Source organism: Actinomycetospora chlora (assembly GCF_039542135.1).
GTDB classification, from domain to species: domain Bacteria; phylum Actinomycetota; class Actinomycetes; order Mycobacteriales; family Pseudonocardiaceae; genus Actinomycetospora; species Actinomycetospora chlora.
This window is the reverse complement of the sequence record NZ_BAABHO010000024.1, coordinates 1-56,576: the sequence shown is the minus strand read 5'-3', so window position 1 is coordinate 56,576 and position 56,576 is coordinate 1. Positions and strand designations below refer to the sequence as shown.

Sequence of the window (56,576 nt, the reverse complement as noted above, 5' to 3'; positions counted from 1 at the left end):
GCTGAACGCCACGGTGATGAGGATCTGCACGCCCACCGGCACGGTCCAGCCGCCCCAGGTGATGCCCGGGTCGAAGCGCGCGCGGGTCGCGGCGTCGACGTCGAGGTGGTCGAACACCAGCGAGCGCAGCGGCTCGACGGCGTAGGTCATGGGGTTGATGTGCGTGAGCACCGCGAGCCACGTCGGCAGGCCCGAGAGCGGGAACAGCGCGCCGGACAGGAACATCAGCGGCGTGATCACGAGCTGCACCAGTGGCATCGCCGACTGCACCTGGCGCACGCGGGCGGCGAGCAGCAGGCCGAGAGCGGTGATCATGAAACCCATGAGGAAGATCAGCCCGATCATCCCGAGCAGCATCAGCGGGTCGTAGGGCACGCCGACGAGCCCGGCGAGCGCGAGCAGCACCAGGCACTGCAGCGTCGCCACCGAGGCGCCCCCGAGGGCCTTGCCGACGAGGATCGACGCCGTCGACACCGGCGCGACGAGCATCTCGCGCAGGAACCCGAACTCGCGGTCCCACACGATGGAGATACCGGCGAACGCCGCGGTGAACAGCACCGAGATGGCCATGACGCCCGGGAACAGGAACGTCGTGAAGCCGACCGAGCCGCCCGCGCTCGTGGTCAGCAGCGAGCCCAGGCCCGTGCCCAGGACGAACAGGAACAGCAGCGGCTGGGCCAGCGACGACAGGATGCGCGAGCGGTCCTTGACGAAGCGGATCATCTCGCGCTGCCAGACGACGGCGGCCGCGCGCCACTCGGTGGCGAGGCTGCTCTCGGGGATGTGCAGCGCGTCGGGGGTGATCGTGGTCGTCATCAGCGCCTCATCCGCATCGCCATGGGGTGCATGCTCGGGCCCGCCTCGGCGTCCCGGATGGTCGTGCCCGTGTGGGCGAGGAAGACGTCGTCGAGGCTCGGCCGGGTGACGGTCACCGAGCGGATGGTCACCGCGTGGCCGCCGAGCCGGTCGAAGAGCCGCGGCACGAACCCGGCGCCGTCGGGCACCGCGATCGTCACCGCGCCCTCGCGCACGGCGCCCTCGATGCCGAACTCGCTGCGCAGGGCGCGCAGCGCGGCCTCGTCGTCGTCGGTGGTGACGGTGACGCGGTCCGCCCCGACCTGGGCCTTGAGCGCGTCCGGGGTGTCGAGGGCGACGATCCGCCCCTCGTTCATGATCGCGATCCGGTCGCAGTGCTCGGCCTCGTCCATGTAGTGGGTGGTGACGAAGACCGTGATCTCCTCGGAGCGGTGCAGCTCGGCGACGTACTCCCAGATCGACCCGCGCGTCTGGGGGTCGAGCCCGATGGTCGGTTCGTCGAGGAACAGCACCTGCGGCGAGTGCAGCAGGCCGCGCGCGATCTCGAGGCGCCGGCGCATGCCGCCGGAGTACGTGCGCACCTCGTCGGCCCGGCGCTCCCACAGCCCGACCATCCGCAGGACCTCCTCGCGGCGGGCGGCCGCGCGCCGGCGGTCCACGCCGTAGAGCTCCTGGTGGAAGCGCAGGTTCTGCTCGCCGGACATGGGGCCGTCGAGCGTCGGGTCCTGGAAGACGAGCCCGATCCGTCGGCGCACGGCCGCGCGGTCGCGCACGACGTCGAGCCCGACGACCTCGGCCTCGCCCGCCGTCGGCTCGACGAGGGTGCAGAGGATGTTGATCGTCGTGGACTTGCCCGCCCCGTTGGGGCCGAGGAAACCGAACGTCTCGCCGCGGGCCACCTCGAGGTCGATGCCGCGGACCGCCTCGACCGCGCCGTACCGCTTGACGAGCCCGCGGACCGACACGGCCGCGGACCCGGTGCTGGTGTCCATCGCGCCCCCCTCCCTAACAATGTTAGAGACGCTACTCTGACAGCGTTAGAGACGGCAAGGGAGGTGCACGTGGCCCTCACCCGCGACGACGTCGTGGACGCCGCGGTGGATCTCCTGGCCGAGGTCGGCCTCGAGGGCCTGACCCTGCGTCGCCTGGCGCGCGACCTGGGCGTCAGCGCCCCGACGCTGTACTGGCACGTGGCCGACAAGCGCGCTCTGCTCGACCACGTCGCCGAGCGCCTGCTCGCCGACCAGTGGCGCGTCAGCCCGCCGGCCCCGGACCAGGACTGGGCGGACTGGCTGCGTGACCGCGCGGTGCGCCAGTACCGCGCGCTCGTCGCCCACCGCGACGCCGCCCGCATCGTCGCGGGCAACCGGCCGACGTCCGCGTCGCTGCCCGCCGTCGAGCAGGTGCTCGGGACGCTGGTCGACGCCGGCTTCTCCCCCGCCGACGCGTTCTCGTCGGTGCAGGCCGTGGGCAACCTCGTCATCGGCTCGGCGATCGAGTACCACGCGGAGCGCGAGCGCCCGTCGGACGGACCCGTCGGCCCCGACGGGCACGCCCCGGCGCCCGACGCGCGCGCCTACCCCCACCTCGCGGCCCTGGCGCCGGTGCTCGCCGAGCACACGGCGGCGCACGACCACGAGGCGCTGTTCCGCCACGGGCTCGACCTGATGATCACCGGCCTGCGGGCCCGGCTGGCGACCCCGGCCTGACTCACTCCCGCTCGCGGTGCTCCGTCCCCGGGATCGAGGGGTCGTCGCGGCGCGCCTGCTCGGCGTCGGCCTCCCGCTCGTGCGCCCGTTCGCGCTCCTCGGTCGCGGGCAGGGAGTCGTCCCCGTCGTGCGCGTGCCGTCCGCGACGCTCGGTGCTCGCGATCGAGGTCGCGCTGTCGGCGTCGGCCGCCTCCTCCGCCGCCCGCTCCCGGGCGACCGTCTCGGGCAGCGAGGGCGGATCCCCCTGTTCGCCGGGGCGCTCGTGCTCGGCCATCTCGCGATCCCCTCTCGACGACGTCGGCGTCGACACGCTCGCGCCACCGCCGCACCGCGTCAAGGGACCGGACGGCCCCACCGCTCACGGCAGCGCGCCCCGGCTCACCAGCTGCCGCGCGATCACCCCGGACTGGATCTCGTTGGTGCCCTCGCCGACGATCATCAGCGGCGCGTCGCGGAAGTAGCGCTCGACGTCGAATTCCGTCGAGTAGCCGTAGCCGCCGTGCACGCGGATGGCGTCGAGCGCGATGCCCATCGCGGTCTCCGAGCAGAAGAGCTTGGCCATGCCGGCCTCGAGGTCGCTGCGCTCCCCCGACTCGTAGCGGCGCGCCGCGTGCAGCAGCAGCTGGCGGGCGGCGGTGAGGCGGGTGCCCATGCCGGCCAGCAGGTCGCCCACCGACTGGTGCTGCCAGATCGGCCGCCCGAAGCTGTGGCGCTCCTGGGCGTAGCGCAGGGCGTCGTCGAAGGCCGCGCGCCCGACGCCGGTGGCCCGCGCCGCCACCTGGATGCGGCCGATCTCGAGGCCGCGCATCATCTGGGCGAAGCCGCGGCCCTCGACGCCGCCCAGCAGCGCGTCGGCCGGCACCCGCGCGTCCTCGAAGGTCAGCTCGCAGCTCTCGACGCCCTTGTAGCCGAGCTTGGGCAGGTCGCGGGTGACGGTGAAGCCGGGGGTGTCCCGCTCGACGAGCAGGATCGAGATGCCCCGGTGGGCGGGCTCGGCGTGCCGGTCGGTCTTGCACAGCAGGGCGACGAGGCCGGCGCGGCGGGCGTTCGTGATCCAGGTCTTGGCGCCGTCGACGACGTACCGGTCGCCGTCGCGGCGGGCGTGGGTGCGCATCGCCTGCAGGTCGGACCCGCCGTCGGGCTCGGTGAGCGCCATGGTCGCCCGCAGCTCGCCGGTGGCCATCCCGGGCAGGTAACGGTCGCGCTGCTCGGGCGTGCCGAAGGCGAGCAGGAGCTTGGCGACGACCGTGTGCCCGCCCATCGCGCCGGCGAGGCTCATCCAGCCGCGTGCCAGCTCCTCGGTGATCATCGCGTAGCAGGGCGTCGACACCCGGGCCTCGCCCCAGGGCTCGGGGATCGCCAGGCCGAAGACGCCGAGCTCCTTCATCTGGTCGATGAGCTCGCCGGGGTAGACGTCGCCGTGCTCGAGGTCGCGCACCACCGGGCGCACCTCCTTGTCGACGAACCGGCGGACCAGCTCGACGATGTCCTGCTCGTCGGGGTCGAGGTCGTGGTCGGTCACGGTGGGCTCCCCGTGGTCGGCTGAGGCGGACAGCCGCGAGGATTCTATGGAAAGTAGGCTGTGTCCATGCCCGACGGTCGCCAACTGAGCGAGAGTGTCGCGTCCCACGTCCGGGAGGCGATCATGGTCGGTGACCTGCCCGGCCACGGCTACCTGCGCACCGAGCACCTCGCCGCGGAGCTCGGGGTGAGCGCGACGCCGGTGCGCGAGGCGCTGATGATCCTGCAGGGCGAGGGGGCGATCCGGTGGGAGCCCCGGCGGGGCTACCGCGTCCTGCCGCTCACCCCGGGCGACGTCGAGGACCTGTTCGGCGTGCAGGCCTACGTGGCCGGCGAGCTCGCCGCCCGCGCGGCCGCGCTGCTGGACCAGGACGCCGTCGCGGGCCTGCGCGCGGCGCAGGAGCAGCTGGTGGACGCCGCGGCGCGGGGCGAGGCCGAGCGGGTCGAGCGGCTGAACCACGAGGTCCACCGGACGATCAACCGGGCGGGCGGCACCGGCCGCCTCACCGCGCTGCTGCGCCAGACCGTGAGCTACGTGCCGCGCCACTACTACGCCCGCGTGCAGGGCTGGGAGCGCGCCTCGGTGCACGACCACGACGACGTCCTCGACGCCCTGGCCGCCGGCGACCGCGAGTCGGCCCGCGCGGCCATGGCCCGCCACGTCCGGCACATCGGCGTCCTGCTCGACGCCCACCTCCGCGAGCGCGGCGCCTATCGTCGCGGATCTCTATAGAGTCAGCGGACCTCGAGCCCGGACAGCACGAGCTCGCAGAACTCCCGGCCGATCTCCTCGGCGGTGAGCCGGCCGTCGGGCCGGAACCACCGGTACGCCGAGTTGACCATGCCGAAGATCGCGTACGTGGCGATCTTCGGGTCGAGGTCCGCCCGGACCGCCCCGGCCGCCCGGGCCTCGGTGATCCAGGCCAGGACGGCCTGCTCGTGGCGCGCCCGCTCCGCGACGATCGTGCGCTGCCGCTCCGGCGAGAGGGAGCGCCACTCGGTGTAGAAGAGGCTCGACCGCGTGAGGTTCGTGGCCGTGTGCGCGGTCTCGGTGGTGATCAGCTCGCGCAGCTTCTCCAGCGGGGGCGCGTCCGAGGCCTCGATGCGGTCGAAGTAGGTCCGGGTGTCGCGGTGGTACTGCTCCACGATCTCGTAGAGCAGGTCCTCCTTGCTGGAGATGTAGTAGTAGACGCTGCCCTTGAGCAGGCCGAGCTCGGCGCCGATCTCCGTCGTGGTCGTCGCCTCGTAGCCGCGCTCGAAGAACATCCGCGCCGCCGTGTCGAGCACCTGCTCCCGGCGCGCGGCCCGGCGGTCGGGACGGCCGGGCGAGCGCCGGCGGGCGGGCGGGCGCGGGGCGTCGGGCTCGCCCGCTGACTCCGCTGACGTCACGGCACCTCCTCGACGGGGACGGGCGCCGAGCCTACGAGACGGGTCACTCCCTAGTTTTTCCACCCAGCGTTTGGTAGAAGTTTTCTCCATGACCGACGACTCCCCCGTCCTGCTCGACCGCGGTCCCGGCCCCGTGGTCACGCTGACGCTCGACCGGCCCGCCCGGCTCAACGCGCTCGGCCCGGAGACGGTCGCGGCGCTGGACGCCGCGCTCGACGACCTCGGCGACGCCCGCGTCCTGGTGCTCACCGGACGCGGGCGCGCCTTCTCGGCCGGTGGCGACCTCGAGGCCGTCGCGGCCATGGCGCGCGAGCGCGGGCTCGACGACGGCGCGGGCACCGCGGCGTTCCACGCGGCGATCTCGGCGCTGCTGCGGCGTCTCGAGCTGCTGCCGATCCCCGTGGTCGCCGCCGTCAACGGCATCGCGGTGGCCGGCGGGCTCGAGCTCGCGTGCGCGTGCGACGTCGTCCTCGCGACGGCGTCGGCCGTGTTCGGCGACGGTCACGCGAACTACGGGCTGCTCCCGGCCGGCGGGGGCTCGGTGCGCCTTCCGCGCCGCGTCGGCGCGAGCCGGGCCAAGTACCTGATGTTCACCGGCGAGACCGTGCCGGCGGCGACGATGCGCGACTGGGGTCTCGTCGCCGAGGTCGTCCCGGACGACGAGCTGCCCGCGGCCGCCGAGCGCCTCGCCGCGCGGCTGGCGTCGCGCAGCGCCGACGGGCTGCGGCGGATGAAGGAGCTCGTCGACCGCGGGCTCGAGACCGGCGTCGACGAGGCCCTGGCCCACGAGCAGGCGGTGGCCGCCGAGCACGTCGGCGCGCCCGACTACCGCGAGGGCCTCGCCGCGTTCCGCGAGAAGCGCGCGCCCCGCTTCTGACCACCCCCCGAGAGGAGACGACCGTGACCGCACACATCGCCGGGGTGTCCATGACGCCCTTCCGCCGCCGCCCCGAGGCGACGGTCAAGGCGCTGACCGCCGAGGCCGTCGAGGACGCGCTCAAGGACGCCGGCCTCACGATCGACGACGTCGACGCCGTCGTGTTCACGACCACCATGCAGGGCGCCCTCGAGGGCCAGCACGCCGTCGCCGGGCAGATCGCGATGCGGTCGCTGGGCTTCCAGCGCGGCCCGGTACTCAACGTCGAGAACGCCTGCGCGAGCGGCGACACCGCCCTGCTGCTCGCCGACCAGCGCGTCCGCGCCGGCGACGCCGACGTCGTGCTGGCGGTCGGCGTGGAGCGGATGACCGTCGACAAGGCCGGCGCGCTCGCCTGGTTCCACGGCGCCTGGGACGTCCACGAGGCCGACGCGACCACCGCGGGCCTGCTCGCCCTCGGTGCCGACGTCCTGACCCCCGAGGGCGTCGAGGAGCCCGCCCCTGAGGCCAAGAGCCTGTTCATGGACGTCTACGCGTCCCTGAGCAAGTTCCACATGCAGCGCTACGGGCTCACCGCCCGGCAGCTGGCGGCCGTCGCCGCCAAGGACCACCGGCACAGCGTCGCCAACACCCGGGCGCAGTACCGCCGGCCCTTCACCACCGACGAGGTGCTCGGGGCCCCCACGATCTCCTGGCCGATCACGCTGCCGATGTGCGCGCCGATGACCGACGGGGCGGCGGCCGCGGTCGTGTGCAGCGAGGCGACCCGGCGGCGGCTCGCGGACCCGGGTCGCGCGGTGCGGATCGCGGCCGTCGAGCTGGCCAGCGGGTCGGACCGGGCGCCCGAGGACCTCGACCACCACCTCTCGGTGCTCGCCTCTGGTCGCGCCTACGAGCGTGCCGGTCTCGGGCCCGAGGACGTCGACGTCGCCGAGGTCCACGACGCCACGAGCTTCGGCGAGGTCCTCCAGACCGAGAACCTGGGGCTGGTGCCCCGCGGCGAGGGCGGCGCGGCCGCGGAGCGCGGCGAGACCACCCTCGGCGGGCGGATCCCGGTGAACCCGTCGGGCGGCCTGGTCTCGAAGGGCCACCCCATCGCCGCGACCGGCCTGGCCAAGACCCACGAGCTCGTCACCCAGCTGCGCGGGGAGGCCGGCGAGCGCCAGGTCGAGGGCGCGCGGGTGTCGATCAGCCAGGGCGGCGGCGGCTTCTACGGCATCGAGGACGCCTCGACGTGCGTCACGATCCTCGAGGCAGCAGTGACGCCTCGATGAGGACCACCGCCGCCGTCCTGCACGAGGTCGGGAAGCCCCTCGAGATCGAGGAGGTCGAGCTCGACGGGCCCGGCGAGGGCGAGGTGCTGATCCGCTTCACCCACGCCGGGCTGTGCCACTCCGACCTGCACGTCGTCCAGGGCGACATCGCCGGCCGCCTGCCGATGGTGCTCGGGCACGAGGGGGCGGGCGTGGTCGAGGACGTCGGGCCGGGCGTCACCCGCGTCGCGCCCGGCGACCACGTCGTCTGCTCGTTCGTGCCGAGCTGCGGGGCCTGCCACTGGTGCGCCACCGGGCAGCAGGCCATCTGCGACTGGGGAGCGGGCACGATGCGCGGCCCCCTGCCCGGCGACCACTGGGTGCTGCACGGCGCGCGCGGGCGCTACGGCGCGATGTGCATGCTCGGGACGTTCGCCGGGCACGGCGTCGTGCACCAGTACTCCTGCGTGCGCGTCGACCCCGACCTCCCGGGGGCCAGCGCCGCGCTCGTGGGCTGCGGGGTGCCGACCGGCTGGGGCGCGGCGGTCAACGCCGCCGACGTCCGCCCGGGCGACACCGTGGTCGTCTACGGCACCGGGGGCATCGGCGTCCACGCCGTGCAGGGCGCGCGGTTCGCCGGGGCCCGGCACGTGATCGCCGTCGACCCGGTGGCCCTCAAGCGCGACACCGCGCTGCGCCTCGGCGCCACCCACGCGGTGGGGGACGCCGGGGAGGCCGAGCGCCTCGCCCACGAGCTGACGCGCGGCGTCGGCGCCACCGCCGCCGTCGTGACGGTGGGGACGATGCAGGCCGAGGTCGTCGCGCAGGCGTTCGCGGCCGTCGGCAAGGCCGGCACGGTCGTCCTCGTCGCCATGGCGGGCTTCACCGACACCACCGTCGCCCTGCCGGGCACCGTCGCGACGCTCTGGAAGAAGACGATCAAGGGCAGCCTCTTCGGCGACTGCAACCCGACCACGGACATCCCGCGCCTGCTCGACCTCTACCGCGAGGGCCGCCTGCACCTCGACGAGGTCATCACCGCCACCTACGCCCTGGACGACGTCAACGCGGGCTACGAGGACCTGGTGGCCGGCCGGATCGTCCGCGGCGTCATCGCCCACCAGCACTGACCAGCCAGAACAGGAGACACCCGTGGACGTCCCGAGCCTCATGCGCCAGTCCGCGCGGTTCCACGCCGACCGCGTCGCCCTCGTGACCCGCGACCGCACGCTGACCTTCGCGCAGGCGTGGGACCGCGGCGTGCGCGTCGCCAACGGCCTGCGCGCCCTCGGCGTGCGCCCGGGCGACCGGGTGGCCGCGGTCGAGGACAACACCCTCGGCGCCGCCGACTTCTTCGTCGGCGCGGCCATCGCCGGCGCGGTGCGCGTGCCGCTCTACCCGCGCAACTCGCGCCGCTCGCACCAGGTGATGATCGACCAGACGGGCGTGGTGGCCGTCGTGGCGGAGGCCGCGTACGCCGACGCCGTCAAGGGGCTCGAGGACGAGTGCCCCGCGCTGCGCCACGTCGTCGTGCGCGACGAGACCTACGAGAGCTGGCTCGCCGACCAGGACCCCGTCGATCCCGAGGTCGCCGTCGGGCCCGACGACTGGTACATCATCCGCCACTCGTCGGGCACCACCGGCCGCCCCAAGGGCGTCGGCTACACCCAGCACGACTGGCTCGTGAACTGCCGGAACTGGTACTACCGGCTGCCCAACCTGGGCTGGGACGCCGTGGTCGGGCACGCCGCGCCGATCTCGCACGCCGCGGGCTACCTCTTCCTGCCCGCCTGGCTCGCCGGCGCGACCAACCTGCTCTACGGCCCGTTCGACGTGCCCACGGTGCTGGAGATGACCGAGCAGCACCGCGTGACGCACACTTTCGCCGCGCCCTCGATGCTCGCCGGTCTCGCGGCCGACCCGACCGCCGCGGGGCGCGACTGGTCGGCGCTGCGCTGCATCCTCGTCGGCGGCGCGCCGATCACCGACGCGACGGTGCACGCCGGCCGGCGGGTGTTCGGCGACGTCCTGCACCAGGTGTTCGGGCAGACCGAGGCCACGCCGTTGACGATCCTCACCCCCGAGGAGTGGTTCGCCGACGTCCCGGGCTCGACGCCGATGCGCTCCGCCGGGCGGGTCCTGCCGTTCTGCCGCCTCGAGATCCGCGGACCGGACGGCGAGGTGCTGCCCGCCGGGGCCGAGGGCGAGATCTGGACGCAGGTCGAGTCCCAGATGCACGGTTACTGGGGCGACCCGGAGCGCACGGCCGAGCGCCTGGTGGACGGCTGGGTGCGCACCGGCGACATCGGCCGCCTCGACGCCAACGGTTACCTCTACGTGCTCGACCGCGTCGACGACATGATCGTCTCGGGCGGGTTCAACATCTGGCCCGCCGAGCTCGAGACGATCATCGCCGACCACCCCGAGGTGCGGGCGGTGGCCGTGTTCGGCGTTCCGCACGCCAGGTGGGGCGAGAGCCCGATGGCCGTGTGCGTCACGGCGCCGGGGGCCGCGGTCACCGAGCAGGAGGTGATCGACCTCGTCGCCACCCGGCTGGGCAGCTACCAGAAGCCGACCGCGGTCCGGCTCACCACCGAGCCGCTGCCGGTGTCGGTCACGGGCAAGGTGCAGCGCAAGGTGCTGCGCGACCCGTACTGGGAGGGGCGTGACAGCCGCGTCGGCGGGGCCTGAGCTATCGGGGCAGTCCGACCGACGTGGCCGCCGCGTCGGCGACCGCGTCGAGGAACGCCGACCGGTCGGTGATCACCTGCTCGTACTGCCCGAACAGCTCGAAGGAGACCGTGCCGTAGAGCTGGGTCCAGGCCGCGACGGCGGGGACGACCAGCGGCCGCGGCACCTCGGGCAGGACGTCGTCGACCACGACGGCGGGCCACGCCCCCGCCCCGGCGCCGTCGGCGTGCTCGGCGATGATCGCGCCGAGCACGGTCCCGACCCGGCCCGCGGCCGGGATCGTCTCGGCGGGGGCCGCGTAGCCGGGCACCGGCGTGCCGTAGATCAGGCCGTACTCGGCCGGGTGCTCGTGGGCCCACGCCCGGACCGCGCGCCAGACCGCGACCCACTGCGCGCGGGGGGCGTCGGCGGGGTCGCGGGCGTCCTCGGCGCGCTCCCCCAGCGCGTCGTAGGCCTCGACGATCAGGCGGGTGAGCAGCTCGTCGCGGCTGGCCACGTAGCGGTAGACCGCGGACGACACCATCCCGACCTCGCGCGCCACCGAGCGCAGCGACAGGGCCGCCGCGCCGTGCTGGGCGAGCTGGCGGCGCGCCTCGTCGAGGATGGCGCGGGTGGTCTCGGCGCGGACCCGCGCCCGGGTCCCGGGGGGCATGGTGACCATCCTGCCACGAGAACGAGAGCAGTGCTCTTGACAAGCTCGTCCGACGAGAGAACAGTGCTCTTTATCGAGAGCAGCGCTCTCACGAGGAGGACCCCATGAGCACCCACTACCAGGCCCCCGGCCGCCTGACCCGCCGCCTGATGAACCCGCTGGTGGCCGGCCTGACCCGCCTCGGCCTGCCCCTCGCGGGGTCGGCCGTGCTCGGCGTCCGCGGCCGCAGCAGCGGCGAGGTCCGCACCACGCCGGTCAACCCGCTGACCCTCGACGGCCGCCGCTACCTCGTCGCCGCCCGCGGCCACACCCAGTGGGTGCGCAACCTGCGCGTCGCCGGCGAGGCCTCGCTGACCGTCGGGCGGCGGACGCAGACGGTGCGGGCCACCGAGCTCGGTGACGCCGAGAAGGTGCCGGTGCTGCGCGCGTACCTGGAGGCGTGGGCGTGGGAGGTCGGCGCGTTCTTCGACGGCGTCGGCGCCGACGCGTCCGACGAGGAGATTGCGGCCATCGCCGACCGTCACCCCGTCTTCGCGATCACCCCCGACCGCGCGGACGGCTGATCACGGCCGGGCGGTAAAGTCCTCATGACCCGGCCCGGGGCGGCTGCCCCGGACGTCGCTCCTGGGACGAACGAAGGGCAGCCCGCTCCTCGCCGCGATCCGCGCCGGTGCTCCCGCCGCCCGCACGTCCCGCCCCCGGGTCGCGCGACCGGCCGTCCTCCGGAGGACCCGTGTCCGACACGTCAGCGAGCAGGCAGCCCGAGCGCCACGGCCCGGAGCAGGGCCGATGAAGGCCGGGCCCCGGACCGAGCCGACGCCGAACCGCGTGAGCGACGCCCGCGACACGGCGCAGCTCGCGCACCGGCAGGACCAGCACACCGCCGCGCGCGTCGTGGCCGCCCGTGCGACCGGCGTCGACGACTGCGTCGAGCTGCTCGGGATGCTCGGCCTCGCGCAGACCGTCGGGCTCCCGGTGATCGACCCGCCGCTCCGCCGCTGAGCGCGCGGTACCGGCGGGTAACCCGAGCGGGTCGTCCGGCCCTGCCGGGGTCCGGTCCCCTCGCTATCGTCGCGCCATGTCCGGTGATCGCGAGCACGAGCTGGTCCTGTTCGGCGCGACGAGCTTCGTCGGGGAGCTGACGGCGGCCTACCTCGCCCGCCACGCCCCGGCCGGCACGCGGATCGCGCTCGGCGGCCGCAGCCGGCAGCGCCTCGAGGCCGTGCGCGACCGGCTGCCGGCCCCGGGCAGCGACTGGCCGCTGGTCGTCGCCGACACCGGCGACGCGGACGCGCTGGCCGCGATGGCCGCGTCCACCGACGTCGTCGTCACCACCGTCGGGCCCTACGCGAAGTACGGGCTCCCGGTGGTCGAGGCGTGCGCCGCCGCCGGGACCCACTACGCCGACCTCACCGGCGAGGTCCAGTTCCACCGCGAGGCCATCGACCGCTGCGACGAGACCGCGCGCGCGACCGGTGCCCGCCTCGTGCACTCGTGCGGGTACGACTCCATCCCCTCCGACCTCGCGGTCCTGCTGCTGCACAGCCGCGTGCAGGCCGACGGCGAGGGCGAGCTCGCCGACGTCACGGCCGTCGCGCGCGTCCGGGGCGGCGTGTCGGGCGGCACGATCGACTCGATGCGCGGCCTGGCCGACGGCGCCCGGGCCGACCGCAAGATCTTCACGCTGATGCGCGATCCCTACGGGCTGAGCCCCGACCGCGACGCCGAGCCGGACACCCGCCAGCCCAGCGACAACCCCGCCCCGCACCGCGTCGACGGCCGCTGGGTCGCGCCGTTCGTCATGGCCTCGTACAACACCCGCATCGTCCGGCGCTCCAACGCCATCGCCGGCTACGCCTACGGCAAGGGGCTGCGCTACGGCGAGGTCATGGGCGTCGGCAGCGGGCCCGTCGGCGCCGTGGCCGCGGGCGCCGTCACGGCCGGGCTCGGCGGGATGCTCGCCGGGCTCTCGACGCCCGGCGTGCGCCAGCTGCTCGACCGCGTGCTGCCCAAGCCCGGTGAGGGCCCCAGCGAGAAGACCCGCGAGAACGGCTGGTTCCGCCACGACGTCGACGCGACGACCTCGACGGGCGCCCGCTACACGGCGCGCGTGTCCGGCTCGGGCGACCCGGGCTACGCGGCCACGGCCGTGATGCTGGGCGAGGCGGGCCTGTGCCTCGCGCTCGACGGCGACCGCCTCCCCGCCCGCACCGGCTCGCTGACCCCGGCGACGGCCATGGGCCCGGCGCTCATCGAGCGCCTGCGCACGGCCGGGCACGTCTACGACGTCGCCCGCGCCTGAACCGTCGGGAGGCCGGCCGGGGCGCCGTCGGTGATCAGCCGCTCGAGCGCGTCGGTGTCGAGGTGCCGCTCGACGAGGTCGCCGAGCAGGTCGAGCTGGGCCGCACGGACGGCGGCGTAGACCGTGTCGGGTGCCGGGGTGACGTCCCGCCCGGCCGCGGCCGCGACGCGCGCGAGCAACCGCCGGCGCAGGGCGTCGTTCTCGAGCAGCCCGTGGGCGTGCGTGCCCAGCACGTGGCCGGCGTCGACACCCTCGGGGGTGCCGTCGGCGAGCGTCACCAGCGGGTCGGCACCGCCGCCGCGGATCTCCCGCCCGTGGTGGATCTCGTAGAACGTCACGGGCTCGCCCAGGGCGGTACCCGCCGGCGTCCCGAGGTGCTTGGCGACGTCGAACGTCACCTCGACGTCGAGCAGCCCGAGGCCCTCGACGGTCCCGGGCGCGGCCTCGACGCCGTGCGGGTCGTGGATGCGCCGGCCGAGCATCTGGTAGCCGCCGCACACGCCGAGCACGGGACGTCCCGCGGCGGCGTGCGCCGTCACCGCGTCGGCGAGCCCGGTGGACCGGAGCCAGGCGAGGTCGGCGACCGTCGTCTTCGACCCGGGCAGCACGACGAGGTCGGCGTCGGCGAGGCGCGACGGCTCGGTGACCCAGCGGACCGCAACGCCGGGCTCGCAGCTCAGGGCGTCGACGTCGGTGCCGTTGGAGACCCGCGGCAGCCGCACCACCGCGACGCGGAGCCAGTCGCGGCCCACCGGCGGGGCGGGCCGTCCGACGACGCCGTCGGCGACGTGGCCGAGGGAGTCCTCGGCGTCGAGCCACAGCTCCGGGCTCCAGGGCAGGACGCCGAGCGTGGGGCGCCCGGTCAGCGCGCGGAGCTGGTCGAGGCCGGGGGCGAGCAGGGCCGGGTCGCCGCGGAACTTGTTGACCACCCAGCCCGCGACCAGCGCCTGGTCGGCGGGCTCGAGCACCGCGAGCGTGCCGAACAGGTGCGCGAGCACCCCGCCGCGGTCGATGTCACCGACGACGACCACGGGCAGGTCCGCGGCCCGGGCGAGGCCCATGTTGGCGATGTCGGTGGCCCGCAGGTTGATCTCCGCCGGGGAGCCCGCGCCCTCGCAGACGACGACGTCGTGGTCGCGGCGCAGGTCGGCGAGGGTCTCGGTGACCACCTCGAGCAGGGCGGCCTTGCGCTCGCGGTAGCTCGCGGCCGACACCGTCCCGTCGACGACGCCGCGCACGACCACCTGCGAGCTGCGGTCGCTGCCCGGCTTGAGCAGCACCGGGTTGAAGCGCACCGAGGGCGCCAGCCCGCACGCCGCCGCCTGCAGGGCCTGGGCGCGGCCGATCTCGCCGCCGTCGGCGCAGACGACGCTGTTGTTCGACATGTTCTGCGCCTTGAACGGGGCCACGTCGACCCCGCGGCGGTGCAGCCAGCGGCAGATGCCGGCGACGAGCACGCTCTTGCCGGCGTCCGAGGTCGTGCCGGCGACGAGGAGGCTGCCTCTCACCAGTCGGGGAGCCCGGCGAGCCCCGGCAGGCCGTCGAGCGAGTGCTGGTTCTTCTCGGCGCGGTAGCCGCGCAGCCACTCCGGGCTGCGGCGCTCGGCCCACGAGTCGAGCAGCTCGCGGTCGCTCTCCAGCGTCATGCGCGGGACGGCGTAGCCGCAGGCGTCGGCGACGCGGGTGACGTCGACGGTGATGACGCCGCGCGCCTCGGTGCGCCGCGACGCCAGCCCCATCGCGAACGGCTCCAGCGCGGCGTCGAACCCCGGCTCCCCGTGGGTCACGACGCGGCCCCGCCCGTGCAGGCGCACGACGTTGGGGGTGCCGTCGAACGAGCAGAACATGACGCAGATGCGGCCGTTCTCGCGCAGGTGGGCGGTGGTCTCGATGCCGCTCGCGGTCATGTCGACGTAGGCGAAGGTGTGGTCGTCCAGCACGGCGAAGGTGCCGCGCAAGCCCTTGGGCGAGACGTTGACCAGCCCGTCGCCGTCCAGCGGCGCCGTGCCGACGAAGAACACCGGCTGCCGCTCGATCCAGCGGGCCAGCCGGGGCTCGATGCGCTCGTAGACCTTGGCCACGCCCGCGAATCTCGCACGCCCGGGCCGGGGCGCGCACGTGATTCAGGCGACGCCGAGCTCGAGGTCGACGAGCACCCCGCGATCACGGGTGCGGACGTCGAGGGCGGTGTCGCCGTCGGCGGGGCGCCCGTCGTCGACGACCTTGGGGATCGCGGACAGGTCCCGGGCGGTGAGGGCGACGACCCGCTCGTCGCGCACGACCTCGGTGAGCAGCCGCAGGCGGTGGATGCGCCCGGTGGTCGGGTGGCCGTCGAGGGGGTCGACGACGAGGTCGCCGCGCAGCCGCACCGGGCCCTCGACGTGCCGCGGCGCGTCCCACACCGCGCGGAAGCCGTCGCCGACGAGGTCGGTGGGCCGACCGGGACCATGCGGTACCGCGCGGGCGTCGACGACGTCGGACCATCCGGCCGGGCGCGCCACATCGCTCGTGTCGTGCTCCACGAAGCGCAGCCGCCACGTGCGGATCTGGCGGATCGACGCCAGCGGGCAGGCGCGGGCCAGGATCACCGCGGCGGGCAGCAGGATCGGCAGCGAGCGCACCGGACCACGATGACCGAGGGCGATCAGCGGTGCTGGTTGGGGCGCCGCGCCAGCTCGGCGTAGTCGGGGCACTCGACGACCTCCACGCCGGCGGCCTCCAGCCGCGCCGCCCCCGACGGCGTCCCGACGAACAGCGGCGGCTCCCGCCACGCCATGACGACCCGGCCGATGCGGGCGTCGAGGATGTGCTGGGTGCACGTCACCGGCCGCGACGCACGCTGGCCGCAGGGCTCGAGCGACGTGTACATCGTGGCGCCGGGCAGGCGCGGGTCGTCGCGGTCGAGGTCGCGCAGGGCGACCTCCTCGGCGTGGTCGAGGACGTCGTCGCGGCGGCTGTGGCCGGTGGCGAGCACCGTGCCGTCGGCGGCCACGACCACGCAGCCGACCGAGAACGCCGACCGCGACGGCGGGCAGCGCTCGGCGAGCGAGCACGCCTCGGCGAGCCAGCGCGCGTCGGCGTCGCCGAAGCGGTAGCGCAGCAGCACGTCGGGGCCGACGGGGCGTGTCTCGACGAGGTGAGCGGTCGCGGGGGCTCCGGTGAACCGGGGGCCGTCGCCGACCAGGCGGGGGGCCACCGCGAGCTGGAGCTCGTCGACGAGGCCCGCGGCGAGGAACTCGCGGTGCACCGCGGCGCCGCCCTCGACCATGAGCCGCAGCACGCCGTGGCCGGCCAGCTCGCCGAGCACCTCCTCGGGTGCCCCGCCGAGGACGAGCGTGTCGGCGAGGTCGCGGCCGACCGTGAGCACCCGGGCGGCGGGGTCGAGCGCGCGCGAGGACAGCACCACCCGCAGCGGCGACGGCCCGAGCCCCTTGGCGACCCGCTCGGCCCGGCGGTCCGCGTCGCGCACGAGCAGGCGCGGGTCGTCGGCGCGCACCGTGCCGGCGCCGACGAGGATCGCGTCGACCCCGGCCCGCTCGGCGTCGACGCGGTCGAGGTCGGCCGGGCCCGAGAGCACGAGCCGCCGCGGGGAGGCGTCGTCGAGGAAGCCGTCGACCGACACCGCCGCCGAGGCGAGCACGTGCGGGCGCTTCATCGGCGTGTCGTCGGCGCGAGCATGTGGCGATCCTGGCCTGTGATGCCAGCAACGCCCCGTTGCTCGCGACCGGCGGGTCTCACGGCAGCGTCAGGATCTCGCTGCCGGTGTCGGTGACGAGGAGCGTGTGCTCGAACTGGGCGGTGTGCGACTTGTCCTTCGTCGTCACCGTCCAGCCGTCGTCCCAGCCGTCCCAGTCGATGCCGCCGCGGGTGATCATCGGCTCGATCGTGAACGTCATCCCGGGCTCGATGACCTCGTGGCGCGACGGGTCGTCGTAGTGCACGACCACGAGCCCGGAGTGGAACGTCGTGCCGATGCCGTGGCCGGTGAAGTCGCGGACCACGCCGTAGCCGAAGCGGTTCGCGTAGGACTCGATCACCCGGCCCACGACGTTGAGCTCGCGGCCCGGCTTGACGGCCCGGATCGCGCGCATCGTCGCCTCGTGGGTGCGCTCGACGAGCAGGCGGTCCTCCTCGTCGACGTCGCCCGCGAGGAAGGTGGCGTTGGTGTCGCCGTGCACGCCGTCGATGAACGCGGTGACGTCGATGTTCACGATGTCGCCGTCCTCGATCACCGTCGAGTCCGGGATGCCGTGGCAGATGACCTCGTTCAGCGACGTGCAGCAGGACTTGGGGAAGCCGCGGTAGCCCAGCGTCGACGGGTAGGCGCCGTGGTCGACGAGGAACTCGTGCACCACGCGGTCGATCTCGTCGGTGGTCACGCCGGGGGCGACGGCCTCGCCACCGGCCTGCAGCGCCTGCGCGGCGATGCGGCTCGCGACGCGCATCGCCTCGATGACCTCGGGCGTCTGCACCCACGGCTCCCGGCCCTCGTTCGCCACGGGCCGGCCGACGTACTCGGGACGGGGGATCTGGGGTGGGACCGGGCGCAGCGGCGTCTGCTGACCCGGTCGCAGCGGAGCGCGGACCGGCATGGGTCCCAGGGTAGGCGTCGGGACACGATCACGTCCGGGACCGGGCGCGGAGGTCAGGAGCGGCGGCGACCCACGAGACGGACGATCGCCCGCCAGCCCAGCACCAGGACACCGAGCGACACGGTGGCGACGATCGCGAACGACAGCGGCAGCCGGCCGGTGACCGCCGCCCGCAGCGGCAGGCCGACGAGCACCGCACCGCCCCACACGAACAGCCCGGCCCGCCAGGCGAGCGGGTCGCGCCACGTCCGGCCGGCCAGCGTGCCGACCGCGGCGCCGGCGACGAACGGGGCCGCCGTGAGCAGCGTGCCGGCGAGATCCTCGGCGTGGCTCGCACGGCCCAGCGCCGCGAACGCGAGGACGGCCACGGCGTCGACGGCGATCCAGGCCGCCCGCCGGCGCGTGGGGGCGAGCGTCGTCAAAACAACACCGTGGCGAACGACCCGACCTGCTCGAACCCGATGCGCTCGTAGGCGCGGCGGGCCGGGGTGTTGAACGCGTTGACGTAGAGGCTCGCGACGCGCCGGGCCCGCACGAGGTGGGCGACGACGGCGGCGGTGCCCGCCTGGCCGAGGCCGCGGCCACGCCACTCGGGGTGCACCCACACGCCCTGGATCTGGCCGACCCGCGCGGACAGCGCCCCGATCTCCGCCTTGAACACGACCTCGCCCTGCTCGAAGCGCACGAACGCCCGCCCGGCGCCGATGAGCTCCGCGACCCGCGCGCGGTAACCGGCGCCGCCGTCGCCGAGGCGCGGGTCGACCCCGACCTCCTCGAGGAACATCGCGATCGCGGCCGGCAGGTAGCGCTCGAGCTCGTCGGGCCGGGTCTGGCGGACGACCGGGTCGGGCGTCACCGACGGGTCGACCGCGGTGGCCATCAACGGCTGGTCGGGACGGACCTCCCGGGCCGCGTCCCAGTACTCCGCGAGCTCGTCCCACAGCGGCAGCACGAGCTCCCGGCGGCCGACGAGCGACGAGCACGACCGGCGCTGCCGGCGCGCCCGCTCCGCGAAGTGGCGCACCTCGGCGCGCTCGCCCCGCAGGGGCACGAGGTTGGCGCCGGAGAAGCACAGCCCGTCGAGACGACTGCCGACGCCCCAGAGCTCGCCGCCGAGACGCCAGGGCTCGACCCCGACCGTCTCGACCCGCGAGGCGACCATGCAGGTGGCGACGGGGTCGGCGTCGAGGGCGCTCCGCACCTTCGACCGGTCCCGGTCGTCGAGCAGCCGCGCACCGGCGGTACGGAGCACCCTCCTAGCGTGCCACGTCGTCGGGGCTCAGACGAGCGCGGGCCGCTCGTACGCGTGGCCGAGCACGTGGTGGTCCAGGAAGGCCCACACGGTCCGGTACCAGAGCTTCGCGTCGCCGGGCTTGAGCACCCAGTGGTTCTCGTCCGGGAAGTACAGGAACTGGCTGTCCACGCCGCTGCGCTGCAGGTCGTACCAGAGCCGCAGGCCCTCGGAGATCGGGACGCGGTAGTCCTTGTCGCCGTGGATCACGAGCATCGGCGTGCGGATCGCGTGCACGTGACGGTGCGGCGAGTGGGCGTCGTAGCGCTCCCGCTCGGTCAGCGGGTCGCCCCACTCGCGGCGCCAGTGGAACGACGCGTCGGTGGTGCCGACGAAACCGTCGAGGTGCCAGATGCTGGCGTGGGTGACGATCGCGGCGAAGCGGTCGGTGTGCCCGGCGACCCAGTTCGCCATGTAGCCGCCGAACGACCCGCCCATCGCCGCGGTGCGCGTCGCGTCGACGTCGGCGCGCGCCTCGGTCGCGTCGGTGATCGCCAGGAGGTCGGTGTAGGGCAGCTCGCCCCAGGCGCCGGTGGCCGGGTCGAGGAACTCCTGGCCGTAGCCGGTGGACAGCCGCGGGTCGGGCAGCAGGACCGCCCAGCCCCGCGCGGCCATGAGCCACGGGTTCCAGCGCCACGACCACGCGTTCCAGCTGCCGAGCGGGCCGCCGTGGATCCACAGCACGAGCGGGGCCGGTGAGCTCGCCGAGGCCCCGCCGGGCAGGACCAGCCACGCCCGCAGCGCGGTGCCGTCGGCTGCCGTCGCGTGGACCTCGGTCAGCGAGCCGGGCAGTGGGTCGAGGACCGTGACGCCGCGCAGCGCGGCGGGCTCCTGGTCGGCGGTGTCGGGGTCGAGGCGCACCGGCGTCGGCGGCGCGTCCACCGCGGAGCGCAGCGCGTAGAGGGCCGATCCGTCGGCGGCCGCGACGACGTCGGTGTAAGCGCCGCTGCGGGTCAGGCGGGTGACGGTGCCGTCGGCGATCGAGACGCGCAGCACGGGCCCGTGCCCGTCCTCGTCGACGACGACGTACGCGACGTCGCCGCCGGGCGCGCCCGTGACGCCGCGGACCTGCCAGGAGCCCTCGGGCAGAACGTCGCGCTCGGCGCCGTTCTCTGCGGGCGCGTCCGCCAGCGACCGCGCCCGCAGGGTGTGCGCCATCCCGCGACCCGGGCGGGGGTGGCGCTCGCGCACCCAGAGCAGCCAGCGCCCGTCCGGTGTGAACACCGGGGCCTCGTGGTCGGCACCGGGCTCGTCGCCGACGACGGTGACACCGTCGGGGCCGTGGAGCTCGAGCCGGCGCCGCCAGGACGCCGGGTCCGCCGGGTCGGGGACGTCGACGACGACGGCGACCGTGCGGCCGTCCGGGCTGATGGCGCTGCCGCCGAGGCGTTGCCCCGTGCCCGGCGCGACGTGCTCGGGCTCGCCGTAGCGGGCGTCGGGGTCGGCGGGGTCGGGCGGCGCGCAGCGTTGCAGGTGCGCGCGGCCTGGGCCGAGGTCGTGGTCCCAGAAGCGCACCGGGAACTCGGTGTGCAGCCGCGCCGACACGCCTGCCTTCTCGCGCGCCTCACGCTGCTCCTCGGCGTCACCGGCCACCGGCTTGGGGGTGACGAGGGCGAGCGTCCCGGCGTCGCGGGCGACGGCGAACCCGCTGACGCCACCCGGGCGCTCGGCGACCGGGCGCGCCTCGCCGCCGGCCGCCGACAGCACCCAGAGCGCGGCGCGGTCCTCCGTCGGCTTCTCGGCGGTGGTGTCGGGACGCCGCGACGTGAACAGCAGGTCGCCCGCCGGCGTGAACGCGGCCGACGACTCCCCCGCCGACGACCGCGTCAGGCGCCGCGGCGCCCGCTCGCCGCCGGGGTCGATCTCCCACAGCGAGGTGCCGTAGGACTTCCCGTCGGCGGAGAGCTCCGAGACGGTGGTGACGAGGCGCGTGCCGTCCGGGGACAGCGCGAGCCCGGCGCAGCGGCGGGTGGCGACGAAGGCGTCGAGGTCGTCGAACGTGCTCACCGCGTCATCCGACCACGAGCGCGCTCCCGGCGCCGGGGCAGCCACCGCCGCCCCGGTCAGGCCCCAATCATCGCCCGGGCGGCCCGGGTCGCGCGGGTCGGGGTGTCCTCGTCGGTGACGCGGTCGGCGGTGAGGAAGCCGTCGCGGTCGAGCGTCGCGTAGCCGTGAGCCAGCGCCACGAGCTGCTCGACGAGCCGCAGCGCCTCCGCCGGCGAGGTGCGCACCTCTCGCGCCAGGCCGATCAGCTCGTCCATCACCGCACGGCCGGCGCGGGCGAGGTCCTCGTCGTCGAGGCGGCGCAGCGCCGGGGTGAAGACGACGTCGAGGCCCACCCCGTGCGCGGTCACGAAACCGGCGTAGGCGCCGGTCGCGGCGGCGAGGCGCTCCGCGGGGTCGGGGCCCGCGTCCCGCGCCGCGGCCTGCAGCGCCGCCGCGAGCTCGGCGGCCGCCCGGGTGGCGATGGCCGCCAGCAGCCGGTCGCGGTCGCCGAAGTGCCGGTAGGGCGCGGCGGTGCTGACGCCCACGCGCCGCGCCAGCTCGGCGACCGAGAAGCCGGCCGGGCCGACCTCGCCGAGCAGCCCGAGCCCCGCCCCGACGAGCGCGGCCGGCAGGTCGCCGTGGTGGTAGCGCCCTCTCCCCGGCATGTGAGAACCCTAGTACATTGATGGATGTGACAGACCTCTTACACGACGGTGTGGCCGGCAAGGTCGTGGCGATCACGGGCGCGAGCAGCGGGATCGGCGCGGCCACCGCCCGGCTGCTCGCCGCGCGCGGGGCGCGGGTCGTCCTCGCCGCCCGACGCGACGAGCGCCTGGCCGAGGTGGCGGGCGGCGTCGACGGGGAGGTCGTCACGCGCGTCACCGACGTGCGGCGCCGCGCGGACCTCGCCGCGCTGGTCGACCTCGCCCGCGAGCGCTTCGGACGCCTCGATGTGCTGGTGGCCAGCGCGGGCGTCGCGCACGTGGCACCGGTCGACGACCTCGCCGTCGAGCACTGGGACGAGATGCTGGACGTCAACGTGCGCGGCGTGCTGCACGGGATCGCGGCGGCGCTGCCGGTGTTCCGGGCGCAGGGCAGCGGCCAGTTCGTCACCGTGGTGTCGACCGCCGGCCTGCGCGTCGTGCCCGGGCAGGCGGTCTACGCCGCGACCAAGAACGCCGTGCGCACGCTGTGCGAGGGCCTGCGCCAGGAGGCGGGGCCGGACCTGCGCGTCACCGCGGTCTCCCCCGGCGTCACGGACACCGAGTTCATCGTCGGTGCCGGCGAGCCCGACGTCGTCGCCCGCTACGCGGCGATGGCCATGCCCGCCGACGCCGTGGCGCGGGCGATCGCCTACGCGATCGAGCAGCCGCCGGGCGTCGACGTCAACGAGATCGTCGTGCGCCCGACGGCCCAGTCCTGAGCGTTGATCGAAGTCCCGTTACGGACGCTGAGCGTCAGCGACAGCACTTCGCTGACACTCAGCCGACCGTCACCGTCGGGGTGCCGCCGGCCTGGTTGCCGGCGAGCTCGTCGTCGCCGGCCTCCTCGGCGAGGCGCATGGCCTCCTCGATGAGGGTCTCCACGATCTGCGCCTCGGGCACGGTCTTGATGACCTCGCCCTTGACGAAGATCTGGCCCTTGCCGTTGCCCGACGCCACGCCCAGGTCGGCGTCGCGGGCCTCGCCGGGACCGTTGACGACGCAGCCCATGACGGCCACGCGCAGCGGCACCTCCATGCCCTCGAGGCCGGCGGTGACCTCGTCGGCGAGCTTGTAGACGTCCACCTGCGCGCGCCCGCAGGACGGGCAGGAGACGATCTCGAGCTTGCGCGGGCGGAGGTTCAGCGACTCGAGGATCGAGAGCCCGACGCGGACCTCCTCGATCGGCGGCGCCGAGAGCGAGACGCGGATGGTGTCGCCGATGCCGCGCGAGAGCAGGGCGCCGAACGCGGTGGCGCTCTTGATCGTGCCCTGGAACGTCGGCCCGGCCTCGGTGACGCCGAGGTGCAGCGGGTAGTCGCACTGCTCGGCGAGCAGCTCGTAGGCGCGCACCATCGTCACGGGGTCGTGGTGCTTCACCGAGATCTTGATGTCGTGGTAGTCGTGCTCGGCGAAGAGCGAGGCCTCCCACAGCGCCGACTCGACCAGCGCCTCCGGCGTCGCCCTGCCGTGCTTCGCCATGATCGACGGCTCGAGCGACCCGGCGTTGACGCCGATGCGGATCGGGATGCCCGCGTCCTTGGCGGCCTTGGCGATCTCGCCGACCTTGTCGTCGAACTTCTTGATGTTGCCCGGGTTCACGCGCACGGCGGCGCAGCCGGCGTCGATCGCGGCGAACACGTACTTGGGCTGGAAGTGGATGTCCGCGATCACGGGGATGTTGGACTTCTTCGCGATGGCCGGCAGGGCCTCGGCGTCGTCGGCGGAGGGCACGGCGACGCGCACGATGTCGCAGCCCGCGGCGGTGAGCTCGGCGATCTGCTGCAGCGTGGCGTTGACGTCGGCGGTCAGCGTCGTGGTCATCGACTGCACCGACACCGGGAAGTCGCTGCCCACACCGACCCCGCCGACGTGCAGCTGGCGCGTGCGGCGGCGCGGCGACAGCACCGGCGGCGCTTCGGGCAGACCCAGATCGACGGTCATCTCTCTCCTCGACGAGGGTGGATTCGTCTCCACCCAGTCTCCCCCAGAACCCGCGGGTCCGCCGGTGGCGCGGCTTACAGCGGGTTACAGGGGCAGGTCGATCGGGTTGACGATGTCCGCCACGATCACCAGCAGCCCGTAGGCCATGATCACCGCGGCGAAGCCGACGCCGATCGGCATGAGCCGCGCCAGGTCCACCGGGCCGGGGTCCGGACGGCCCCGCAGCCGCGCGATCCGCTTCTTGATCGCCTCCCACACCGCCGGCAGCACGTGCCCGCCGTCGAGCGGCAGGATCGGCAGCAGGTTCAGCAGGAAGAGCGACAGGTTCACCGCGGCCAGCAGGTTGAGGAAGATCGCCAGCTCCTCCAGCACGGCCTGGTGCTGCTCGAGCACCTGCCCGCCGAGCACCGAGACCCCGACGACGCTGACCGGCCCCTCGGCGTCGCGCTTCTCCCCGAGGAACACCGCCCCGAACAGGCCCGGGACCTTCTCCGGGAGGTGGGCGACGGCCTCGACCGTGCGCCCCAGCAGGACCCCACCGGCCCCGATCACGGCGCCGACGTCCTGGCGCACCAGCGGGCGGGCCGGCTCGATGCCGAGGAACGACGCCGTGACGTAGCGCGGCTCGTCGGCCGGGGCACCCTCCGGCGGCGGCGTGAGGTCGGGCACCTGGTTGTCGATGAGCGTCGGCGTCAGCGTGACCTGCTGCGGCCCGGCCGGCGTCTGGCGCTCGACGACGACCGAGACGGTGCCCCGGGCCGCGCGGATCGCGTCCACCAGCGGCGCCCACTCGGTGTACGGGCGGCCGTCGAAGCTGACGATCCGGTCGCCGGGCAGGAAGCCCGCCTGCGCGGCCGGGGTCGGCGGCGCGCCGGGCGGGCACTGCGTCGTCTGCGCCTGCGAGGCGGGGAGCACGCACTGGCTGACCGTCTGGACGACCGGCTGCGCGGTCGGCACCCCGATCGCCATCAGCGTCACCGCGAACAGCGCGATGGCCAGGATCAGGTTCATGAACGGGCCCGCGAGCATGACGACGATCCGCTGCCACGGCTTGCGGGTCCAGAACTGGCGGTCCTCGTCGCCGGGCTCGAAGTCGCGCACCGAGTCGGCGCGGACGTCGTCGATCATGCCTTGGAACGGTCCGGAGCGGCGGCTGCGCCCGATCCGCTCCCCCGGCGCCGGGGGCACCATCCCGATCATGCGGATGAAGCCGCCGAGCGGGATCGCCTTGAACCCGAACCGCGTCTCACCCCGCTTGACCGAGAGCACCGTCGGTCCGAAACCGACCATGAACTCCGGCACGCGGATGCCGAACATGCGGGCCGTCGAGTAGTGGCCCAGCTCGTGCCACGCGATGGAGAGCAACAGCCCGATCGCGAAGAGCACGATCCCGACAACGAGCATCACGGCGGGCCACGGTAGCCGCGGCCACGGTGTGCCCTGCGTGGGGTCCCGCCCGCCGCGCGTCCGGTCAGCCCGTCAGGAGCCCGCCCAGGGCGGCGACGTCGGGCAGGTCGAGGTGCGGCCGCAGGTGTTCCGGCCGGTCCGCGAACGCGTCCGGGCCCCCGATCCCGGTGCGCACGGCGACCGCGAACGCGCGCCCCTTGTGGGCCATCGGCACCTCCAGGCCGGGGTCGTCGCCGACCACGGCGAGGTCGGTGACCGGGAGCCCGAGGTGGCGGGCGCAGGCCCGCAGCGCCGGCAGGGACGGCTTGCCGACGACGGTCACGCGTGCGCGGGCGACGTCGCGCAGGACCGCGCTGATGACCCGCGAGCTGCCCAGCGTGCGTCCCTCCGCCGTGGCGAAGAACGGGGAGAGCGACGCGCTGTAGACCCGCGCGCCGTCGAGGGCCGCGAAGCACGCGGCCTCGAGCGCCTCGAACGTGAGCTCCTCGCGGTACCAGCCCGCCAGCACGGCGTCGGCGCTCGTGCCGCGCAGGGGCGGCACCGTCTCGATGCCCGCAGCCTCGAGCGGCTCGACGACGCCCTTGCCGCCCAGGACCATGACGCGGCGGTGCCCCCGGCGCGCGAGGAGCGCCGCGGCCGCGGTGGCCGGGGTCAGCACGACGTCGTCGGCGACCGGGAAGCCGGCGCGCTGCAGCGCGTGGGCGCACTCCGCGGGCGTCTTCACGGTGCCGTTGGTGAACACGCAGAACGGCGTGCCGCGCTCCCGCAGGGCCTCGACGAAGCCGACGGCGCCGGGCAGGGCCCGGATGCCGTGATTGTTGCGGTCCCCCAGGACGAGCGTGCCGTCCATGTCGAGCACGAAGCCGCGGACCGCGCGCAGCCTTTCGAGCACGGCCGCGGGGACGTCAGCCGGGACATCGCTGTCAGCCACGGCGCACCGACAGCCGCATCCCGGGCTTGGTGATCGCCAGGTCGTGCACGGCGGGGCGGCTGCCGAGCTCCCGGACCAGCGAGAGCACCCCGGTGAGCTCCGGGTTGTGGTGGCCGGCCGCCGGACCGGCCGCGACCATCGCGTCGACCTGCTCGGCGGGCATGTGCGCCCGCAGCAGCAGCTCCTCGTCGCTCATCGCCGTGCCGAACGTCCGGCGCAGCTCCGCCGGCGACGGGGGCGGCGGCTCGGCCGCCAGCTCGCGGGCCCGCGCCCGGCCCAGGACGCGGTCGAGCACCTCGGGCTCGATGGGGGCGCTCGGGCGCCCGAAGCTGCCCTGCGCGTAGCGGATGACCTGGTCGGGGACGGTGGCCCAGCGCTCGCCGACGAGGTTGAACAGCGCCTGGGAGACCACCATCTGCGGGAACGGGGTCACCATGATCGGGTGGCCGAGCTCGGCCCGGACCCGGCCGACCTCGGCGATGAGCTCGTCGAACCGGTCCGCCATGCCGATCTCGCGCAGCTGCCGGCGGGTCGTCGACATCACGCCGCCGGCGATCTGGTGGTGCAGGAACGCCGCGTCGAAGTCCTGCGGCCGGCCGGCGGGCAGCTCCTCGGCGGCCGCGAGCCGGTCGACGTAGGTGCACGCCAGGTCCAGCGCCCGGTCGTCGACGTCGACGGTGTGGCCCATCTCGCGCAGGTTGGCCACGGTGCGCCGGACCTCCGGCAGCGAGGAGCCGTTGCCGCCCGCGCCGCACCCGGTCTGCACCACCTCGACACCCAGGTCGGGCGCCATCGCGTAGGTCTGCGGGGAGAGCCCGATCGTGGCGTGCGAGTGCAGCTCGAGCGGGGTGCCGGCGAGCGCCGCGCGCACGGCCGGGAGCAGGGTGCGCGCTCGCTCGGCGGTGAGGATGCCGGCGGGGTCCTTGACGTACACGCGGTCGACGTCGGGACACGCGCGCATCTGGCCGGCGATGTCGGCGTAGAAGGCGTCGTCGTGGACCCCGCTGATCGTGTAGGTCAGCGCGCCGACGACCTCGTCGATCCCGGCCTTCTTCAGCCGCCGGGCGGTGGCCCGGGCGGCGTCCATGTCGTGCATCGGGTCCAGCACGACGACGCGGTCGATGCCGTTGGCGGCGAGCCGGTCGTACACCAGCTGCATCGTGTCCGGGTGGGAGTTCTGCCAGCTGATGAAGCGGAAGCCGGTGCCGATGAACTGCAGCTTCGTCCGCGGCATGAGCGCCCGGGTGCGCCGGAACAGCGCCCACGGGTCCTCGCGGAACGTCCGCACGAGCATGCCCATCGCGGTGCTGGAGCTGTAGTCGAGCGCACGGAAGCCGACGCGCTCGAGCAGCGGGGCCACGCCCAGCACGTGCGCGCTGCGCAGCCCCGCGGCACCCCAGAGGCTCTGGTTGCCGTCGCGCAGCGTGACGTCGACGAGCCCGACGTCGGCCATCAGCGCACCTCCGCCGGCTCGCGGTCGCGCCCGGCGAGGAACCGCTCGAAGAACGCGGTGTCGACGCCGCCGGCGACGAACTCGGGGTCGTCGAGCAGCGCCCGGTGCAGCGGCGCCGTCGTCACGACCCCCTCGATGCGCAGCAGGTCCAGCGCCGCGCGCATCCGCGCGAGGGCCTCGTCCCGGTCGGCGCCGTGCACCACCAGCTTGGCCAGCAGCGAGTCGTAGTGGGGCGGCACGACCGACCCGCCCTGCACGTGCGTGTCCACCCGGATGCCGTCGCCGATCGGGAGGACCACGCGCTCGATGCGCCCGGGCGCGGGACGGAAGTCGCGCGTCGCGTCCTCCGCGTTGATCCGGCACTCCAGCGCGTGCCCGGAGAGCACGACGCCGTCCTGGCGCAGCCGCAGCGGCAGCCCCTCGGCCACGGCCAGCTGCTCGGCGACGAGGTCGATCCCGGTGATCATCTCGGTGACCGGGTGCTCGACCTGGATCCGGGCGTTCATCTCCAGGAAGTAGGACGTCCCCCGCTCCGGGTCGTGGAGCAGCTCGACGGTGCCCAGCCCGCGGTAGCCCAGGTGCGTGGCCAGCGCGAGCGCGGACGCGGCCACGGCGGCGTGCACGGACGCGGGCAGCAGCGGCGCGGGGGCCTCCTCGACCAGCTTCTGGTAGCGCCGCTGCACCGAGCAGTCGCGGTCGCCGAGGGCGATCGCGGAGACGCCGTCGCCCAGGACCTGCACCTCGACGTGGCGCCCGCGGGCCACGTAGCGCTCCAGGTAGACGCGGGGGTCGCCGAACGCGGCCGCCGCCTCGGACACGGCGACGTCGAGGGCGGCCGGGAGCTCCTCGGCGGTGGGCACCAGCTTCATGCCGCGCCCGCCGCCCCCGCCGACGGCCTTGACCAGCAGCGGGTAGCCGACCTCGGCGGCCACCGCCCGCGCCGCCGGGAGGTCGGCGGCCTCGCCGCCGGGGACCACCGGCAGGCCGGCGTCGAGGGCGTGCCCGCGGGCGGTGAGCTTGTCCCCGACCGCGCGCAGCGACGCGACGCTCGGGCCGACGAACACCACCCCCGCCTCGGCGCACGCCTGCGCCAGTACCTGGTTCTCGGACAGGAAGCCGTAGCCCGGGTGCACCGCGTCCGCCCCGGTCGCCACCGCCGCCCCGACCACCGCCGCGGGGTCGAGGTACGACGCCGCGGCGGGCGCCGGCCCGAGGCGCACGACGCGGTCGGCCTGCCGCGCGGGCAGGCCGTCGAGGTCGGCGTCGGATGCGGCGAGCACCGACTCGATCCCGAGCCGGCGGCACGTGCGGATCACCCGCGAGGCGATCTCGCCCCGGTTCGCGACGAGCAGGCGGCGGATCCTCACGCCGGCCCCCCGGACGGCGCCACCACGAGCAGGACGGCGTCGGTCTCGGCGAAGGTGCCGTTGTCGGTGCGGAACTCGGTCACCGTCCCGGCCACCCCGGCGTGCACCGGGGTCATCATCTTCATGGTCTCGACGATGCCGACCACGGTGTCCTCGGCGACCTCGTCGCCCACCTCGACGAACGGCGGCTCCCCGGGCCGGGGCGCCCGGTAGAACGTGCCGAGCAGCGGCGGGTGCACCGCCACCGTGCCGGCGGGCACCTCGGCCGGGGCCCGCTCGGGGGCGGGCGCGGCCACCGGCTCGGCGTCGCGGTCGAGCACCGGACTGCGCAGCACCTGCTGCTCGACCGTCCAGCCGGCCGCGCCCTCCCGGCGGACCGTGAGCGTGAGGTCGGCGAGCTCGAGGTGGAGCTCGTCGAGGCCGCTGGAGTCCAGGGCGTGCAGGACGTCGCGCAGGTCGTCCGGGGTGAGGTCCACGGGCTCAGGCCTCCGTCCGGCGGGCGCCGCCGAGCGCGTGCAGGACGTGGTCGAAGGCGCGGGCCGCGGGCGCGGCCGTCGTCGGCGCGGCCGCGTCCTTCGCCGCCCACACGGTCTCCGGCCGGCTCTGGAGCAGCACGATCCCCTCGGCGTCGATCGCCCACTCGACGTCCTGCGCGCACCCGTGGTGGGCCTCGACGCGCCGCGCGAGCGCCACCAGCTCCCCGATCTCCTCGTCGGTGACCGCGGGGACGTCGCGCAGCTCGTCGGGGACGTCGCTCTCCACCACGCCCTCGCCCGCGGGGTCGGGCTCGTGGCGGCGCAGCTTGGTGGCGACGGTCCGGCGCGTGATCTCGCCCGTGACCTTGCTGGCGACGAACGAGTCCGGGGTGACGTCGCCGCCCACCACGGCCGAGCCCAGGCCCCAGCTCGCGTCGATGGCCACCACCGAGCGGTCGCCGGTGCGCGGGCTGCGGGTGAACATGACCCCGGAGCTGCGCGCGTCGACCATGCGCTGCACGACGACCGCCATCGCGAGGTCGGTCTCGGGGATGCCGCGGCGGAGCCGGTAGGTCACCGAGTCGACGCCGTAGAGGCTCGCCCAGCAGCGCCGCACGTCGCGCAGCACGGCGTCCTCGCCCCGCACCCGGAGGTAGGTGTCCTGGACGCCGGCGAAGCTGTCCGCCGCACCGTCCTCGCCGGTGGCGCTCGAGCGCACGGCGACCGGCGGGTCGGCCTCCGGCCTCGCGAGGCGGCGGTACGCACCGGTCACCGCCGCGACGACGTCCCCGGGCAGCGGCGCCGACTCCACCGCGGCCCGCAGGTCGGCGCAGGCGTCCCGCACGGCGTCGCCGTCGTCCGGGTCGAGCGCGGCCACCCGGGCGCCGAGGTCGAGCGCGGCCACCGCCGTCCGGAAGGCACCGGTGGCGACGACGAACCCCGGCGGCACCCGGATGCCGGCGCGCAGCAGCTCGCCGAGGCTCGCGCCCTTGCCGCCGGCGAGGGCGACGTCGTCGCGCCCGAGGTCGGCGAGGTCCACCACGAGGGGGGTCACGGACGGCCCGCTCACCGGAGCACGGTGACGAGGCCGCGGTCGCCGTCGACGCGGACGCGGTCGCCGGTGCGGATGGTGGCGGTGGCCTGGCCGGTGCCGACGACCGCGGGCATGCCGTACTCGCGCGCCACGATCGCGGCGTGGGACATCGTGCCGCCGATGTCGGACACCGCGGCGGCGATCTTGCCGAAGACCGGGCCCCAGCTGGGCGCGGTCACCGGGCAGACGAGGACCTCGCCCTCGCGGATCGCGCCGATGTCGTTGACGCTCATCAGCACGCGGGCGACGCCCTCGACGACGCCGGGCGACGCCGCGTAGCCGCGGACGGTGTCCTCGTCCTGGTCGTCCGCGCCGAGCCAGGTCGCGATCGTCTCGTCGGTGACGCCCCAGAGCATCTGGACGGCCGGGTCGTTCATCGCCTCGGGCACCGGGCCCAGGGCCGGCGGCGGGGACCACCCGGCCAGGGCCGCGACGATCTCCTTGCGGCGCGCCACGATCGGCCGCCAGTGCGCGGCGCCGTGCTCCGTCCCGCCCGAGGCCCAGGCGAGCTGCACGTCGGCCAGGGCGTCCTCGACCTCGAGGTGGCGCAGGTGGAAGACGTCGTCGGCGTCGGCGAGCACACCGCGGTCGGCCAGCAGCCGGCCGAAGGCGCGGATCTTCTGGAAGAAGCGGGTCGTGAACCAGTGCTCGCAGTAGAACTTGTGCGACTCGATGTAGGGGAACACCTGCCGGCACAGCCCGAGCATCTGGTCGAACGCGGCGCGCTCGTCGTCGGAGCCGAGCAGCGCTCGGTGCTCGTCGGCGATCCGCTCCCGCTCCTGCGCGAGACGCTCGGTCGGCCGCGTCAGGTCCGCGCCGGCCCGGATCTGCTCGACGTAGCGGGGCAGGGCGGCGAACGGCACCGTCAGGTCGTCGGCCCACGAGAGGTGGTGGTGGTAGAAGCCGTCACCGACCGAGACGTTGAACCACGGGTCCTTGGCCTCCTCGAGCGCGGCCAGCCAGCGCCGGCCCGCCTCCCCGCGCTCGCCCAGGCCGCCGAGCACCTTGTCGGGGTCGCTGCCCTCGACGAACAGGTCGGCGAGGTCGAGCTCGACGGCCAGCGCGGCGAGCTTCTTCAGCTCGTCGTCCGGCCAGTACATCGTGACGTCCATGCCCGCGACCATCCGGGCCACCGTCTGGTCGCCGATCTCGGGGAAGGCCGTCCGGCAGAAGTCGAAGAAGACCACGTAGGCGCCGTAGCCGAGCATGAGGAACTCGGTGTGGTGGTGCCACATCTTCGAGTACAGGTCGATGCAGCGGTGGAACTCCTCGCGCAGCAGGTGGTTGCTCGCGTAGCCCCGGGAGCCCGTCACCACCGACAGGTCGTCCAGCTCGCCGAGCACGGGCACCTCGACCCCCTCGATCTCGGCGATGAGCGCCTCGATGCGCCGCTGCCAGCCGTCGTAGAGCCGGTCCCAGTTCGCGTAGTAGTGGCCGGCGCGCTCCTGGAAGTCGGTCAGGCGGGCCTCGACCTGCGCGGGGTCGGTCACCGGGTTGGCGGTGATGTAGACCCGGCCGTTGACGATCCGGTACTCGATGCCCAGCGTCGTCGGGAAGCTGAACAGGCGGGCCGTGTTCGCCCCGATCGCGGTGTAGGGGATCTCCGAGGTCAGCCCGTCGAAGGCCGGGACCACCTCGGGGAAGTGCATCGAGTTGTAGAACCAGAAGCGCCCGTCGTCCTCGGGCCGGAAGCGCGAGAAGTACGGGTACATCTCCTCCCAGCCCTCGGCCCCCGGCACGGCCCCGATCGCGGACGGCAGCGGGAACGCCCGCTCGCCGGGTGTCTGGGGCATGGCGGCTCCTCCGCGGGGTGGTGACGGTGGTCGGACCGTCGCCCGGCCCCGGGCGTGACGCAACGCACGCCTTCCGTCGCACGGAAAGGGAGTCGGGACCTAGCATCGCGTCGTGCCGTCCGTGCCGTCAGTGCCCCCTGCGCGCCGACCGCCGATCCGGACCGCCCCCGGCCGCTCGGCCACGTCGCGGGCCCTGTCCGCGCTCGACGCGTTCGACGACGGCCACCGCACGCTGACGCTCTCCGCGATCGCCCGTCGCGCGGGGCTGCCCGTCGCCACGGCCCACCGCCTGGTCGGCGAGCTGTGCGGCGCGCGGCTGCTCCACCGCCGTCCCGACGGCCGCTACGAGGTGGGCGCGCGGGTCTGGCAGCTCGGGCTCCTGGCGCCGCCGACGTCGCTGCGCGAGGCCGCCCTGCCCCACCTCCAGGACCTCGTCATCACCACCGGCCGGACGGTGCACCTGGCCGTGCTCGAGGGGCCGCGCGCGCTCATCGTCGAGCGCCTGGCCAGCTCGCGGACGCAGTCCACCCGCCACAGCCCCGGCGGCTACCTGCCATTGCACTGCACGGCGGTGGGGAAGGTGCTGCTCGCGCACGCGCCGCCCGCGCTGTGCGCGGAGGCCCTGCGCGCGCCCGCCCGCTACACCGACTGGACGGTGACCGATCCCGCGGTGATCCGCCGCCAGCTCGCCGCCATCCGCGCGGCCGGCTTCGCGCAGACGAGCCAGGAGCACCGCCGGGGCACGTGGTCGGCGGCGATGCCGGTCACCGGGCCGTCCGGGGTCGTCGCCGCCCTCAGCGTCCTCGCCCCGCTCACCGCGCCGCGGCGCGCCGACGCGCTCTCGCCCCTGGCCGCGGCCGCGGCGGCGCTCAGCGCGACGGTCCTCGACCTGGACCTCGACGGGATGACGGGCGAGCCGGCGTCCTGACCGGCCGTCAGCCGACCGGCGCGCCGAGCAGATCCCCCGCCCGGCGCCGCGCCCACGCCTCGGCGGCGTGCACGTCCTCGACGTCGCGGGGGTCGGCCACCCACTCCCCCGCGCCTTCGAGGACGGCGGCGAGGGTCTCGTCGATGCCGGTCCAGGCGCAGCGCCCGGCGAGGAAGGCGGCGACGGCCTCCTCGTTGGCCGCGTTGAACACCGCCGGCAGGCACCCGCCCGCGCTGCCCGCGGCGCGGGCGAGGCCGAGCGCCGGGAAGGCGTCGGTGTCGACGGGCTCGAACGTCCAGCTCGTCGGGTCGGCGAACGTCTCGGGGCGGCTCGCGCCGGCCAGGCGGTCCGGCCAGCCGAGCGCGAGCCCGATCGGCAGGTGCATGTCGGGCGGGCTCGCCTGGGCGATCGTGGCGCCGTCGGCGAACGTCACCATCGAGTGGATCATCGACTGCGGGTGCACGACGACGTCGATGCGGTCGTAGGGCACGCCGAAGAGCAGGTGCGCCTCGATGAGCTCCAGGCCCTTGTTGACCAGCGTCGACGAGTTGAGGGTCACCACCGGCCCCATCGCCCACGTCGGGTGGGCGAGCGCCTCGGCGACGGTGACGCCCGCCAGGTCGGCGCGGGTACGGCCGCGGAACGGGCCGCCCGAGGCCGTCAGCACGAGCCGGGCGACCTCCTCGGGCCGTCCCCCGCGCAGGCACTGCGCGAGCGCGGAGTGCTCGGAGTCGACGGGGACGATCTGGCCCGGCGCGGCCGCGCGCAGCACCAGCGGCCCGCCCGCGACGAGCGACTCCTTGTTGGCCAGCGCCAGCGTCGATCCGGCGGCGAGCGCCGCCAGGGTGGGCGCCAGGCCCCGGGAGCCGTCCATGGCGTTGAGGACGACATCGGCGCCACTGCCCGCGAGCTCGGCCGCGGCGCCGGGCCCGGCGAGCACCTCGGCGCCGGTCCGCCCGCGCAGGTCCGCGGCGGCGGCGGGCTCGGCGACCGCGACGACGGGGACGCCGAACTCGGCGGCCTGCGCGGCGAGCAGGTCGGGACGCCCGCCGCCCGCGGCGAGGCCGGTCACGACGAACCGGTCGGGGTGGGCGCGGACGAGGTCGAGCGCCTGGGTGCCGATCGAGCCGGTCGAGCCGAGGAGGACGACCCTGCGCGGGCCCGGGGGTGTGCTCATCGCGTCTCATCATCACCGGCCGCCGCGGCGCGCGACAGGTGGGAGCGCGATAGGTTGGGCCGGCACTGCGACGACGATCCCCAGGAGCTCCTCGTGGCCTCGAACAGCCCGGCCCGCCAGCACCAGGGCGGCGGTGGCGTCGCCCACCGCGACGACGAAGCCGTCGTCGTCAACGGCGTCTCCTCCGACGACGAGCCGTCGGTGGAGTGGGGCTGGCACGGCCACTACCCGAAGGTGGCCCGGTTCGCGGGCTTCGTCGTGGCCGCGGTCCTGCTGATCATGCTGTGGGGCAACCACGTCGGCCGCCAGGAGGACGTCTGGCTGGTCGTGCTGGCCATCGGCTTCTTCGCGCTGTCGCTCGGCGCGATCATCCGCTCGCGGACGTCCTGGCGGCGGTGAGCGCCCCGCCCGCCCCGCCCGCCGACACCACCGAGCGACCGGGACGGCCGTCCGCGCTGCGGCACTGGCTCCTCGACGGCCTGACCGACCGCGGCTCGCAGTACTCCGGGCCCCACGCGCGCCCGCGCCCCGAGACCGAGGGCAAGCCGTGGTGGCGCGTCATGTGCCTCACCGGCGTCGACTACTTCTCGACGCTGGGCTACCAGCCCGCGGTGGCGGTCGTGGCCGCCGGGGTGATCTCACCGATCGCGACGCTGGTCCTCGTGGTGGTCACCCTGGCGGGCGCCCTGCCGATCTACCGCCGGGTGGCGCGCGAGAGCCCGCACGGCGAGGGCTCGGTGGCGATGCTCGAGCGGCTGCTGTCGTACTGGTGGGCGAAGCTGCTGGTGCTCGTCCTGCTCGGGTTCGCGGTCACCGACTTCCTCATCACGATCACCCTCTCCACGGCCGACGCGACGGCGCACATCGTCGAGAACCCGCTGATCGGCACCGCGCTGCACGGGTGGGAGGTCCCGCTGACGTGCGCGCTCATCGTCCTGCTCGGCGTCGTGTTCCTCATGGGGTTCGCCGAGGCCGTCGGCATCGCCGTGGTGGTCGTCGGGGTGTTCCTCGCGCTGAACCTGGTGGTGGTCGCCGGGTCGCTCTACCGCGTGTTCACCGAGCCGACGCGGATCGCGGACTGGAGCGAGGCGCTCACCACCCAGCACGGCAACCCGCTGGTCATCGTCGCGATCGCCCTGGTCGTCTTCCCCAAGCTCGCGCTCGGCCTGTCGGGCTTCGAGACCGGCGTGGCCGTCATGCCGCTGGTCCGCGGCGCCGAGGGCGACACGCACAAGGACCCGGCCGGGCGGATCGCCGGGGCGCGCAAGCTGCTCACCACCGCCGCGCTGATCATGAGCGTGTTCCTGGTGACCTCGAGCTTCGCCACCACGTTGCTCATCCCGCTCGACCAGTTCGGACCGGACGGGCAGGCGAACGGCCGCGCGCTCGCCTATCTGGCCCACGAGCAGTTCGGCCCGGTGCTCGGCACGGTGTACGACCTCTCGACGATCACCATTCTCTGGTTCGCCGGCGCGTCGGCCATGGCCGGGCTGCTCAACCTCGTGCCGCGCTACCTGCCCCGGTACGGCATGGCCCCGAACTGGGCGCGCGCCGTGCGGCCGATGGTGCTGGTGTTCACGGCGCTCGGCATCGTCATCACGATCGTCTTCGACGCCAGCGTCGACGCCCAGAGCGGCGCCTACGCCACCGGCGTGCTCGTGCTGATCACGTCGGCGGCGATCTCGGTGACGCTCTCGGCGCGCAAGAAGCAGCAGCGCCGGGCGACGATCGGTTTCGGGATCATCGCCGCCGTCTTCGTCTACACCACGATCGCCAACATGATCGAGCGCCCGGAGGGCCTCAAGATCGGTCTGCTGTTCGTGGCCCTGATCTTCGTCGTCTCCTTCGCGTCGCGGGCGCTGCGCAGCACGGAGCTGCGCATCAGCGCCGTGCACCTCGACAAGACCGCCCGGCGCATCGTCCGCGAGGCCCACCAGCAGGACCCGGAGGCCGCGATCCGGCTGGTGGCGAACGAGCCGGGCCGCCGCGACAAGAAGGAGTACGAGGAGAAGGAGCTCGAGGAGCGCCTCGACCACCACATCCCCTCGGGCGACGTCGTGGTCTTCGTCGAGATCACCGTGGACGACCCCTCGAACTTCGAGGAGGAGCTCTACGTCCTCGGCGAGGAGCGCCACGGCTACCGCATCCTGCGGGCCCGCAGCGCGACCGTCCCGAACGCCATCGCCGCGCTGCTGCTGCACCTGCGCGACGTCACCGGGCGCGTGCCGCACGTCTACTTCGAGTGGGACGAGGGCAGCCCGGCCACCAACATCGCCCGCTACCTGCTCTTCGGCGTCGGCGAGGTCGCGCCCGTGACCCGCGAGGTCCTGCGCGAGGCCGAGCCCGACCGCGACCGCCGCCCCGCGGTCCACGTGGGCTAGCTGCTCGCGCCAAGGAGTGCGGTAGTCAGCGCTCCTCCGTCGCGCTGCCTACCGACCTCCGGCGCGTCCTGTGGTCACCTCCACGGCTAGACCGGGGAGGCCGGGATCGCGCTCTGGACCTCCTTGGCCGCCTTGCGCGCGGCGACCAGGACGGCGTCCCAGACCGGCGAGAACGGCGGGGCGTAGGAGAGGTCCATGAACGTCATCTCCTCCACCGTCATCGCGTTCCAGATCGCGGTGGCGAAGACGTCGATGCGCTTGCCCGAGCCCGCCCGCCCGACGATCTGCGCCCCGAGCAGGCGGCCGGTGCGCTGCTCGGCGAGCAGCTTGACCGTCATCATCTCCGCACCCGGCCAGTAGCCGGCCGTCGTCGTCGACTCGACGGTGGCGCAGACGTAGCCGAACCCGGCGGCGTCGGCCTCGGCCTGGGACAGGCCCGTGCGCCCGATCTCCAGGCTGCACACCTTGCTGATCGCCGTGCCGATCACGCCGGGGAACGCGCCGTAGCCGCCGGCGATGTTCGTGCCGATGATCCGGCCGTGCTTGTTGGCGTGCGTGCCGAGCGCGATGTGCACGTTCCGGCCGGACAGGCGGTGGTGGACCTCGACGCAGTCGCCGCCGGCCCAGACACCGGGCGCGACCTGCATGCGCACGTCGGTGACGATGCCGCCGGACGGCCCGGTGGGCAGCCCCGCGTCCGCGGCGAGCTGGGCGTTCGGCTTGACCCCCAAGCCCATGATCACGATATCGGCGGGGTACACCGTGTCCCCGGCCCGCACGGCCTTCACCCGGCCGTCCTCGCCGACGTCGAAGCCGTCGGCGGCGGTGCCGGTGACCACCGTCATCCCGATGTCCTCCATGGACTCGCGGATCAGCGCGCCCATGTCCGGGTCGACCTGCGTGAACGGCTCGGGGGCGTGCTCGATGACCGTCGTCTCCAGACCCCGCGCGACCATCGCCTCGGCCATCTCGACGCCGATGTAGCCCGCGCCGACGATGACGGCGCGGCGCCGGTCCCCCGCGGCGAGGTCCTTGACGATCTCCTCGCCCTGCTCGAGCGACTGCACCCCGAAGATGCCCTGCGCGTCCGCCCCGTCCAGCGGCGGCACGGTCGGCACGGCGCCGGTGGCGATGACCAGTTCGTCGTAGCCGAGCTCGTAGGTGTCCCCGTCGTCGACACCGCGGACGCTGACGGTCCGCTTCTCGGTGTCGATCGCGGTGGCCTCGGTGCGCATGCGCACGTCGATGCCGGCCTCGCGGTGCTGCTCGGGCGAGCGGGCGACCAGCTCGTCGCCGTCGGAGACGTGTCCGGAGATCCAGTAGGGGATCCCGCAGGCGGAGTACGACGTGTAGTGGCCCTTCTCGAGGACGACGACCTCGAGCTCGCCCTCCCCCGCGTGACGCAGGGCCGTCGACGCGGCGGACATCCCGGTGGCGTCACCGCCGAGGACGACGATCCGCTTGCTCATGGGGCTCCGTTTCCGTGCGAGGGGTCGACCGGCACCAGCGGTACGGTGCGCCCGTGGCCGACGCTGTCGAGATCGAGGTGGACGGCCGGACCGTGCGGCTGACCAACCCGGGCAGGGTGTACTTCTCGGCACGGGGAGAAACCAAACTCGACCTCGCCCACTACTACCTCGCGGTCTCCGACGGCATCGTCCGCGCGCTGCGCGACCGGCCCTGCATGATGCACCGCTTCCCCACCGGGGTCGACGGCGAGAAGGTGCACCAGAAGCGCCTGCCCAAGGGCGCGCCCGACTGGGTGCCGACGGTCCGCGTGCGCTTCCCCCGCTACAACCGCACCGCCGACGAGCTGTGCGTCGCGAGCCCCGCCGACGTGATCTGGGCGGTGCAGATGTCGACGGTGGAGTTCCATCCCTGGAACAGCCGCGCCGCCGACGTCGAGTCGCCCGACGAGTGGCGCATCGACCTCGACCCGATGCCCGGCGTCGAGTTCGGCACCGTGCGCCGGGTCGCCGCGGTGGCCCGCGAGGTCCTCGACGACCTCGGTGCCGTCGGCTACCCCAAGACCTCGGGCGGCAAGGGCCTGCACGTCTACGTGCGCATCCGCCCCGAGCACTCGTTCACCGAGGTGCGCCGCGCGGCGCTCGCGTTCGGCCGCGAGGTGGAGCGCCGGGCGCCCGACCTCGTCACCACCGCCTGGTGGCGCAAGGACCGCGCGCCGGGGACCGTCTTCCTCGACTGGAACCAGAACACCCGCGACCACACCATCGCCTCGGCCTACTCGGTGCGCGGCACCCCCGAGGCCCGGGTCTCCGCGCCGGTGGCGTGGGACGAGATCGACGACGTCGAGCCCGGCGACTTCACCATCGCGACGATGCCGGCCCGCTACGCCGAGCTCGGCGACCTGCACGCCGGCATCGACGAGGACGTCTTCGACCTGCGCGTCCTGCTCGAGTGGGCCGACCGCGACGACGGCGTGCCCGACGAGCCGCCCGAGGTCTAGACGCGGTCTAGAAGCGGGTGCCGTTCCACGGGACCGACGGGGGCGCGAGCAGCCGCGCGAGGCGGCCGGCCGCGCCGGCGGTGAGCTCGTCGAGCCGCCCGGTGCGGGCGAGGACGCGCGGGTCGACGCCGCCGAGGTAGAGCGAGCCGAGGGTGGCGGCGTCGCACGCGACGTCGGCCTCGGCGTCGGTGGGACCGGCCGCGGGTGCCACGGGGTCGGTGGTGTCGAGCGCCCAGGTGCCGGCGGCGTGCCCCGCCGGGTCGTGGACGCGCAGCACCAGGCGGTCGGCGACCGGGTAGCGCCGCGCGGCCAGGGCGGCCGGCACGTCGAGCAGCCGCAGCCACAGCATCTCCCGCGGCCCGTCGAAGCGGACCGCGCGCGGGTCGGTGAGCAGCCACGGCAGCGGCTCGTCGACCGACGCCTCGGACCAGGTCACCGTGCCCGCGAGATCCAGCGAGCACAGGTGGCGCCACAGCTCGCGGTACGACTCCGGGGTGGTGGCCTGCAGGTCGTGGACGGCGAGGGTCGCCGAGCCGGTGCTCCACCAGCCCTCGGCGACGCCGTAGACGACGTAGCCAGCGGGGCGGCCCGTGGCGTCGGACCACCCGACGGCGTAGCGCGGGGAGGAGTCGTACACGCCCCCCGAGATCAGCGTGGTCCAGGACGCCGCCGAGCGGTCCATCGCCCCGGGGTGGCGGCGGCGGGCCCGGTCCTGCAGGGGCGCGGCCGCGGCGGCGAAGCCGGCCGGGTCGAGGGTGCGCAGCCGGCCGGTCGGGCCGGGGTCGCGGAACACCGCGGCGCGGGTGTCGAGGCGCAGCGCGCGCGTCCACGTCGCGACACCGAAGCCGAAGCGCTCGTAGAGCGAGCCCTGGGTGGAGGTGAGCGCGGCGACGGGCGTGCCGGCGCGCGCGGCCTCGGCGAGGTCGTCGACGAGCACGGCGCGCAGCAGCCCGCGACGGCGGTGGGTGGCCCGCACGCCGATCGAGGTGACCGCGTCGGCGGCGACCTCCCCGCCCGGGACGCTCATCCGCGCGTCCCACGAGCGCAACGTCGCGACCGGCGCGGTGTCGCCGGGCTCGTAGACCCCGCGCAGCCGCTGCCCCGCCATCGTCGCGGCCTGCGTGGCGACGGACTCGGGCGTCGGCCGCGGGCCGAGGAACGCCGCGGCCATCGCGCGGATCCAGGTCGCGGTGTCCGCGTCCGGGGCGCCCTCGGTGCCGGACGGGACGAGGCGGTGGACCTGCCAGCCGCCCGCGGGGACCGTCACGGCCGGCTCACGGGCGGGCGGTGGCGGCCAGCTGCCCGCAGGCGGCGGCGATCTCGCGCCCGCGGGTGTCGCGGATGGTGCAGGCGACGCCGCCGTCGCGCACGCGCCGCACGAACTCGGCCTGCACCCCCGCCGGGCTCGCGTCCCACTTGCTGCCCGGCGTGGGGTTGAGCGGGATGAGGTTGACGTGCACCAGCCGGCCCAGGTGCTTCGACGCCAGCTTGGCCAGCAGGTCGGCGCGCCACGGCTGGTCGTTGACGTCGCGGATCAGCGCGTACTCGATCGAGACGCGGCGGCCGGTCACGTCGGCGTAGTGGCGGGCGGCGGCGAACACCTCGGCGACCGGCCAGCGCTGGTTGACCGGCACGAGACTGTCGCGCAGCTCGTCGTCCGGGGTGTGCAGCGACACCGCGAGCGTCACCTGGAGGCCCTCGTCGGCGAGGCGGTGGATCGCGGGCACGAGCCCGACCGTGGATACCGTCACCGACCGCTGGGACAGGCCCAGGCCCGCCGGCGGGGCGTCGCAGAGCCGGTGCACGGCGTCGACGACGCGGCGGTAGTTGGCCAGCGGCTCGCCCATGCCCATGAACACGACGTTCGAGAGGCGCCGCAGGTCCTCGCCGAGCCCGCCGTCGCGGACCACCGCGGCGGCCGACCGCACCTGCTCGACGATCTCGGCGGTCGAGAGGTTGCGCTCCAGCCCGTTCTGGCCGGTGGCGCAGAACGGGCAGGCCATGCCGCAGCCGGCCTGGCTGGAGATGCAGACGGTGGCGCGGTCGGGGTAGCCCATGAGGACGCTCTCGACCAGGGCGCCGTCGTTCGCCTTCCACAGCGTCTTGCGGGTGGCGCCGCCGTCGCAGTCGACCACCGACGTCGGCGTCAGCAGCTCGGGGAACAGCGCCGGGCCGACCGCCTCGCGCGCCGCCGCGGGCAGGTCGCTCATCGTGGCGGGGTCGCTCTCGAGGCGGGTGAAGTAGTGCCGCGAGAGCTGGTCGGCGCGGAACGCCGGCAGCCCGAGCTCGGCGACGGCCGCGCGGCGCGCGTCGGTGTCGAGGTCGGCGAGGTGGCGGGCCGGGCGCGTGCGGCGGGTGCCACGCGGGGACAGGGAGAGGACTGGGCCCGCCGCCTCGGCGGCGTCCACCACGGGCTCACTCATCGTGCGCGGTCCCGCAGCATCTCCACGAGGCCGACGCGGTCGGCGGCGGACAGCATCAGCAGCACCCCGGCGAGCAGCCCGAGCAGGCCCTGCGAGACGAACCCGCCGGCCGTGCCGGTGGTGATCAGGGCCGAGAGCACGCCCGCGACGGCGAGCACGATCCCCAGCCAGCGCGTCGGGCGCTGCCCGGTGGAGCGGCTGAGCAGCACGAACGCGCCGCCGGTGAGCAGCAGCGCGAGGCCGGGCAGGAACGCCGAGGCGCTGATGAGCCCCAGCACGATCGACGCGACGATCACGATCGCGATCACGCCGCCGCCGAGGCGCAGCACCTCCGCGGACCGGGAGGCGTCGAAGGGACGGGCGCCGCGACGGCGGTTCTCCACCCCGATGCCGATGGCGACCGCGATGCCGATCGCGAGGACCAGCGTGCCGGCACCGTCGGCGCCGAGGCCGAGGGTGCCGACCGCGAGCCAGACGAGCCCGGCGCCGAGCTCGACGAGCACGGGGTCGACGCGGACGGCCCGGCCGCGCGACGGCGGCGGCGAGCCGTGACCGCGTCCGGGATACCCGGACGGCGGGCGGGGAGGGGGGTACGCCGACACGACGTCCACGGTAACCCGCTCGGCACCCCGGACCCGCGCGCGGCCCTCAGCGTCCCGACCGTCGCCGGACCTCGGCGACGACGGCCGGCAGCACCTCGTGGACGTCGCCGATCACCGCCCAGGTCGCCCGGGTGACCATCGGTGCCTCGGGGTCGGTGTTCACCGCGAGGATCGCCCGCGCCCCCATGCAGCCCACCCAGTGCTGAGTGGCGCCGCTGATGCCGCACGCGACGTAGAGGTCGGGGCTGATCCGGGTGCCGGTGAGCCCGACCTGGTCGGCGTGCGGCCGCCACCCGTTGTTGGTGGCGACGCGCGAGCAGCCGACGACCCCGCCGAGCAGGCCGGCCAGCTCCTCGAGCACCGCGTAGCCCTCGGCGCTGCCCACGCCCCGGCCGCCCGCGACCACCACCGGGGCGGTGGCCAGGGTCGTCCCCGCCGCCCGGCCGCCACGCTCCACCAGGCGGGCCCGCGGCACGGCGGCGTCGAGCTCCGGGACGAGCACCTCGACCGTCACCTCCGCCGCAGCGGCCGTCTCGCCGGTCGAGTGGCCGCCCGGGCGCAGGGTCGCGAACCGGACCGGTGCCGTCAGCTCGGCGTCCTCGAGCAGGATGCCGCCGGAGCGTTCCCGGGTGACGACCCACGGCTCGTCCCGTCCCCGCGGCCCGGGCCGGATCGCCGTGCACGCCGTCGCGAGCGGTGCCCCCACCTCGGCGGCGGCCCACGCCATCGCCTCGGCGGCGTCCGCGTCGGCGTCGGCGGCGAGCACCGCGGCCGGGCGTCGCGCCGCGACGAGCTGGGCGAGGGCCTCGCCGACGACCGCCGGGGCCGGATCGTCGAGCAGCGGGTGCGCCAGGAGGTGCAGCCGGCCGACACCGCGCTTGGCCAGGTCGTCCGGGAGGTCCCCGGCCGCCCCGACCGCCACCGCCTCGACCGGGTCGCCGAGCTCGTCGGCCAGGCCCCGTGCGGCGGCGAGGAGCTCGGCGGAGGCGACCGAGAGCGCGCCGTCGCCGTCCCGCGTGATCACCGCGAGCACCATCAGCGCACCACCCCCGCGTCGACGAGGACGTCCACCACCGCGGGCGCCGCCGCGGCCCCCCGCCCGAGCACGACGGTCTCCGCGCGCGCCTCGGGCCGGTGGCGCAGCCGCCGGGTGCGCAGGTTCCCGGCCGGCGGGGCCGCGTCGAGCACCCGGACCGGCACCTTCTTCGCCCGCAGCCGGCCCTTGATCGTCGGGTAGCGCGGGAGGTTGAGGCCCTCGAGCACCGCGGCGACGGCCGGGAGCGGCGCCTCGTAGACCGCCACCCCGTCGCCGGCCTCGCGCCGCAGCGACACCGAGCCGTCGCCGGGCTCGATCCCCTTGACCCCGCCGACCACCGGCCGGCGCAGCGCGTGGGCGACCCGGACGCCGACCTGGGCGTGGCCGGCGTCGGCTGACGCCGCCCCGAACAGGACGAGGTCGTACGGCGGCAGCGCGCGCAGGGCGTCGGTGATCGCCGCGGCGACGGCCTCCGGGTCGCCGTCGGCGCCGGGAGCGTCCACGCGGACCGCGTGGTCGGCACCCATCGACACCGCGTAGCGCAGCTGCTCCTCGGTCTCCGGGCCGCCGACGGTCAGCACCCCCGCGGACCCGCCCGTCCGCGCGGCGAGGCGCGCCGCCTCCTCCACCGCGCACTCCTCGTGCGGGCCGAGGGTGAACCCGAGGTGGCGAGTGTCGATCGCCGTCGCGTCCGGCGTCAGCAGGATCTCCGCGCCCACCGCCGGGACGCGCTTGACGCAGACCAGGACGTCCATGCCGGCCTCACCCGCGCATCCGCGTGTCGTCGGGGTCGAACAGCGGCGTCCGTCCGGCGCGGGCGACCGTCACCGGGTGGCGCTCCCCCAGGTACTCGACGAGCAGCCCGGTGCCCTCGACCGCGTGGCCCGGCGGCAGGTAGGCCATCAGCAGGTACGTGCCCAGCGACGGCGCCGACCCCGCGCTGGTGACGTACGACGGGCGGCCGCGGCGGTCGGTGATCCGGGCACCGTCCGGCGTCAGGACCGGCTCCCCGCCCTGCGGGAACCGCGTCGACCCGTCGAGGCGCAGGGTGCACAGCAGCGCCTCGGGCTCGGCCTCGCGCGCCTTGGTGTAGGCGGCCTTGCCGACGAAGTCCGCCGTCTTCAGCCCGGGCAGCGCGAGCCCGGCCTCGACGGGCCCGTGCTCGGCGTCGAGCTCGTGGCCCATGAGCCGGTAGCCCTTCTCGATCCGCGCCGTGGTGCCGTAGACGCCGATGCCGGCCGGGATCAGCCCGTGCGGTGACCCGGCCTCGACGAGCGTGTCCCAGAGGCGCAGCCCGGACTCGGTCGGCGCGTGCAGCTCCCACCCGAGCTCGCCGACGTAGGACAGGCGCAGGGCGAGGACAGGGGTGGACCCGACCGTGATCCACCGGGCGGTGCCGAACGGGAACGCGGCGTCGGTGACGTCCTCCTCGGTGACCGCGGCGAGGACGTCGCGGGCCCGCGGGCCCCAGAGCCCGAGGGTGCAGACCGCGGAGGTCACGTCCTCGAACACGACCGAGCCGTCGCCGGGCAGGTGGCGCGTGAACCAGTGCAGGTCGCGGGCACCGTCCGCCCCGCCGGTGACCACGCGGAACTGCTGGTCGCCGAGGCGCACCACGGTGAGGTCGCTGCGGAACCCGCCGTCGGGCCCGAGCAGCGGCGTGTAGACCACCCGGCCGACCGGCCTGTCCATCTGCGCGACCGTGAGGTGCTGGAGGTACGCCAGAGCCCCGGGGCCGCGGACCGTGAACTGCGCGAAGGCGCTCAGGTCGATCATCGCGACGCCGCGGCGCATCGCCAGGTGCTCGGCGCTGGTGATCGGCGACCACCACCGCGCGTCCCACTCGTGCGGGCGGTCCTCGACGCCGAGCTCGGCCACCAGGGGCTCGTTGGCCCGGTACCACTGCGGGCGCTCCCAGCCCGCGACCTCGAAGAACTCCGCCCCCAACGCCTCTTGGCGGGGGAAGAAGGGCGAGCGCCGCGCCCCGCGGTCCGAGCCCCACTGCTCGCGCGGGTGCACGATCCCGTAGGTCTTGTTGAAGCCCTCGGCAGCGCGGGCGCGCACGTGCGCCCGGGTGCGCTCGTGCGGGGCGAACCGCGCGACGTCGGCGGCGCGCGGGTCGATCTCCGGCGACCCGCACGTCATCCACTCCGCGACGAGCCGCCCGACGCCCGGGCCCTCCTTGATCCACACCGCGGCCGCCGACCACAGGCCCCGCACCTCCGGGGTCTCCCCGAGCAGCGGGTGACCGTCGGGGGTCAGCGACAGCAGCCCGTTGATGGCGTGGCGGATGCCGGCGTCCGGGCGGTCGAGGATGCCGCCGAAGAGCTCGAGCGCGGCCTCCATCTGCGGGTCGAAGTCGTCGGGGGTGAAGGGCAGCTGGGTGGGCGAGAGCGCCGCGGCCGCGATCGACGGGATCTCGTCGGGGTCGCACAGGATCGGGCGGTGGGCGTAGGAGCCGATCTCCAGGTCGGGCCCGCTCTGCCGCTCGTACATCAGCGGGTCCATGTCCCGGACGATCGGGAACGCGATCTCCCGGCCCGTGGCGGCCAGCTCGTCGATCGGGCCGACGTCGATCATCTGGTGCACCGCGGGCGTCAGCGGGATCGTCGCCCCGGCCAGGGCGGCGATCCGCGGGCTCCACACGCCGCACGCGACGACGACGTGCTCGGTGTCGACGTCGCCGCGGTCGGTGCGGACGCGCCGCACCCGCCCACCGTCGGTGTCGATCCCGAGCACCTCGGTCAGCGCCGAGACCGTGAGCGCGCCGTCCGCGGTGGCCCGCTCGCGCATCAGCTCGCGGGCCCGCAGCGGGTCGACGACGGCCACCGACGGGGTCCAGAACCCCGCGAGCACCACCGACGGGTCGAGGAACGGGACCTCGTCGGCCACCTCGGCCGGGGTGATCAGCTCGGCGTCGATGCCCCAAGCCCGCGCCGACGACATCCGGCGGTGCAGCTCCCGGACCCGCTCCTCGGTGCGCGCGACCTCGATGCCGCCGCACGTCGTGATCGTGCCGAGCTCGGTGTACTGGCGCACCGAGTCGGCGGTGAGCAGCGTGATCTCGCGGGAGTGGTCCACCGGGAACACGAAGTTCGACGCGTGCCCGGTGGACCCGCCCGGGTCGGGCAGCGGCCCCTTGTCGACCAGCAGGACGTCCCGCCAGCCCAGCCGGGCGAGGTGGTGCACGACGGCGTTGCCGACGATCCCGGCCCCGATGACGACGACCTGGGCCCGGTCGGGGAGAGCGGTCACGGCTCCTCCTCAGGCCGCCGCGCGGCGGGCCTCCGCCAGCCACCGCACGGTCGGCTCGATCTGGTTGAACGTGAAGACGTGCAGTCCGGCGAGGTCGCTGCCGCCGGCCGCCAGGCCCCGGACGAGCCGGTCCGGGGTGTGGCGGCCGGGCCGCAGGAGGGAGGCGGCGGTCGACCGGTGCGAGCGGGCGAACCGCGCGGCGTCGGCCACCCCGATCCGCACGCTCACCCGCAGCAGCCGCGCCGCGTCGACGACGCCGGGGACGCCGGCGACCACGGGCAGGTCGATCCCCCGCCGCCGGGCCTCGGCGACGAACCCGCCGACGAGGTCCGCGTCGAAGCACAGCTGCGTCACGGTGTAGTCCGCGTGGAACTGCTTGACGCGCAGGTCGGCCCACAGCACGTCGTCGGTGATGTGGTGGTGGCCGTCGGGGTAGCTCGGCACGCCCACCCGCGGCGGCCGGCCGAGGTCCTCCATCGCCCGCAGCAGGGCGAGGCCGTCGGCGTAGGGGCCGGCCGGCTCCCGGGCGTCCCCGCCCACGACGAACACGTCGCGGACCCCGGCCGCGGTGAGCCGGCCGAGGAGCTCGGCCAGCTCGGCGCGGTCGCGCAGGCCGCGCGCCGCCAGGTGGGGCACCGCGGCGAAGCCCCGGGCGGCGAGCTCCTCCGCCAGCTCCACCGTGGCCGCCACGCCCCGGCGCGGCGAGGCGGTCACGGCCACGGTGGCTCCCGCGGGGAGGTGCCCGACGCCGTCGGGCACGCCCGCGGTCGGCGCCACCTCGTAGCGCGGGTGCTCGAGGAGGGCCGCGAGGGCGCTGCGGCGGGCTCCGTCCACGGTCGGCTCAGCCCTTGGGCGTCTGCTTGCGCGGGTCGACGAACGGCTTCTCGACGACCACGCCGTCGCGCACCTCGTCCGGGGTGACGATCCGGAGCTCCGTCCCCACCGGCGTCGACGGTGTCGCCACCATCGCCAGGCCGATGTTGCGCTCGAGCCGCGGCGACCAGCAGGCGCTGGTCACGGAGCCGACGACGGACCCCGCCGCGTCGCGGACCGTGAACGGCTCGATCATCGAGCCGTCGTTGAACGTGCCCAGCCGCGGCCCGCCGATCTCGACGCCGACCATCGACCGCGAGAGACCCGCGGCCCTGGCGCGGATCAGTGCGTCCTTGCCGACGAAGTCGGCCTCCTGGTCGAGGTCGACCATCCACGTGTAGTCGTAGCCGACCTCGAGCGGGTTGGTGTCGAGCGTGATGTCGCAGCCGTACGCCAGCATCCCGCCCTCGATGCGCCGGATGTGGCACGGCCCGATCGGGCGCAGGTCGTACGGCCGGCCCGCCTCCCACACCCGGTCCCACAGCCGGCCGGCGTCCCGCGTGGCGTGGTGCAGGTAGATCTCGTAGCCGATCTCCGCGCTGTAGCCGGTGCGGCTGACCACGACCTCCATGCCGTCGATCACCGCGTGGCGCAGGTGGTAGTACGGCATCCCGGCCACGTCGGCGCCGAACAGGTCGGTGACGAGCGCCCCGGCCTTCGGCCCCTGCACCTGGACCGGCGCGACGTCGATCTCCCGGACCCGCACGTCCCACCCGCCGGCGTGCGCCAGCCCGGTGGCCCACAGCCCGACGTCGGAGTCGGCGAGCGAGAGCCAGAAGCGGTCGGGCTCGACCCGCAGCAGCACGGGGTCGTTGATGATCCCGCCGTCGGGCGCGGTGACGAACACGTACTTGCACTGCCCGACCGCGCACCTCGTCAGGTCGCGCGGCACCAGCGAGTTGGTGAACGCGAACGCGTCCGGTCCGCTGATCTCGATCTGGCGCTCCACCCCGACGTCCCAGAGGGTGACGCCCTCGAGCAGCGCCCAGTACTCGGCGAGCGGGTCGCCGTAGTGGCGCGGGTGGTACGTGTGGTTGTACACGCTGTACATCGCCACGCCGTGCGCCCGGGACTTCCAGAAGTACGGCGACTTGCGCAGGCGCGGGTAGAGCAGGATCCCGGGCGCGGCCACCGTCGACGACGGCTCCGGCACGAGATCCACCGCCGCCCTCGTGGGCAGGACGTCCGTCATCAGCACCTCACCTCATCGGGCGTCCGGCGGCCCCCGAGCCGGTGGCGGACGGTGGTTGCGAGGAGTGCAACCGGGTTTCGCTCGACGCAACCACGATGCGACCGTGACCGAGATCACGTCAAGGGCCGCGAGGAGACGGACTGATATATCCGTCGGTCCGCTCAGGGACGCAGGAGACCGACGGGCTCGCGACGTGTGTGCACGCGGTAGCCCACCGCGAGGGTGAGGCCGGGCGTGCCGTCGATCGCCCGCCGCGCGACGGCGGGCGTGAACTCGATGCGCAGGACGTCGCCGAGTGTCGTGCGGTCGGCGAACCGCCAGAGGGTGTCGACGCGGCGCAGCGCGAACCCCTGGTCGGCGAAGAAGCGTTCGGCGGCCGCCGGGTCGTAGCGCGGGGCGGACGCCCGCATCCAGGCGCCGTAGGAGTGGCGGGTGGCGTCGAGGTCGACGATCACCAGGACGCCGCCCGGGCGCAGCACCCGCGAGGCCTCGGCGAGCCCCGGCTCGCAGCCCGGGCCGAAGAAGTAGGCGGTGCGGGCGTGGACGACGTCGGCGCTGTCGTCGTCCAGCGGCAGGGCGGCGGCGCTGCCGGGCAGGACCCGGCAGTGCGCCAGGCCCGCGATCCGCACGCGGGCGCGCTCGACCAGCGGGCCGTGGGGCTCGACGCCGGTGACGGAGCGGGCGCGCTCGGCGAACCGCGGCAGGTGCCAGCCGTCGCCGCACCCGACGTCGACGACGTCGGCGCCGTCGTGGGGCGCCAGCTCGGCGACGGCGTCCCACAGGGCCCCGGTGGCGTCCTGGGCCTCGTTCTCCCGCTCGTAGACCTCGGGCCAGCGCCAGATGTTGGGGGACTCGATGACGTCCCCGCTCCTGTGGCGCGTCACCCGTGGATGGGCACGAGGAGGTAGAGCAGCAGCCAGGCGACCGGCGCCGAGGTGCACAGGGAGTCGAGGCGCTCCATCAGCCCGCCGTGCCCGGGCAGCACCGAGCCCATGTCCTTGATGCCGAGGTCACGCTTGACCAGCGACTCGACCAGGTCGCCCGTGACGGCCGTCCCCACCAGCAGCGGGCCCACGACGAGGCCCCACCACCAGTGGTCGCCGAGCAGGAAGGCGATCGAGAGGCAGGCCCCGGTCGACCCCAGGATGATCGAGCCCGCGAAGCCCTCCCAGGACTTCTTGGGGCTGACCTTCGGCGCCATCGGGTGCTTGCCGATCAGCGCCCCGAGGGCGTAGCCGCCGGTGTCCGAGCAGATCACGACGATGAGGAACGTCAGCACGCGCGCGGCGCCGTCGGGCGGGACGACGAGCATCGTGCCGAACGCCATGAACAGCGGGACCCAGCACAGCACGAGCATCGAGGCGCCGACGTCGCGCACGAACCCGCCCGCGCCCAGGCGCATCCGCCACAGGAAGCAGCCGATGACGGTCACCATCAGGCCGCCGAGGATGCCCTCGGTGCCGAACGGCCAGGCCAGCCAGATCATCGCCTGACCACCCACCAGCACCGGCACCCGCGAGAGCCGGATGCCGGCCGCGCGGTGGAGCGCGCCGAACAGCTCCCAGGTGCCGATCACCGCGCAGACGGCGACCACGCCGATCCACGCCTGCCGGACCGTGAGCAGCGAGACGAGGACGACCGCGCCCATCCCGAGGCCGACGCCGATCGCCAGCGGCAGGTTGCGCCCGGCGCGGGACTTCTTCTCCCCCGTGTCCCCACCCGGGTCGGCGGCCGTCGGGTCCGGAGCCGGCGCCGTGGGCGCGCCCGGGGCCGGCTTCGGGGGGTTCGACGCGGAGGACGTCATGGTGCGGTGACCTCAGACCTCGAGGAGCTCGGCTTCCTTGTGCTTCACGAGGTCGTCGACCTGGGCGACGTAGCGCGCCGTGACGCTCTCGAGCTCCTTCTCGGCGCGCCCGGTCTCGTCCTCGCCGGCCTCGCCGTCCTTGACGATCCGCTGCAGCTCCGACATCGCGGCGCGGCGCACGCTGCGGATCGACACCCGGGCGTCCTCGCCCTTGCCGCGCGCGACCTTGACCATCTCCTTGCGGCGCTCCTCGGAGAGCTGCGGGAACACCACGCGGATGATCTGGCCGTCGTTGCTGGGGTTGACGCCGAGGTCGGAGTCGCGGATCGCGCGCTCCATCGACTGCAGCTGGCTCGCGTCGTAGGGCTTGATGACGGCCATGCGGGCCTCGGGCACCTGCACGGCGGCGAGCTGGTTCAGCGGGGTCCAGGCGCCGTAGTACTCGACCTGGATGCGGTTGAACATCGCCGGGCTGGCCCGTCCCGTGCGCACGCCGCCGAGGTCCTCCTTGGCGACGCTGACGGCCTTCTCCATCTTCTCCTCGGCGTCGAGGAGCGTCTCGTCGATCATGGTCGCCTCTCCTCAGTGGCCGGACGGGGTCTGGACCAGCGTGCCGATCCTCTCACCGCGCACCGCGCGGGCGATGTTCCCCTCGACCAGCAGGTTGAACACCATGATCGGCATGTTGTTGTCCATGCAGAGGCTGAAGGCCGTGGCGTCGGCGACCTTCAGCCCCTTCTCGAGCACCTCGCGGTGGGTGATCTCGTGGTACATGGTCGCCGTGGGGTCGAGCTTGGGGTCGGCGGTGTAGACCCCGTCGACGCCCTTGGCCATCAGCACGACCTCGCACTCGATCTCCAGCGCGCGCTGGGCGGCCGTGGTGTCGGTGGAGAAGTAGGGCATGCCGACGCCCGCGCCGAAGATGACCACGCGGCCCTTCTCGAGGTGGCGCATGGCGCGGCGCGGGATGTAGGACTCGGCGACCTGGCCCATGGTGATCGCGGTCTGCACCCGGGTGTCGATGTGGTGCTCGCGCTCGAGGAAGTCCTGCAGGGCCAGGCAGTTCATGACCGTGCCGAGCATGCCCATGTAGTCCGCGCGCTGGCGCTGCATGCCGTAGCGGTGCAGTTCCTCGCCGCGGAAGAAGTTGCCGCCGCCGATGACGACGGCGATCTGCACGCCGGAGCGCACGACGTCGGCGATCTGGCGGGCGACCGTCTGGACGACCACGGGGTCGACGCCCACGCCGCCGCCGCCGAACATCTCGCCGCCCAGCTTGAGCAGGACGCGCTTGTGGTCGGAGCGTGCCTCGGGGCCGGCATCGGTCACGGTCTGGGGACTGGCCACGCTCTGTCGACCTCCTACGGGTTCACCGAGGACCTGCCGCTCGCCGGTGCCGGCACCGGGGGTCGTCCCCGGCGCCGGCACCCGGCGGGCCTCGTTACGGCTGGCCGACCTCGAAGCGCGCGAAGGAGCGCACCGAGACGCCGGCCTCGTCGAGCACCTTGCCGACCGTCTTCTTGTCGACCGACACCGAGTCCTGCTCGAGCAGCACGGTGTCCTTGTAGTAGCCGTTGAGCCGACCCTCGACGATCTTGTCGAGGATCTTCTCGGGCTTGCCCTCCTCGCGGGCGGTCGCCTCGGCGATGCGGCGCTCGTTGTCGACGACGTCGCTGGGCACCTCCTCGCGGGTGGTGTACAGCGGGCGGGCCGCCGCGACCTGCATGGCCGCGCCGCGGGCCGCCTCTTCCGCGCCGTCGCCGTCGCCGCTGTAGGCGACGACGACGCCGATGGCCGGCGGGAGGTCCGACGACCGGCGGTGCAGGTACGTCGCGGTCGGGCCCTCGAGGACCGCGACCCGGCGCAGCTCGAGCTTCTCGCCGATGCGCGCCGAGAGCTCCTGGACCTTGTCCTCGACCGTGCCCTCGCCGAGGCTCGCGGCCTTGAGCGACTCGAGGTCCGTGGCGCCGCTGGACAGCGCGACGCCGAGGATGTCGTCGGCGAGCTGGACGAAGTCCGCGTTCTTGGCCACGAAGTCGGTCTCGGAGTTGAGCTCGATCATCGCGCCGTCGCGGGCCGCGACCACGCCGTTGGCGGTGGTGCGCCCGGCCCGCTTGCCGACGTCCTTCGCACCCTTGATGCGCAGGGCCTCGACGGCCTTGTCCATGTCGCCCTCGTTCTGCTCGAGGGCCTTCTTGCAGTCCATCATCCCGGAACCGGTGAGGTCCCGGAGCTTCTTCACGTCCGCAGCGGTGTAGTTCGCCATCGTGAGGCTCTCGTCCGTCCTCGTCGTCGTGTCGGTGTGGCTCGCGGCTGCCGGTCGGCCGTCAGCCCGCCCCGCCCTGCGGCGTGGGGGCGCCGTTGTTCTGACCGGCCTCGGGCGCCGCGGCGATCGCGTTGTCGTCGGTCTCGGAGTTCGCGTCGACCGTGCCGCCGGTGCGCTCCGGGCGGCTGACCGGCGTCGTGTCGTCGCCGATCGCGTTGGTGGTCTCCTCGGCCGCCGGCGACGCGACCGGCGCGTCGCCGGGGGCGTCGACCGCGGAGCTGGTGCTGCCCTGCTCCAGGCCGGTCGGCGCGCTGGCGCCGTCACCGCCCTGAACCGTCGAGCTCTGCGCCATGAGCTCCTGCTCCCACTCGGCCAGCGGCTCGTCCTCGCCGCGCTCGCCGCCGCCGTCGCGCTGGCCGCGGGCCTGCAGGCCGTCGGCGCACGCCTGGGCGACCACGCGGGTCAGCAGGGCCGCGGAGCGGATCGCGTCGTCGTTGCCCGGGATCGGGTAGTCGACCTCGTCCGGGTCGCAGTTGGTGTCGAGGATGGCGACGACCGGGATGTTGAGCTTCCGGGCCTCACCGACCGCGATGTGCTCCTTCTTCGTGTCGACCACCCACACCGCGCTGGGCACGCGGCCCATGTCGCGGATACCGCCGAGCGTCTTCTCGAGCTTGTCGTGCTCGCGGGTGAGCATGAGGATCTCCTTCTTGGTGCGACCCTCGAAGCCCCCGCTCTGCTCCATGGCCTCCAGCTCCTTGAGACGCTGGAGACGCTTGTGCACGGTGGTGAAGTTGGTGAGCATGCCGCCCAGCCAGCGCTGGTTGACGAACGGCATGCCGACGCGGCGCGCCTGCTCGTCGATGGCCTCCTGGGCCTGCTTCTTCGTGCCGACGAAGAGCACCGTGCCGCCGTGGGCGACGGTCTGCTTGACGAACTCGTAGGCGCGATCGACGTAGGACAGCGTCTGCTGCAGGTCGATGATGTAGATGCCGTTGCGCTCGGTGAAGATGAAGCGGCGCATCTTGGGGTTCCAGCGGCGGGTCTGGTGACCGAAGTGGACACCGGAGTCCAGCAGCTGGCGCATCGTGACGACGGCCATGCGGTGGAACTACCTTCTCTCGGCGACCCGGCGCGTGACCGGGCCTGGCGGTTGTCGCGGCGGTCCCGGTCGGGCCGCCGCCCTGGTGCCCTCGGTGAACCTGGCCCGGAACCCGCCGCTCGGCGGGACCGCCCGGACCCGGCAGCGCCGCACGGTGGCGGCGCTTGGGAGGGCACGCGAAGTCGGCCCGTCGATCCCCCCGTGACGGGGAGACGACGAACCGCTGGTCACGAGTGTACTCGCGCGCCCTCGCGCCCCTCCCCGCGCCCCGACCTGCGCACGCGGGGGTGCGAGCAACGCGGCATTGCTGGCGTCGGGGGCCAGGATCGCCACATCCTCGCCGACGCGACACGCCGGGCGGGCCGCACCCCTCGCGATCACGGGCGCGTCGGGCACCTCCGCGCTCCTGATCACGATCCGCCGGTGGATCCGGGGCGGAGGGAGCCGTCGGCGCCCCGGCTGCGTCGAACCAGGTGTGACGCGATGCCTCCCCGCCGCTGTCCTGGCGCTCGTGCTGCTCGGGATCGCCGGCCCGCCGCCCGCTGCCGCCGCGCCCGCTCCCCCGCCGTTGGTGCCGGTGGGGGCCTTCGGGTGGCCGCTGGCCGGGGTCGACCCCGACGCCGCGCCGGCGCGGGCCGGCACACCGGGCTCGGTGACCCGGCTGTTCGACCCGCCGCCGCACTACTACGGCCGCGGGCACCGCGGCGCCGACCTCGCCGGGCGTCCCGGGCTCGCCGTGCTGGCCGCGGGCGACGGGACGGTGGTGTTCGCCGGGCCGATCGCCGGGCGGGGCGTGGTGTCGGTCGAGCACGGCGGCGGCCTGCGCACCACCTACGAGCCCCTCGCCGTCGCCGTGGTCGCGGGCACGCGGGTCCGCCGCGGCGACCCCGTCGGCACGCTGGAGCCCGGCCACCGCGGCTGCCCGGTCGCCGCGTGCCTGCACTGGGGGCTCCGCCGCCCCGCGAGCACGCCCGGGGCGGGCGCGCTGGACTACCTCGACCCGCTGCTGCTCCTGGGCCTCGGGCCGGTGCGACTGCTGCCGACCGACCCGTGACCGTCAGGCGTGCTGCAGCTCGGCCAGCCGGGCCCGCAGCCGCATCACGGCCCGGGTGTGCAGCTGGCAGACGCGCGACTCGGTCACCCCGAGCACCCGCCCGATCTCGGCGAGCGTGAGGTTCTCGAAGTAGTAGAGGCCGACGACCGTGCGGTCGCGCTCCGCGAGCTGGCCGACGGCCTCGGCGAGCAGGCGCCGCGTCTCGCGGTCCTCCATCGCCGCCAGCGGGTCCTCCGCGCCGGCGTCGGGCAGGGAGTCGGCCAGCGACGGCGCCGAGGCCCCGTCGCCCGATCCGCCACCGCGCCCCGCGGCCACGAGCTCGTCGAGCGCGGCCACGCTCGTCATGGCGATCTGACCGAACGTGGAGCGCAGGTCGTCGGTGGAGGTGTCGAGCTCCGCGGCGAGCTCGGAGTCGCTGACCGAGCGCTGCTCGCGGCCCTCGAGGCGCTCGATCGCGCGCTCGATCTCCCGTGCCCGCGACCGCACCGAGCGCGGCACCCAGTCCTGCGAGCGCAGCTCGTCGAGGATCGCGCCGCGGATGCGCTGCATCGCGTAGACCTCGAACTTGCGCCCACGGTCGGGCTCGAAGCGCTCGATGGCGTCGACGAGACCGAAGATGCCGCACTGGATGAGATCGGCCACGTCGACGTGGGACGGCAGGCCGGTGCCCACCCGGCCGGCGACGTACTTGACCAGCGGGGCGTAGTGCAGGACCAGGCGGTCCTTGCGGGACTTGCGCGGATCGTCGGCGTAGGCGGCCCACAGCTCGGCGATGCCGGCCTCGACCAGCGCCTCCTCGTCGACCGCGCCGGGCGGGGCCCCGCCGAGCGTGGCGGGACCGGCCTGGGGCCGGTCCTCGGTGTCCGGGACGGGCGCCGCGTCGGGCCGCGCGGGGCGCCGGCCCTCGGCGGGCGAGGGCACCGCCGCGAGGGCGGTCGCCCCGTGGGTGGCCCCGTGGGTGGCCCCGTGGGTGGCCCCGTGGGTGGCCGGGGTGCCGGGCTCCCGTCGCGCGGGGCGGCGGGGGCTGCGGGCGGCGGCGCCGGCGGCGCGCACGGCGGCCTCGGAGTCGATGCCGGGCAGCGCGGGCAGCGGACCGGTGGGAGGGGCGTCCGCGGCCACGGTGGCCGTGGACGTGCCCTCGCGCCCCGGCTCAGGCACGGGGGTGGGCGGTGTCATGGATGGCCCTCAGGCGCTCGGCGGACACGTGCGTGTAGAGCTGGGTGGTCGCCGGCGACGCATGCCCCAGCAGTTCCTGGACGCTCCTCAGATCCGCTCCCCCCTCGAGCAGGTGTGTGGCCGCCGAGTGCCGGAGGCCGTGCGGCGCGATGTCGGGTGCCCCCGGGACGGCGCCGGCGGCGTCGTGCACGACCGTGCGTGCGATCCGGGGGTCCAGGCGCCCGCCGCGGGCGCCCAACAGCAGGGCCGGTGGTGAGGCCGGGGTCGCGAGGGCCGGGCGGCCGTCGCGGCGCCAGGCGTCCAGCGCGGCCGCGGCCGGCGTCCCGTACACGACGGTGCGCTCCTTGCCGCCCTTGCCGAGCACCCGCAGGGTGCGGCGGCCGTCGTCGACGTCGTCCACGTCGAGCCCGCAGAGCTCGGACACCCGGACGCCGGTGGCGTAGAGCAGCTCGAGCAGCAGGTGGTCGCGCAGCGCCACCGGGTCGCCCTCCGCGGCGCCGGACGCCGCGGCCTGCAGCGCCGCGGCCGCCTGGTCGGCGCGCAGGACCTCGGGCACCCGGCGGTGCGCCCGCGGCGAGGCGAGCCGCGCGCCGGCGT

At 74.9% G+C, this 56,576-nt stretch carries 55 protein-coding genes and 2 pseudogenes (1 of these 57 running past the window's edge); 15 read left to right on the top strand and 42 right to left on the bottom strand.

Translation table 11 applies throughout. The features are described from left to right. Positions 1-816, bottom strand: the 5' portion of a protein-coding gene (locus ABD994_RS16165; protein WP_345416767.1) for an ABC transporter permease. Its footprint begins 48 nt before the window's first position; the window shows 816 of its 864 coding nt (coding positions 1-816); its start codon is at positions 814-816; its stop codon lies beyond the left edge, outside the window. Further along, complete coding sequence (locus tag ABD994_RS16160) at positions 816-1,808, bottom strand: ABC transporter ATP-binding protein (RefSeq protein WP_345416764.1); 993 nt, start codon at positions 1,806-1,808, stop codon at positions 816-818. Before ABD994_RS16160 ends, ABD994_RS16165 begins: the two co-directional genes overlap by 1 nt. 69 nt (positions 1,809-1,877) lie before the next feature. Between ABD994_RS16160 and ABD994_RS16155 the strand changes: the two genes are divergently transcribed. Beyond that, positions 1,878-2,525: a TetR/AcrR family transcriptional regulator C-terminal domain-containing protein gene (locus tag ABD994_RS16155; RefSeq protein WP_345416761.1), complete on the top strand. Its 648-nt coding sequence runs from the start codon at positions 1,878-1,880 to the stop codon at positions 2,523-2,525. 1 nt (position 2,526) lies between these two features. On the opposite strand, the gene ABD994_RS16150 is transcribed toward ABD994_RS16155, so the two are convergent. Together ABD994_RS16150 and ABD994_RS16145 are read right to left on the bottom strand one after the other, a co-directional pair. Beyond that, complete coding sequence (locus tag ABD994_RS16150) at positions 2,527-2,799, bottom strand: hypothetical protein (RefSeq protein WP_345416758.1); 273 nt, start codon at positions 2,797-2,799, stop codon at positions 2,527-2,529. A gap of 84 nt (positions 2,800-2,883) precedes the next feature. Continuing rightward, the gene (locus ABD994_RS16145; RefSeq protein WP_345416755.1) at positions 2,884-4,047 is read right to left on the bottom strand and encodes an acyl-CoA dehydrogenase family protein; all 1,164 of its coding nucleotides are present in this window, start codon (positions 4,045-4,047) and stop codon (positions 2,884-2,886) included. Between the two features lie 66 nt (positions 4,048-4,113). Here ABD994_RS16145 and ABD994_RS16140 point away from each other — a divergent pair, with 66 nt between their 5' ends. Continuing rightward, positions 4,114-4,779, top strand: a complete 666-nt coding sequence (locus tag ABD994_RS16140) for a GntR family transcriptional regulator (protein WP_345416751.1) — start codon at positions 4,114-4,116, stop codon at positions 4,777-4,779. Between the two features lie 2 nt (positions 4,780-4,781). Here ABD994_RS16140 and ABD994_RS16135 read toward each other — a convergent pair whose 3' ends face one another. Continuing rightward, positions 4,782-5,435 carry a TetR/AcrR family transcriptional regulator gene (locus ABD994_RS16135; protein WP_345416748.1) on the bottom strand — a complete coding sequence of 218 codons (654 nt, stop codon included), beginning with the start codon at positions 5,433-5,435 and terminating at the stop codon, positions 4,782-4,784. Positions 5,436-5,523: 88 nt separating this feature from the next. Between ABD994_RS16135 and ABD994_RS16130 the strand changes: the two genes are divergently transcribed. Genes ABD994_RS16130 through ABD994_RS16115 form a run of 4 tightly spaced genes read left to right on the top strand, consistent with a single transcriptional unit; the run spans position 5,524 to position 10,256 of the window. Beyond that, positions 5,524-6,312 carry an enoyl-CoA hydratase/isomerase family protein gene (locus ABD994_RS16130; RefSeq protein ID WP_345416745.1) on the top strand — a complete coding sequence of 263 codons (789 nt, stop codon included), beginning with the start codon at positions 5,524-5,526 and terminating at the stop codon, positions 6,310-6,312. Positions 6,313-6,335: 23 nt separating this feature from the next. After that, complete coding sequence (locus ABD994_RS16125) at positions 6,336-7,586, top strand: thiolase family protein (RefSeq protein WP_345416742.1); 1,251 nt, start codon at positions 6,336-6,338, stop codon at positions 7,584-7,586. Continuing rightward, on the top strand, positions 7,583-8,695 hold the full coding sequence (locus tag ABD994_RS16120) for an NDMA-dependent alcohol dehydrogenase (protein ID WP_345416739.1): 1,113 nt from the start codon (positions 7,583-7,585) through the stop codon (positions 8,693-8,695). Before ABD994_RS16125 ends, ABD994_RS16120 begins: the two co-directional genes overlap by 4 nt. A 22-nt stretch (positions 8,696-8,717) precedes the next feature. Further along, a complete protein-coding gene (locus tag ABD994_RS16115) occupies positions 8,718-10,256 on the top strand; it encodes a class I adenylate-forming enzyme family protein (protein WP_345416736.1) in 1,539 nt (512 codons plus the stop codon). Between the two features lies 1 nt (position 10,257). On the opposite strand, the gene ABD994_RS16110 is transcribed toward ABD994_RS16115, so the two are convergent. Continuing rightward, entirely contained in the window at positions 10,258-10,908 is a 651-nt protein-coding gene (locus ABD994_RS16110) for a TetR/AcrR family transcriptional regulator (protein WP_345416733.1), read from the bottom strand. Between the two features lie 104 nt (positions 10,909-11,012). Here ABD994_RS16110 and ABD994_RS16105 point away from each other — a divergent pair, with 104 nt between their 5' ends. The 3 genes from ABD994_RS16105 to ABD994_RS16095 all read left to right on the top strand — a co-directional run bounded on the left by ABD994_RS16105 (position 11,013) and on the right by ABD994_RS16095 (position 13,210). Continuing rightward, positions 11,013-11,471, top strand: a complete 459-nt coding sequence (locus ABD994_RS16105) for a nitroreductase/quinone reductase family protein (RefSeq protein WP_345416730.1) — start codon at positions 11,013-11,015, stop codon at positions 11,469-11,471. A 226-nt stretch (positions 11,472-11,697) separates the two neighbouring features. Continuing rightward, complete coding sequence (locus ABD994_RS16100; protein ID WP_345416726.1) at positions 11,698-11,910, top strand: hypothetical protein; 213 nt, start codon at positions 11,698-11,700, stop codon at positions 11,908-11,910. A 76-nt stretch (positions 11,911-11,986) separates the two neighbouring features. Beyond that, the gene (locus tag ABD994_RS16095) at positions 11,987-13,210 is read left to right on the top strand and encodes a saccharopine dehydrogenase family protein (RefSeq protein ID WP_345416724.1); all 1,224 of its coding nucleotides are present in this window, start codon (positions 11,987-11,989) and stop codon (positions 13,208-13,210) included. On the opposite strand, the gene ABD994_RS16090 is transcribed toward ABD994_RS16095, so the two are convergent. The 10 genes and pseudogenes from ABD994_RS16090 to ABD994_RS31690 all read right to left on the bottom strand — a co-directional run. Beyond that, the gene (locus ABD994_RS16090) at positions 13,189-14,718 is read right to left on the bottom strand and encodes a cobyric acid synthase (protein WP_345416721.1); all 1,530 of its coding nucleotides are present in this window, start codon (positions 14,716-14,718) and stop codon (positions 13,189-13,191) included. The genes ABD994_RS16095 and ABD994_RS16090 overlap by 22 nt on opposite strands. Next, on the bottom strand, positions 14,715-15,290 hold the full coding sequence (locus ABD994_RS16085) for a pyridoxamine 5'-phosphate oxidase family protein (RefSeq protein ID WP_345416718.1): 576 nt from the start codon (positions 15,288-15,290) through the stop codon (positions 14,715-14,717). The genes ABD994_RS16090 and ABD994_RS16085 overlap by 4 nt, the downstream gene beginning before the upstream one ends. 42 nt (positions 15,291-15,332) lie before the next feature. After that, positions 15,333-15,830 (bottom strand): hypothetical protein, encoded by a 498-nt coding sequence (locus ABD994_RS16080; RefSeq protein WP_345416715.1) that lies wholly within the window; start codon positions 15,828-15,830, stop codon positions 15,333-15,335. Between the two features lie 23 nt (positions 15,831-15,853). Further along, positions 15,854-16,864 carry a dihydrofolate reductase family protein gene (locus ABD994_RS16075; protein ID WP_345416712.1) on the bottom strand — a complete coding sequence of 337 codons (1,011 nt, stop codon included), beginning with the start codon at positions 16,862-16,864 and terminating at the stop codon, positions 15,854-15,856. A 79-nt stretch (positions 16,865-16,943) separates the two neighbouring features. Continuing rightward, positions 16,944-17,801 (bottom strand): type I methionyl aminopeptidase, encoded by an 858-nt coding sequence (gene map / locus ABD994_RS16070; protein ID WP_345416709.1) that lies wholly within the window; start codon positions 17,799-17,801, stop codon positions 16,944-16,946. A 53-nt stretch (positions 17,802-17,854) separates the two neighbouring features. Beyond that, complete coding sequence (locus ABD994_RS16065) at positions 17,855-18,223, bottom strand: DUF3054 domain-containing protein (RefSeq protein ID WP_345416706.1); 369 nt, start codon at positions 18,221-18,223, stop codon at positions 17,855-17,857. Then, positions 18,220-19,053 (bottom strand): GNAT family N-acetyltransferase, encoded by an 834-nt coding sequence (locus ABD994_RS16060; RefSeq protein ID WP_345416703.1) that lies wholly within the window; start codon positions 19,051-19,053, stop codon positions 18,220-18,222. The genes ABD994_RS16065 and ABD994_RS16060 overlap by 4 nt, the downstream gene beginning before the upstream one ends. 27 nt (positions 19,054-19,080) lie before the next feature. Next, positions 19,081-21,099 carry a S9 family peptidase gene (locus tag ABD994_RS16055; RefSeq protein ID WP_345416700.1) on the bottom strand — a complete coding sequence of 673 codons (2,019 nt, stop codon included), beginning with the start codon at positions 21,097-21,099 and terminating at the stop codon, positions 19,081-19,083. A 56-nt stretch (positions 21,100-21,155) separates the two neighbouring features. After that, positions 21,156-21,560: a WHG domain-containing protein gene (locus tag ABD994_RS16050; RefSeq protein WP_425550072.1), complete on the bottom strand. Its 405-nt coding sequence runs from the start codon at positions 21,558-21,560 to the stop codon at positions 21,156-21,158. A 9-nt stretch (positions 21,561-21,569) separates the two neighbouring features. Beyond that, positions 21,570-21,743: pseudogene (locus ABD994_RS31690) on the bottom strand (TetR/AcrR family transcriptional regulator); the annotation flags it as partial. A gap of 26 nt (positions 21,744-21,769) precedes the next feature. Here ABD994_RS31690 and ABD994_RS16045 point away from each other — a divergent pair. Then, positions 21,770-22,501 (top strand): SDR family oxidoreductase, encoded by a 732-nt coding sequence (locus ABD994_RS16045; RefSeq protein ID WP_345416694.1) that lies wholly within the window; start codon positions 21,770-21,772, stop codon positions 22,499-22,501. 58 nt (positions 22,502-22,559) lie between these two features. Here ABD994_RS16045 and ispG read toward each other — a convergent pair whose 3' ends face one another. The 8 genes from ispG to ABD994_RS16005 form a co-directional block, all read right to left on the bottom strand. Further along, on the bottom strand, positions 22,560-23,723 hold the full coding sequence (gene ispG, locus ABD994_RS16040; protein ID WP_345416689.1) for a flavodoxin-dependent (E)-4-hydroxy-3-methylbut-2-enyl-diphosphate synthase: 1,164 nt from the start codon (positions 23,721-23,723) through the stop codon (positions 22,560-22,562). An 84-nt stretch (positions 23,724-23,807) separates the two neighbouring features. Further along, on the bottom strand, positions 23,808-25,127 hold the full coding sequence (locus ABD994_RS16035) for a M50 family metallopeptidase (protein WP_345416861.1): 1,320 nt from the start codon (positions 25,125-25,127) through the stop codon (positions 23,808-23,810). Between the two features lie 67 nt (positions 25,128-25,194). Then, complete coding sequence (locus ABD994_RS16030) at positions 25,195-26,061, bottom strand: HAD-IIA family hydrolase (protein WP_345416686.1); 867 nt, start codon at positions 26,059-26,061, stop codon at positions 25,195-25,197. Then, positions 26,054-27,514, bottom strand: a complete 1,461-nt coding sequence (locus tag ABD994_RS16025; RefSeq protein WP_345416683.1) for a biotin carboxyl carrier protein — start codon at positions 27,512-27,514, stop codon at positions 26,054-26,056. The genes ABD994_RS16030 and ABD994_RS16025 overlap by 8 nt, the downstream gene beginning before the upstream one ends. Further along, positions 27,514-28,881: an acetyl-CoA carboxylase biotin carboxylase subunit gene (locus tag ABD994_RS16020; RefSeq protein ID WP_345416680.1), complete on the bottom strand. Its 1,368-nt coding sequence runs from the start codon at positions 28,879-28,881 to the stop codon at positions 27,514-27,516. Before ABD994_RS16020 ends, ABD994_RS16025 begins: the two co-directional genes overlap by 1 nt. Further along, a complete protein-coding gene (locus ABD994_RS16015; RefSeq protein ID WP_345416677.1) occupies positions 28,878-29,357 on the bottom strand; it encodes an acetyl-CoA carboxylase biotin carboxyl carrier protein in 480 nt (159 codons plus the stop codon). The genes ABD994_RS16020 and ABD994_RS16015 overlap by 4 nt, the downstream gene beginning before the upstream one ends. Before the next feature lie 4 nt (positions 29,358-29,361). Continuing rightward, entirely contained in the window at positions 29,362-30,426 is a 1,065-nt protein-coding gene (locus ABD994_RS16010) for a PEP/pyruvate-binding domain-containing protein (RefSeq protein WP_345416674.1), read from the bottom strand. Continuing rightward, entirely contained in the window at positions 30,423-32,243 is a 1,821-nt protein-coding gene (locus tag ABD994_RS16005) for a PEP-utilizing enzyme (RefSeq protein ID WP_345416670.1), read from the bottom strand. Before ABD994_RS16005 ends, ABD994_RS16010 begins: the two co-directional genes overlap by 4 nt. A gap of 112 nt (positions 32,244-32,355) precedes the next feature. Between ABD994_RS16005 and ABD994_RS16000 the strand changes: the two genes are divergently transcribed. After that, entirely contained in the window at positions 32,356-33,171 is an 816-nt protein-coding gene (locus tag ABD994_RS16000; RefSeq protein ID WP_345416667.1) for an IclR family transcriptional regulator, read from the top strand. A gap of 7 nt (positions 33,172-33,178) precedes the next feature. Here ABD994_RS16000 and dxr read toward each other — a convergent pair whose 3' ends face one another. Further along, entirely contained in the window at positions 33,179-34,348 is a 1,170-nt protein-coding gene (dxr, locus tag ABD994_RS15995; RefSeq protein ID WP_345416664.1) for a 1-deoxy-D-xylulose-5-phosphate reductoisomerase, read from the bottom strand. 93 nt (positions 34,349-34,441) lie between these two features. On the opposite strand from dxr, the gene ABD994_RS15990 reads away from it, so the two are divergent. Continuing rightward, positions 34,442-34,747: a DUF2631 domain-containing protein gene (locus ABD994_RS15990; protein ID WP_345416661.1), complete on the top strand. Its 306-nt coding sequence runs from the start codon at positions 34,442-34,444 to the stop codon at positions 34,745-34,747. Further along, positions 34,744-36,729 carry an APC family permease gene (locus tag ABD994_RS15985; protein ID WP_345416658.1) on the top strand — a complete coding sequence of 662 codons (1,986 nt, stop codon included), beginning with the start codon at positions 34,744-34,746 and terminating at the stop codon, positions 36,727-36,729. Before ABD994_RS15990 ends, ABD994_RS15985 begins: the two co-directional genes overlap by 4 nt. An 86-nt stretch (positions 36,730-36,815) precedes the next feature. Here ABD994_RS15985 and ABD994_RS15980 read toward each other — a convergent pair whose 3' ends face one another. Continuing rightward, positions 36,816-38,198, bottom strand: a complete 1,383-nt coding sequence (locus ABD994_RS15980) for an FAD-dependent oxidoreductase (protein WP_345416655.1) — start codon at positions 38,196-38,198, stop codon at positions 36,816-36,818. Between the two features lie 53 nt (positions 38,199-38,251). Here ABD994_RS15980 and ligD point away from each other — a divergent pair, with 53 nt between their 5' ends. Beyond that, on the top strand, positions 38,252-39,196 hold the full coding sequence (gene ligD / locus ABD994_RS15975; RefSeq protein ID WP_345416652.1) for a non-homologous end-joining DNA ligase: 945 nt from the start codon (positions 38,252-38,254) through the stop codon (positions 39,194-39,196). 7 nt (positions 39,197-39,203) lie between these two features. Here ligD and ABD994_RS15970 read toward each other — a convergent pair whose 3' ends face one another. From ABD994_RS15970 to rpsB, 14 genes and pseudogenes are all read right to left on the bottom strand, one after another. Continuing rightward, entirely contained in the window at positions 39,204-40,463 is a 1,260-nt protein-coding gene (locus ABD994_RS15970; RefSeq protein WP_345416649.1) for a GNAT family N-acetyltransferase, read from the bottom strand. Between the two features lie 7 nt (positions 40,464-40,470). Next, entirely contained in the window at positions 40,471-41,619 is a 1,149-nt protein-coding gene (gene rlmN / locus ABD994_RS15965; RefSeq protein ID WP_345416646.1) for a dual-specificity RNA methyltransferase RlmN, read from the bottom strand. Then, the gene (locus tag ABD994_RS15960) at positions 41,616-42,221 is read right to left on the bottom strand and encodes a hypothetical protein (protein WP_345416643.1); all 606 of its coding nucleotides are present in this window, start codon (positions 42,219-42,221) and stop codon (positions 41,616-41,618) included. The genes rlmN and ABD994_RS15960 overlap by 4 nt, the downstream gene beginning before the upstream one ends. A 46-nt stretch (positions 42,222-42,267) precedes the next feature. Continuing rightward, positions 42,268-43,257, bottom strand: a complete 990-nt coding sequence (locus ABD994_RS15955; protein ID WP_345416640.1) for an electron transfer flavoprotein subunit alpha/FixB family protein — start codon at positions 43,255-43,257, stop codon at positions 42,268-42,270. Further along, positions 43,257-44,012 carry an electron transfer flavoprotein subunit beta/FixA family protein gene (locus ABD994_RS15950; RefSeq protein WP_345416637.1) on the bottom strand — a complete coding sequence of 252 codons (756 nt, stop codon included), beginning with the start codon at positions 44,010-44,012 and terminating at the stop codon, positions 43,257-43,259. The genes ABD994_RS15955 and ABD994_RS15950 overlap by 1 nt, the downstream gene beginning before the upstream one ends. Before the next feature lie 7 nt (positions 44,013-44,019). After that, positions 44,020-46,512, bottom strand: coding sequence for a GcvT family protein (locus tag ABD994_RS15945; RefSeq protein ID WP_345416634.1), 2,493 nt, complete (start codon positions 46,510-46,512; stop codon positions 44,020-44,022). A 9-nt stretch (positions 46,513-46,521) separates the two neighbouring features. Continuing rightward, positions 46,522-47,346, bottom strand: a complete 825-nt coding sequence (locus ABD994_RS15940; protein WP_345416631.1) for a methylenetetrahydrofolate reductase — start codon at positions 47,344-47,346, stop codon at positions 46,522-46,524. A gap of 7 nt (positions 47,347-47,353) precedes the next feature. Then, a complete protein-coding gene (locus tag ABD994_RS15935) occupies positions 47,354-48,577 on the bottom strand; it encodes a glycine cleavage T C-terminal barrel domain-containing protein (RefSeq protein WP_345416628.1) in 1,224 nt (407 codons plus the stop codon). Between the two features lie 161 nt (positions 48,578-48,738). After that, positions 48,739-49,461 carry a class I SAM-dependent methyltransferase gene (locus tag ABD994_RS15930; RefSeq protein WP_345416625.1) on the bottom strand — a complete coding sequence of 241 codons (723 nt, stop codon included), beginning with the start codon at positions 49,459-49,461 and terminating at the stop codon, positions 48,739-48,741. After that, entirely contained in the window at positions 49,458-50,381 is a 924-nt protein-coding gene (locus ABD994_RS15925; protein WP_345416622.1) for a phosphatidate cytidylyltransferase, read from the bottom strand. Before ABD994_RS15925 ends, ABD994_RS15930 begins: the two co-directional genes overlap by 4 nt. Positions 50,382-50,393: 12 nt before the next feature. After that, a complete protein-coding gene (gene frr / locus ABD994_RS15920) occupies positions 50,394-50,951 on the bottom strand; it encodes a ribosome recycling factor (RefSeq protein ID WP_345416619.1) in 558 nt (185 codons plus the stop codon). Between the two features lie 12 nt (positions 50,952-50,963). Continuing rightward, positions 50,964-51,710: a UMP kinase gene (gene pyrH / locus ABD994_RS15915; protein ID WP_345416856.1), complete on the bottom strand. Its 747-nt coding sequence runs from the start codon at positions 51,708-51,710 to the stop codon at positions 50,964-50,966. A gap of 112 nt (positions 51,711-51,822) precedes the next feature. Next, the gene (gene tsf, locus ABD994_RS15910) at positions 51,823-52,647 is read right to left on the bottom strand and encodes a translation elongation factor Ts (protein ID WP_345416615.1); all 825 of its coding nucleotides are present in this window, start codon (positions 52,645-52,647) and stop codon (positions 51,823-51,825) included. A 310-nt stretch (positions 52,648-52,957) separates the two neighbouring features. After that, positions 52,958-53,749: pseudogene (gene rpsB / locus ABD994_RS15905) on the bottom strand (30S ribosomal protein S2); the annotation flags it as partial. Between the two features lie 511 nt (positions 53,750-54,260). Here rpsB and ABD994_RS15900 point away from each other — a divergent pair. Continuing rightward, a complete protein-coding gene (locus tag ABD994_RS15900; protein WP_345416612.1) occupies positions 54,261-54,803 on the top strand; it encodes a murein hydrolase activator EnvC family protein in 543 nt (180 codons plus the stop codon). Between the two features lie 3 nt (positions 54,804-54,806). Here ABD994_RS15900 and ABD994_RS15895 read toward each other — a convergent pair whose 3' ends face one another. Together ABD994_RS15895 and ABD994_RS15890 are read right to left on the bottom strand one after the other, a co-directional pair. Then, positions 54,807-55,979, bottom strand: a complete 1,173-nt coding sequence (locus tag ABD994_RS15895) for a FliA/WhiG family RNA polymerase sigma factor (RefSeq protein WP_425550071.1) — start codon at positions 55,977-55,979, stop codon at positions 54,807-54,809. After that, positions 55,954-56,576, bottom strand: a 623-nt coding sequence (locus ABD994_RS15890; protein ID WP_345416602.1) for a tyrosine-type recombinase/integrase, incomplete at its 5' end; no start/stop codon positions are given. The genes ABD994_RS15890 and ABD994_RS15895, both read right to left, overlap by 26 nt.

Excerpts from the sequence above, each read along its gene's own strand:
- ABD994_RS15925 (WP_345416622.1), bottom strand. The coding sequence starts at position 50,381 with ATGACGTCCTCCGCGTCGAACCCCCCGAAGCCGGCCCCGGGCGCGCCC.
- ABD994_RS16130 (WP_345416745.1), top strand. The coding sequence starts at position 5,524 with ATGACCGACGACTCCCCCGTCCTGCTCGACCGCGGTCCCGGCCCCGTG.
- ABD994_RS16025 (WP_345416683.1), bottom strand. The coding sequence starts at position 27,514 with ATGGCCGACGTCGGGCTCGTCGACGTCACGCTGCGCGACGGCAACCAG.
- ABD994_RS15980 (WP_345416655.1), bottom strand. The coding sequence starts at position 38,198 with ATGAGCAAGCGGATCGTCGTCCTCGGCGGTGACGCCACCGGGATGTCC.
- ABD994_RS16150 (WP_345416758.1), bottom strand. The coding sequence starts at position 2,799 with ATGGCCGAGCACGAGCGCCCCGGCGAACAGGGGGATCCGCCCTCGCTG.
- rlmN (WP_345416646.1), bottom strand. The coding sequence starts at position 41,619 with ATGAGTGAGCCCGTGGTGGACGCCGCCGAGGCGGCGGGCCCAGTCCTC.
- ABD994_RS16110 (WP_345416733.1), bottom strand. The coding sequence starts at position 10,908 with ATGCCCCCCGGGACCCGGGCGCGGGTCCGCGCCGAGACCACCCGCGCC.
- ABD994_RS16005 (WP_345416670.1), bottom strand. The coding sequence starts at position 32,243 with ATGCCCCAGACACCCGGCGAGCGGGCGTTCCCGCTGCCGTCCGCGATC.
- tsf (WP_345416615.1), bottom strand. The coding sequence starts at position 52,647 with ATGGCGAACTACACCGCTGCGGACGTGAAGAAGCTCCGGGACCTCACC.
- dxr (WP_345416664.1), bottom strand. The coding sequence starts at position 34,348 with ATGAGCACACCCCCGGGCCCGCGCAGGGTCGTCCTCCTCGGCTCGACC.
- ABD994_RS16140 (WP_345416751.1), top strand. The coding sequence starts at position 4,114 with ATGCCCGACGGTCGCCAACTGAGCGAGAGTGTCGCGTCCCACGTCCGG.
- ABD994_RS16095 (WP_345416724.1), top strand. The coding sequence starts at position 11,987 with ATGTCCGGTGATCGCGAGCACGAGCTGGTCCTGTTCGGCGCGACGAGC.
- map (WP_345416709.1), bottom strand. The coding sequence starts at position 17,801 with ATGCCGGTCCGCGCTCCGCTGCGACCGGGTCAGCAGACGCCGCTGCGC.
- ABD994_RS15955 (WP_345416640.1), bottom strand. The coding sequence starts at position 43,257 with ATGGTGCTCGCGGTGATCACGCGGGACGGCGACGGCGCGCTCTCGGTC.
- ABD994_RS15935 (WP_345416628.1), bottom strand. The coding sequence starts at position 48,577 with ATGACGGACGTCCTGCCCACGAGGGCGGCGGTGGATCTCGTGCCGGAG.
- ABD994_RS15895 (WP_425550071.1), bottom strand. The coding sequence starts at position 55,979 with ATGACACCGCCCACCCCCGTGCCTGAGCCGGGGCGCGAGGGCACGTCC.
- ABD994_RS16105 (WP_345416730.1), top strand. The coding sequence starts at position 11,013 with ATGAGCACCCACTACCAGGCCCCCGGCCGCCTGACCCGCCGCCTGATG.
- ABD994_RS16120 (WP_345416739.1), top strand. The coding sequence starts at position 7,583 with ATGAGGACCACCGCCGCCGTCCTGCACGAGGTCGGGAAGCCCCTCGAG.
- ABD994_RS16160 (WP_345416764.1), bottom strand. The coding sequence starts at position 1,808 with ATGGACACCAGCACCGGGTCCGCGGCCGTGTCGGTCCGCGGGCTCGTC.
- ABD994_RS16035 (WP_345416861.1), bottom strand. The coding sequence starts at position 25,127 with ATGCTCGTTGTCGGGATCGTGCTCTTCGCGATCGGGCTGTTGCTCTCC.
- ABD994_RS16100 (WP_345416726.1), top strand. The coding sequence starts at position 11,698 with ATGAAGGCCGGGCCCCGGACCGAGCCGACGCCGAACCGCGTGAGCGAC.
- ispG (WP_345416689.1), bottom strand. The coding sequence starts at position 23,723 with ATGACCGTCGATCTGGGTCTGCCCGAAGCGCCGCCGGTGCTGTCGCCG.
- frr (WP_345416619.1), bottom strand. The coding sequence starts at position 50,951 with ATGATCGACGAGACGCTCCTCGACGCCGAGGAGAAGATGGAGAAGGCC.
- ABD994_RS16075 (WP_345416712.1), bottom strand. The coding sequence starts at position 16,864 with ATGAAGCGCCCGCACGTGCTCGCCTCGGCGGCGGTGTCGGTCGACGGC.
- ABD994_RS15950 (WP_345416637.1), bottom strand. The coding sequence starts at position 44,012 with ATGGACGTCCTGGTCTGCGTCAAGCGCGTCCCGGCGGTGGGCGCGGAG.